We start from the raw sequence: 54,264 nt of genomic DNA, 5'->3' as shown, positions 1-54,264 counted from the left end.
AGCCACCTGCTATGCAGGTGGATTTTTACATCTCAATTAAGACGCGGCAATTAGTTATTCGCGCGCGCTTTTAACCACATCAGTGCCACAACAAATAACACGCAACAGGTGGCCAATCCCGCCACTACTGAGCCACTAAAGCCCATAACCAAATAGCCGCCAATCGATAACAATGCGACAATCAAGGCATACGGCAACTGAGTGGTCACATGATCAATATGGTGACAGCTGGCACCAGTAGACGACAAAATCGTGGTATCTGAAATTGGCGAACAGTGATCGCCAAACACAGATCCGGACAACACCGCCGCCATCATAGGCAACATCATGCTTTGATGACTGCCCATCGCCATATCGGCGGCAATTGGCAGCATAATGCCAAAGGTGCCCCAACTGGTCCCCGTAGAAAACGCAGTTAATCCAGCAAGGATAAACAATACAGCTGGCAGCAGCGCGAATGGAATATTACCGCTAGCAAGGCTTGCCATATATTTTCCCGTCTCCAGCGTGCCAATCACGCCAGAGATGGTCCACGCAAACAGCAGGATATAGATAGCGGGCAGCATTGATTTAGCGCCAATCCATAAGGCGTTAGCAATAGCAGCCAATGACAACTTTTGCATTACCGCGAGTACCAGTGTCACAGCGAGACCGCACAACGCCCCATAAAACAGCGATGAAGCAACATCCGTCAGCTCAAAGGCGCCAATTAAACTGAACTCTTGTTGTTTCGCCGCTAACGCGTCAGCACCAGAGGCCAACATGAAATACAAGGTAGCCGCCACCAGCACACCTATCGGCACAAACAAGCCCAGCACGTTGCCAGTGTCGGCTTCTTTAAGTTCCACCGAAGCACCCGGCGGTGTGCCTTTGGTTTCATCAAATAACTCGCCACGACGCGCTGCTTGTTCATGCTGGCGCATAGGACCAACATCCAATTCAAAATAGGCCACAAAAAATAACAGCAGCAAGGCGAATAGCGCATAGAAGTTCATCGGGATCATCTCAACAAACGCCGCGAGATGGCCAATATCGTTCACGCCGTGAGTCGCGAGAATACCGCCAATTAAAGCGATGATATAAGCGCCCCAGCTAGAAACGGGGGAAATAACACATACTGGCGCCGCGGTGGAATCGAGCAGATAGGCTAATTTGGCACGCGAAATATAATACCGATCCGTCAATGGCCGTGAGATGCTGCCGACAACCAAGCTATTAAAGTAGTCATCGATAAACACCACGATACCGAGCACCATAGTGAGCATTTTTGCGTCACGACGTTTGCGAATATGTTGTTTGCCCCAATCAGCAAAAGCTCGAGCCGCGCCACTGGTGGTGATCAGCGCTGTAATCATGCCAAGTAGCACTAAAAAGCCGAGTACAAATAGATTCCAGCTGTTAAGTGAACCATCATCCCAGACTAAGGCGGTGACGCGCTGTGCAAGATAACTCCCAGCATCAACTATTGACCACTGCGTTAATAACAGCACACCAACGAGAATACCTACGCCAAGAGATACCAACACCTTACGAGTGAGAATAGCCAGCACAATAGCAATAATGGGGGGAAGTAAAGACAATGCCGAATCGGCATAACTAGTAATGATCATACGTCGTTATTCTTTTTGTTAAGTTCAAAAGCATTTGCAGAGCAACGGCGTAGATTGGCATAAGCCCAACACCTGAAATTAAGTAGCGCTCCACAGGATTGAGTCGGTACTCAATCATCTTTCTGTGACAGTGCTGCGCCTATTCGGCCACAGCCCCAGCAGTTGATTTGATACTTCACACTGCTTCGGCGCTGAATCCTTTTGTGGCACATAAAACGGAATCACCTACTTGCCACGACTCTTATCCAGCGCACCTCTACTGCCAGTTTCCAGGTCAAAGAAACTGACTCAAAATAAAAAGGCGGCCAAGGACAAACCTCAGCCGCCTTCTAATTATTGGCAAGGTTAAATCATTTCTATTAATTTCGGCAAGGCTTCAAACAGATCCGCCTCCAAGCCGTAATCTGCAATTTGAAAGATTGGCGCCTGCGGATCCTTGTTAATGGCCACAATAACCTTGGCATCTTTCATGCCTGCAAGATGTTGAATTGCCCCGGAAATACCAACCGCAATGTAGAGTGATGGCGCCACAATTTTGCCGGTTTGCCCGACTTGTAAATCATTGGCAACGTAACCAGCGTCAACCGCTGCTCGCGAAGCACCAACGGCACCACCTAGCTTATCGGCCAACTGCTCAATCAAGGCAAAGTTTTCGGCGCTACCTAATGCGCGCCCACCAGAAACCACCACATTGGCGCTTCCAAGCTCAGGCCGTTCAGATTGCAACTCAGTCTTGCTAACAAACTCGCTCACTGGTGTAAAAACCTGCTCAACAGCAACGATGTCTGCGCTGCCATCACTGCTAGCCGCATCAAAAGCCGTGCTGCGAATCGACACGACTTTTACATCATCAAGACTTTTCACGGTTGCCAGTGCATTGCCAGCATAGATAGGACGCACGAAGGTATCTGCGTCTTTTACGGCAACAATATCGGCTATCATCGCCACATCCAGCAAAGCAGCAACTCGCGGTAACAGATCTTTGCCAAAGGCACTCGCGACACTCACAATATGGCTATAACCCGCAGCGTTCGCCACCACTAACTCACTGAAGTTTTCGGCTAACTGATGTTGATAAACACTGTTGTCGGCCAATAGCACCTTAGCCACGCCACTCATTTTCGCAGCTGATTCGGCTACCGCTTGGCAACCAGCCCCGGCCACCAACACATGAATCTCTTGTCCAAGTTGCGCGGCAGCAGTAACCGCTTTGGCAACGTCAGCCTTCAGCTGCGCATTATCATGTTCTGCAATCACTAACACTGCCATATCAAATCACCTTTGCTTCATTTTTGAGTTTGTCGACCAACGCTTCTACCGAGTCCAGCATTACACCTGCACTGCGTTGTTTCGGAGGTACCACGCTGATAATCTGCTGATGACATTTGAGCGTTACTCCTAAGGCATTAGCATCCGTAGTATCCAAAGGTTTGCGCTTGGCTTTCATGATATTAGGCAGCGTGGCATATCTCGGTTCATTGAGGCGCAAATCGGCAGTGAGCACTGCGGGCAGCGGTAACTTCATCACTTGCACACCGCCATCCACCTCACGCGTCACCGCCAGAGTGGCGTCGTCTAACAGTTCAACTTCTGAGACAAATGTTGCCTGCGGCATTTTAGCGAGTGCCGCTAGCATCTGACCGGTTTGATTATTGTCGCCATCAATCGACTGCTTGCCGAGCAGGAGCAATTGCGCTTGCTCTTGTTGCTGAACAGCAAATAGCAGCTTAGCGATTGACAGGGGTTCGAGTGCTTCATCGTGTACCACATGAATGGCACGATCAGCGCCTAATGCCAAAGCCGTCCGTAATTGTTCTTGCGCAGCGGTTGGGCCCACGGTGACCACCACAACTTCTGTTGCCTTACCGGCCTCTTTCAAACGAATCGCTTCTTCTACCGCAATTTCACAAAAGGGGTTCAGCGCCATTTTGACATTGGCGGTGTCGACGTCGGTCTGCTCTGCATTCACTCTGACCTTCACATTGGCATCGACAACGCGCTTTACTGCCACCATTACTTTCATTGCTTATTCCTTCACTACTGTCGCGACGTCCACGACCGATTTCTCTCACAGGCAAACTCTAAGCCAAGCTTACGTTTACGTCAACATCAATTAAACACCTGTTTTAATCTCCCGAGTTAATCCTTGTTAGCTATGAGGGATTTACGCCACAAATTTAATATTGAATTAACTCAATTCAGCAAAATAACGTAATTAAATAGAAAAATAACATTATGAAGATAAATTTATTTGATTCTGTGACATCTTATTTCTATTATTTAGCCATTAAACTTTTCATACCGTATTAAAGGAAGAAAATTCAACATGAGCGAATTTCTCGAAATATTGACCCATGGTCGTCGTTTTAAGGCGGCGGTTAAAGACCTGAGCTTAGATGACCTGAAATCTCTTGCTGATAAACTTGAGAAAATTATCGTTGAACGTGCAGAAGAAGTGAAAGAAGAAGAAAAACTTCAAGCTGCGCGTATTGCGAAAATTGAAGAAATTCGTCAGCAAATGGAATCTGTTGGTTTGTCTGTTGAAGACTTAGGCGTAGTAGCTGCAAAGCCAACCAAGAAACGCGCACCACGTCCACCTAAATACCAAATTGAAGTCGATGGCGAAATGGTAACTTGGACTGGTCAAGGCCGTATGCCAACCGTATTTAAAAACGAAGTCGACAACGGTCGTTCAATGGAAGACTTCCTTATCGAGAAATAATCTCTCTATAAATATAGAAGCCCCGAGATTCGGGGCTTTTTTGTGCAATTTTTTTGAAACAACAGCTTTCAAATTTATTACATTTAGCGCATAGCTTTTACAAATTTGCTAAGGTACCTTGTACGCTGCTTAAAACTAATACTTGCAAGGGTCTGAGCATAGATGAAAATACTATTCCCCCCTATCGCGTTACTTGCGACCGTCAGCTTAGGCGCCTTTGCTGGCGACGGACAGCAAAGCGATAACACGCCGAGTCTCACAGCATTAACGCACGCAACTATCGTGCTTTCACCACAAAAACAATTAACTGATGCAACGCTTGTCATTGAAAACAATAAAATTAAATCAGTATTGTCTGACAACAATGTTCCAGCGGGTGCTTTCGAAATAAATCTCACTGGCTATACCATCTATCCAGGATTTATTGATCCGTATACCAACTACGGTATTGAATATAAAGCACCGGAAGAAAAACATGAGCCTCCAGTATATGAGATAAAACGTATCGGTGGCAATGCTGCTAACGGCGCTATTCACGCAGAGAAAGAATGGTTTAGCTATGTTTACCCGGATAAAAAAACGGCGCAAAAATGGTTAACAAATGGCTTCACCAGTGTGCAAAGTGCGTTTCAGGATGGCATATTTCGCGGTACAGGTGTCAGCCTTTCATTAGCGGATAAAAACGCTAACCAAGTGATTTATAAAGCACGAACACATCAATTTATCTCATTTGATAAAGGCAGTTCTCCGCAAGATTATCCAAATTCGCTAATGGGCAGTATTGCGCTGATCCGTCAAACCTTCAGTGATGCTCGTTGGTACAATGAGAATATGGCAAAAGCCAAAGAGTATCCTGAAATGAAGGCGCCTGAATTTAATATCGCCTTAGAAAAATTAGGTAATCTCAAATCGAGTGGCGTAATATTTGAAACCACTAATCTTAATAATGAATTACGGGCAGCTAAACTACTTAAGGCAGAAAAATTACCTATTCACTTATTAGGTAGTGGTCAGGAATACGCCCGCATTGATGAATTGCGACAATATAGTCCACAGCTGATTTTGCCGTTAAATTATCCCGCCGCACCCGATGTGACTGACGAAGAAAAAGCCAACAATACCAGTTTATCGATATTACGCCATTGGGAGCGAGCACCCGCCAATGCTGCCGTATTGGCCTCACATAAGATCCCATTTTCACTGACACAACACGGCATTGAGACGAATGCTTTCTGGCCACGTCTTAAACTCGCTATAACCGCTGGTTTAACCGAGCAACAAGCATTGGCGGCATTGACCACCGAAGCTGCAACCGCAGCGGGCATTGAAGATATTGCCGGAAAAATTGCGCCTGGCTATATGGCTGATTTAGTGGTAACCAAAGGTAATGTGTTTGCTGATGGCACCATTGTTAGTGTGTGGACCCAAGGTGAAGAACATAAGCTCGTAGCGAAAAGTGCCGACTGGGATGGTGAATATAGTCTCAATTTGGGTAATTTGGAGCTAACACTAAACCTAGAAGTACCTCAAACCAAAGGCAAAGCAAAAGGTACACTCTCTGCAGGTGATGATGAACTCACAGTGGCACATCTCACCGTAGACGATGATAAAGTCAGTTTTAGCGCCGAACTGTCAGCGGCCGGTATCGACGGTATTAGTCGTTTCAGTTTGTGGCATGATGCACAAGGCGTGCAAGGAAGACGTATTGCCGCCGATGGCAGTATTGAGCCAATTAATGGTAAAAAACTCGCTAGCGAGTCTACTGCTAAGAGCGAACCGAAGCCTGCTCAAGCTAGTTATGTATCGAAACTGGTACAGCCAATACAAGCCTTTGGCGCGCCCACACTGCCGCAAGCGGAACACCTTCTTCTCAAAAATGCCACAGTATGGACCTCGACAGACAAAGGTATTTTGGAAAATACCGATGTTCTAGTCGCAGACGGTAAAATCAAACAGATTGGCCAAAATATTGCCGCGCCTTCTGGTTACCAAGTGATTAATGCCAAAGGTATGCATCTGACCAGCGGCATTATTGATGAACATTCACATATTGCGATTAACGGTGGGGTGAACGAAGCCACTGACGCGGTCACTGCCGAAGTGCGTATTGGTGATGTCGTCGATCCCGATGCTGTCGCAATATATCGCTCTTTGGCGGGCGGTGTCACCACCGCCAATCTACTGCATGGCAGTGCCAACCCAATTGGTGGTCAAGCGCAAGTGATCCAATTGCGCTGGGGCGAAACCGCTGAGAATCTGAAATTTACCCAAGCTCGCCCTGGCATTAAATTCGCTTTGGGAGAAAACGTTAAACAAAGCAATTGGGGGGAACGTTTTAGTAAGCGTTTTCCGCAAACCCGCATGGGCGTAAAAGCACTGTTTACCGACGCGTTTAACGCCGCAAAAGAATATCAAGAACAACGCGAAGATTACGCCGAGCTGCGTTCTCGAGAAAAACGGCGGACGCTAGAACCGCGCCCTAACCTGCGCTTAGAGGCCGTCGATGAGGTGCTCAATAGCGAGCGGGATGTCCATATCCACTCTTATGTGCAGTCTGAGATTCTGATGTTCCTGCGCTTAGCTGAGCAGTTTGATTTTCGCGTTAAAACCTTCACCCATGTGTTAGAGGGCTATAAAGTCGCCCCTGAGTTAGCTGCACATGGGGCTGGAGCCTCTACCTTTGCTGACTGGTGGGCGTATAAGTTTGAGGTCTATGACGCTATTCCGCAAAACGCCTGTCTGATGGCCCGTAAAGGCGTCGTTACCTCCATAAACTCCGATGATTATGAGATGCAGCGCCGCTTGAACCAAGAAGCCGCTAAATCGGTCATGTATTGCGATATGAAGCCAGAGGAAGCGTGGAAGATGATCACTATCAATCCAGCCATCCAGCTTGGTGTCGATAAAGTGACAGGTTCGGTCGAAGCCGGTAAACAAGCCGACCTCGTCTTATGGGATCACAACCCACTCTCTGCCTATGCCAAAACTAAGGCTGTTTGGATCGGTGGTAAACGTTACTTTGACCGCGCCGTCAACGAGCAACGCACGCAAGATATTGCCGCAGAAAAGGCCGCGCTCATCCAAAAAGTGCTCAGCAGTGACGAGCAGCGTAAACAAGGTGAAAAATCGACTGCCAAGCCCGAACCCATCTGGCATTGCGATACTGAATTCCATGCATGGGACAGCCATAAGGAGGCACGATAATGCGCATATCTCAATTTACCGCAGCATTGCTGTTAAGTGCCGCCAGCCTCGGCGTCATGGCGCACGATATGATTCCAGGCCCGAAACAACAGCAGCCTATTTTACTCAAAAATGCCACACTACATACTGTCAGTAACGGAGTGCTAGCGAATACAGATCTGTTAATGCAAGCGGGTAAAATTGCTGCAGTTGGAAAAGGGCTAACGGCCGAAGGCGCTGAAGTTATCGATTTAACAGGCAAACATGTCTATCCGGGATTAGTGGCGCTCGATACCACACTTGGTTTAGTCGAAATATCTGCAGTGCGCGCAACCAATGATATTGAAGATGTGGGTACCGATAACCCGCAGTTACAGGCATCTACTGCGTTTAACCCTGATTCAGAGCTCATTCCAACGGTACGAGCCAACGGCATCGCCTATGCGCAAGTGGTTCCGCGCGGCGATGGATTGGCCGGGCAATCAGCCTTGGTCAATCTCGACAGCTGGACCATTGAAGATGCACAACATCAAGCCGCAGTGCAAATTCATCTTAACTGGCCGAGTATGCCGCGTTGGGGTTTAGATACTGATGAGAAAAAGGCAAAAGCTAAGGCAGCATACGAGCAAAAGCTTATCGATATCGATCAGCACTTTGAATCGGCCTACCGATATGCTTTAGCCGCTAAAGCCAAACAGATAAAAACCCCTGATGAGCGTTGGCAGGCGATGCTGCCGCTGTTTAACGGCACCGGTAAGTTGTTTGTGCATGCCGACAAACAACAAGCCATCGAAGACGCCGCAGCAATTTGTAAAAAGTATGGCTTTAGCTTGGTGATTGTCGGCGGTTATGACGCGTGGCGTTCAGCGGATATCCTTAACGAAATGCAAGCCAGTGTAGTCTATACCCATATGTTGGATTTGCCGCAGCGCGCTGACGAGCCGATCGGTCAGGCGTTCAAAATCCCTGCTATGCTCAAAGCCGCTGGCATTCCGTTTGCAATTGGCTTTAGTGATGACTGGGACAGCCGTAACTTGCCGCTTGCTGCCGCGCAAACCGTGGCATGGGGTCTCACTCAAGATGAAGCGCTACGTGCCATCACCTTAGATGCCGCAAAAATTGTCGGCGCCGATGGTATTGGTGCCCTTACCTTAGGCTACGATGCCAGTATTGTGATCAGCAGCGGTGACATTCTTGACCCGGCATTTGGCAAAATTGACACTTTATATGTCGATGGACGCAAAGTTGATTTGAACAATCGCCATCGTCAGCTTTATCATAAATACCTTACTCGATAGAGTACCAAGGCTTATTCGCTCCTCACCGTGGGTGAGGAGCATTTCATCGGTACTCAATAACTTAGAGGCCGGAAGCCATGAAATATCTTATCCCTGTTGTATCAGTGTTATTGCTCAGCGCTTGTAGCAGCGACTATGTATTCAAGTCCAACCTTGATGCTGATGCTATCAATGACTATTTCAAACCATCACAAGTCAAACTGTTTGATAAATCCATGCCAAGTGGCCCATATGTGGCGTTAGGCATGATAGAAGGCAGTGATTGCCAAATCGATCAAAATGCTGCACCGGCGAGCTTAGCTAATGCCCGAACTGATGCACGTCGTAAAGCTGCCGATATGAAGGCGAATGGTCTGATCATTAAAAAGTGTGCCGAAGTCCCAGAACCTGCTCAAGGCTGCTTTACCCGTACACTATGTGTCGGCCAAGCCATTAAACTCAAAACTGAATAAACTGATCGGTGACCTGATTGACCTCGGAACATTTCGAAAACCATATCGAAGCGGTCGCCTTTTGCCGCACGCCTTATAAACAGAAATTTGGTATTCCAAGACAACCCGGCTTAGTGGATTTTATTCGTGGCTATGTCGAATTAGTGCCACCGTACAACCATATTGATGCGGTGCGCGGTTTAGAGCAATACAGTCACGTGTGGCTGCTGTTTTCCTTCCATGAAAACCTCGCCCAAGGCTGGAAAACCACGGTACGACCACCACGTTTAGGCGGTAATGAAAAGCTCGGTGTGTTTGCCACTCGCTCCACGTTTCGCCCCAACGGCATAGGCCAATCGGTGGTAAAATTGCATGGCATTCGGCAGCACAAAGGCAAAGTGCAGTTAGAGATTTCTGGGATGGATCTGCTCGACGGTACGCCGATTGTCGACATCAAACCCTATATTCCGTTTTCCGATGCCATCACCGACGCCCACGCGGGTATCGCCCAAGCGCCGCCAGTAGAAGTGCCGGTGAGCTTCAATGCGTTGGCGCAGCAAAAGCTCACTAAGCTAGCGGCGCTGTACCCACATCTGGCGGAGCTTATCAGTGCCGTGCTGGCGCAAGATCCGCGCCCAGCCTACAAAAAGGCCAAGGACGATCCGAAGCGCTATCAAGTGGCGCTGTATGATTTAGATATCTTTTGGTATGCCCGCGAGAATGGCATTGAAGTGGTCGACGTTGTCGATGCGCCTAAGCTGAGAAAAACGACTGACACCGCAACTCAAACACCAGTAACACCAACACAAGAGCCAAGTGATGAATGAGTTCAGCCCAACGCCGGACGATTACATCGCGCAGCACAAAAAGCGCCTGAGTTGGATGCCGTGGTTGTGGTATCGCTTGAAGCCCAAACATCTGCTTTGGGCTGAGCCGTGGCAGCAGCAAATCCAAGCAGAGTTACAAGCGTTGGAAACAATCACTATCGGTAACAACTGCTTTATCGCGCCGGAAGCCAAATTGTTTGGCGAACCTAATCGCGGCATCAGTATTGGTGACCAATGCATGATTGCTGCGGATTGCTTTTTGCACGGGCCCATCACTATCGGCAATGAAGTCAGCATCAATCATGGCTGCTCGCTCGATGGCGGCGGCAAAGGCTTAATCATTGGCGACCAAACCCGTATCGCCAATAATGTCACCATCTACGCCTTTAACCACGGTATGGCGCCGGATATGCCGATATACCAACAAAGCAGCCAAGCTAAAGGCGTGACTATCGGCCGCGATGTGTGGATTGGTGCGCAGGTGGGCATTGTTGATGGCGTCAACATTGGCGATCACGCGGTGATTGGCATGGGTGCCGTGGTCACCAAAGATGTGCCAGCCTACGCAATTGTTGCCGGTAACCCAGCCAAAATAATTGGCGATCGCCGCGATAAACCTGCCACCAAAGCTGAGCGCTGAAATTTCAGCGCCAGTTTGCCTACCTATTTACGCAATAAAACGCGAAAAATAGTCTGACTTTCCCGCCTTCGCTGGGGTGACAACCACAAAGCAGGTGATAAAATGTCGCCCATCAAAATCATATGGGACTTTAGGTAAATGCGAATTAGCCAATACCTGCTATCAACACAGAAAGAAACCCCTGCCAACGCAGAAGTTATCAGTCATCAACTTATGCTGCGCGCTGGTATGATCCGTCGTAACGCTGCTGGTTTATACAGCTGGTTGCCGAGCGGCTTGCGTGTACTGCGTAAAGTCGAAGCCATCGTTCGCGAAGAGATGGAAAAAGCCGGTGCCGTTGAAATTCTGATGCCGATGGTACAACCGGGTGACTTGTGGGTTGAATCAGGCCGTTGGGATAAGTTTGGTCCTGAGCTGCTGCGTTTTGTTGATCGTAACAACCGCGACTTCGTTCTCGGCCCAACGCACGAAGAAGTAATCACTGACCTAGTACGTAAAGAGATCAGCTCATACAAGCAGTTACCACTGACCCTGTATCAAATCCAAACCAAATTCCGTGATGAAGTACGCCCACGTTTCGGCGTAATGCGTGCACGTGAATTCCTGATGAAAGATGGCTACTCGTTCCATCTGGATCAGCAAACCATGGATGATACCTATCAAGCCATGTTCCAAGCTTACTCCAACATTTTGGCGCGCTTAGGCTTGGAGTTCCGCCCAGTATTGGCCGATACCGGTTCAATCGGCGGTAGCATGTCTCACGAATTCCACGTACTGGCACAAAGCGGTGAAGACCTGCTGGCTTACTCAACTGGCAGCGATTACGCCGCTAACATCGAGAAAGCAGAAGCACCACTACCAACCACAGAACGTGCAGCAGCAACGCAAGAGTTGAGCTTAGTTGACACTCCAAACGCCAAAACCATCGAAGAGCTGGTAGAACAATTTGGCTTAGCGATTGAGAAAACCGTTAAGACCTTAATCGTTCGTGGTGACACCGAAGAAGCACCATTGGTGGCGCTGATGGTGCGGGGCGATCACGAACTGAATGAAACCAAAGCCGATAAAATCCCAGGTGTATTGTCACCACTGGAATTTGCCACTGAAGAAGAAATTCGTGCCGCCATCGGTGCCGGTCCTGGTTCATTAGGCCCTATCGGTTTGAACATGCAAGTGTATGTCGACCATGCAGTAGCCGTGATGAGCGACTTCGGTGCTGGTGCTAACCAAGACGGCAAACACCACTTCGGTATCAACTGGGAGCGCGATGTTGCCCTGCCACAAGCATTTGATATCCGTAACGTGATTGAAGGTGAAGCAACACCAGACGGCAAAGGCACTTATGCGTTTGCACGTGGTATTGAAGTGGGCCATATCTTCCAATTGGGCACACGCTACTCAGAAGCAATGAACGCCACGGTATTGGATGAAAACGGCAAAGCACAAACCCTGCTGATGGGTTGTTACGGTGTGGGGGTAAGCCGTATCGTGGCCGCTGCCATTGAACAAAACCACGATGATCGTGGCATCATCTGGCCAGATGCGATTGCACCGTTCAAAGTGGGCATTCTGCCAATGAACATGCACAAATCACATCGCGTGACCGATATTGCAGAGAAGCTGTATCAAGACTTGAACGATGCTGGCATCGAAGTGATGTTCGACGATCGTAAAGAGCGCCCAGGTGTGATGTTCGCCGATATGGAACTGGTGGGTATTCCACACACTATCGTGATTGGTGATCGCAACATCGACAGCGGTGTATTTGAATACAAAAACCGTCGTACCGGTGAGAAACAAGATGTGCCAATGGACCAAATCGTAGAGTTTATCAAAAACGCTGTATGCTAATTCGCTGACGAATTAAGCTATCTTGCTAAAACGCTCCGCTTGCCGGAGCGTTTCTATTTGCGCAACGTCACAAATTCAGCATAAAAAAATGCAGCCAATTGGCTGCATTTTTCATTCGATAACGCGCTGTTAGGCTTGAGTATCGACGCTGGCGCCACCGCCTTGCGATACCATGACCATTGCAGGACGCAGTAAACGATCGTTCAACAGATAACCTTTTTGCATCACTAACATCACAGTGTTAGCAGGATAATCTGCACTTGGTTGCATACCGATCGCTTGGTGTTGCTCTGGGTTAAAGGCTTCACCTACTGGGTCGACCGCTTTAACGCCAAACTTCTCTACTGCACTGATAAAGGTTTTGAGCGTCAGCTCCACACCTTCCAGAACTGGCTTAATCGCTTCATCGGCGTTCTCAGCGCCAACCAGCGCCCGCTCCATGTTGTCGATAACTGGCAGCAGCTCGTTTACAAACTTTTCCAAGGCAAACTTATGTGCCTTTTCAACATCCAATGCTGCACGACGACGTACGTTTTCTGATTCCGCAGCCGCACGCAAAACAGAATCTTTCTGCTCTACAACCTTAGCCTCGGCTTCAGCCAATGCCTGTTCCAGCTCTTCAACGCGGAAGTTGGCTTGGGTCAGCTCGTCAATCACGTCAGCGACGTTTTCAGCGGTAGTTTCTGTGGCATCAGTTTCATTTTCCTGAACAGTTTCTACCACTTCTTCAACCTGCTCCTGCCCTGCTTTTGATGACTCGTTGCTCATTGTTACTCCAGCTAAAAATGCTTTGTTTCTGCATACTCTGCGCATATTATGGGGATCAATTTCGCTGTTTCAACCCTGAGCTGGTTAATTTTATGACCTCAGAATTCCGTACCATAGGTCTGATTGGTAAACCCCACCATAAAGGCACCAACCAAACCCTTAACCGTTTGCTGCATTGGCTGCGGGAGAAAGGTTACGAAGTCTTAGTGGAAGAGCGCGTCGCTTCTGAGTTGGGTTCCAATGTTGAAGCGGTTGATCTGCTTGAAATTGGCGAACGCTGCCAATTGGCGATTGTAGTTGGTGGTGATGGTAATATGCTGGGGGCAGCTAGGGTATTAGCACGCTTTGGCATTGCGGTAATTGGCGTTAACCGAGGTAATTTAGGCTTCCTTACCGATCTGGCACCCGATGCATTTGAAGAGCCTTTGGCTGATGTGCTTGCCGGTAACTATGAAACTGAGCACCGTTTTTTAGTGGAGGCCAGTGTCTATCGTCACGGCGAACTCAAAGCCTGCAATACCGCCGTTAACGAAGCGGTACTCCACCCGGGTAAAATTGCCCATATGATTGAATTTGAAGTCTATATTGACGACAGATTTATGTATAGCCAACGCGCCGACGGCATGATTGTCTCAACGCCTACGGGTTCAACCGCATATTCTTTATCCGCTGGCGGTTCAATTTTGACCCCCAATCTGGAAGCCTTAATTTTAGTACCTATGTTCCCGCATACCCTGTCATGCAGCCCAATTGTGGTCGACGCTAACAGCATTATTAAACTCGTGGTCTCACCGCATAATGGCGAGCCGTTAGAAGTGGGCTGTGATGGCCATGTCACTTTAGCTGCGCTGCCCGGCGATGAAATTATCATTCGCCGCAGTAACGAAGATCTGAAACTCATCCATCCCAAAGGCCACAACTATTTCCATGTGCTGCGTAATAAGCTGGGCTGGGGAAGTAAACTGTTCTGAACGACGTTAAATGCGTCAATAAACGGCGGTATTAAACATTTTGCTGATACTGAATAATCGTCCTTATTTTGTCGATAATTCCGCCGTTTTATTCCTTCGTACCTTCGTAATAATTAGCCAATAAATTATCTCATTCGCCACTGCTGAAATACACGCCACATATAATCCCGATTTATCCATTGCTGCCAGTGAAATATCAGGGTCAAGTTTCGACACTTTCTTACATTTTGTAACTTTATAAAAACGTTGTTTACAATATTGAGCGTCTTTTTTAGGCTTGTTGAGGCGTTTTTTTATGCGCTCAAATGCTTGTTTTTCTTCAATTATATTACTTATTAAGTTTTTACAAATTTAACAATTCAAAATTGAGGGTGATCTACATCACATTAGACTTTATTAATAGATGGCAAACTTTACATCACGAATGAAAAAACGAGATCAGTTTATTACCAAAACTCGCTGAATAATGCGGCTAAATAGATTTACAGCATGATTAATTAACTTTTGATTCTACAACAGAATTATAAGCCAATATTTTTTGCGACTAATGTCACATTCACCATTCTTCAGTTTTCGCTTAAGTTCTCATTGGTAGAAACTGCCTCATTTCCCCCCTAGCAAGATGATCCAGATCATGTTGATGTGGCTTAAATTGATAAAGATTATGCTGAATTAAAAAATGACCGGCAGTTGTACGTGGGGAAGCCGGGCAGATAACACAACAAAAGCAACATGAAGAAAAGAGGCAAAAATGACCTTTCTGCAACTACTCGCTAGTCTAAGTCCGGTGATCAGCGTCATGCTGTTCCTGGTGTTATTGCGCTTACCAGCATCTAAAGCAATGCCTATTTCGGCAGTCATTACGGCATTAGCTGCGGTATTTATCTGGCACATGGACACTAACATGCTCGCCGCATCTGTCGTTGAAGGTTTACTGTCAGCAATTACACCGCTGACGATTATCTTCGGCGCAGTATTCCTGCTAAATACACTGAAATACTCTGGCGCAATGGACACCATTCGTGCTGGTTTCACTAACATCAGTGCTGATGCTCGCGTGCAAGTGATCATCATCTGCTGGCTGTTCGGTGCCTTCATTGAAGGTTCTGCTGGCTTCGGTACACCCGCTGCGATTGGTGCGCCTTTGCTGGTGCTGCTGGGGATTCCTCCAGTCGCTGCAGCCGTTGTTGCATTGATTGGTGACTCCGTATGCGTATCATTTGGTGCAATTGGCTTACCTGTCACCTTCGGTATGGAACAGGGCCTCATCCAAAACGGTACCAGTATGGCAAGCGGTTATTTTGCAGATCATGGTGGTAACTTTGCCGGCTATGCTCAGTTCATCGCTAACCATATGATCTCTATGGACTTGATCACAGGTACCTTAATTCCATTGGTGATGGTATCTGTATTAACTGGCTTCTTTGGCCGCAATAAGTCCTTCAAAGAAGGTCTGGCGATTTGGAAGTTCGCGCTGTTCGCTGGTTTAGCGTTCACAGTGCCAGCATGGACCATCAACTACTTTGCTGGTCCTGAATTCCCATCGGTTATTGGTGCATTGATCGGTATGGCGATTGTGATTCCAGTTGCGAAAAAGGGCTTTATGTTGCCTAAAGAGCCATGGAATGACTTTGCTGAAAACGATGACAACGAAGATGCGGGTGTACATACCGACGTTCGTTTCTCGCAATTGGCAGCGTGGACACCTTATTTGATCATGGCCGCGCTGTTGGTGTTATCTCGCGTAGTTACACCGTTTAAAGCCTGGTTAACCAGCTTTAATGTCAGTGTAACAGGCATTATGGGTACCAGCTTGAAAGCTAGCTTCGCAACTTTCTACGCACCTGGTATCTTCTTTGTGGTCGTTTGTATCCTTGGTTTCTTCCTGTTCAGAATGAACGGTCAAGCCATTAAAACGTCGGTTGGCGTGTCATGTAAGTCAATGATCCCAACTATTATTTCATTGGGCGCATCTGTGCCAATGGTAAAAATCTTCCTTAACTCAGGGGCTAACAATGCGGATCTGTCTTCTATGCCAGTCGCATTAGCACAAATGTTGGGTTCATCTCTGGGCTCAGTATGGGAATGGGTATCACCTATCGTCGGTATCTTTGGTGCCTTCCTGTCTGGTAGTGCCACCTTCTCGAACATGATGTTCTCTGGGTTACAGTACAGCGTTGCCGAAAATATCGGTGGCAATCACACTATTTTCCTTGCACTTCAGGGCATGGGCGCTAACGCAGGTAATATGTTGTGCGTGATGAACGTTGTGGCAGCAGCGACCGTTGTAGGTATGGCGGGTCGTGAGTCAGAAATCATCCGTAAGACTATGCCGGTAGCAATCTGCTATGCACTGCTGGCTGGTACCATTGCCTTCATCTGGGGCGGGTACTAACAGCTGACTGAATAATAATGCTCGAGCGGAAACCAATGTAGTTTCCGCCAATTCAGTGAGTTCAATGTATAAAGAGATGCATTATGTCTATAAATTATCAAGCCGTAGTACAGGACTTGCGTCATTCTCTGGGGGAAAGCGCAGTTAGTGATGATCCGGTCCGCCGGTTCGCCTGGTCTACTGACGCCAGTTACTTTCGCATAGTGCCTGAAGTTGTCGTGCATGCTGAAAATCTGGAGCAAGTAAAACAAACACTGGCTGTTGCAAGAAAACACAAAGCACCCGTCACCTTCCGCGCAGCAGGCACTAGCTTGTCTGGTCAAGCGATTGGTGAAGGCATTTTGCTAATGCTGGGCTTTGACGGTTTCCGCACTCTGGATATCAATAACGACGCCTCAGCGATTACCCTGGGTGCCGCTATCATCGGTAGCGATGCCAACGCCGCACTCAAGCAATTCAATAAAAAAATCGGTCCAGACCCAGCCACTTTAGCTTCGGCGATGGTGGGGGGGATCTACTCTAATAACGCCTCTGGTATGTGCTGTGGTACTGCACAAAACAGCTACCAAACCGTTAAATCCGTCAAACTGGTATTGGCCGATGGCACTGAGTTAGACACGGGTAATGAAGCGTCAAAAGCTGTTTTCCGTGAAACCCATGCTCATCTGCTTGAGCAGGTTAAGCAACTGGGTGAGATGGCACGCGGCAACGAAGCATTAGCCGCACGCATTCGTAAAAAATACGCCATCAAGAACACCACAGGTTACAGCCTAAATGCGCTGGTCGATTTTGAAGATCCATTCGACATCATCGAGCACATCATGGTGGGTGCTGAAGGTACGCTGGCATTCGTTAACGAAGTTACCTACCACACCGTAATCGAAGCCAAATATAAAGCCTCTGCGATGGCTGTATTCTTCAATATGGAAGATGCCGCCCGCGCTATTCCGCCAATTATTGGTGATAGTGTTGCCGCAGCAGAGCTACTGGACTGGGCCTCAATCAAAGCGGTTACCGGTAAGCCTGGTATGCCTGATTGGCTCAACACCTTGCCAGAAGGCGCTGCGATTCTGTTGATTGAATCTCGGTCTGATGATGAAGCCACACTGGAAGGCTATACCAAAGATGTCATCGAAAAACTGGCATTTTTGGAAACAGAACGCCCGATTACCTTCAGTAAAGATCCTGCGGTTTACGGCAAATACTGGGCGATGCGTTCAGGTCTGTTCCCGATTATTGGTGGTGCACGTCCGAAAGGCACCTCAGTCATCATCGAAGATGTGGCCTTCGAAGTTGAACACTTGGCTAGTGCGGCCCACGATTTAACTGAGCTGTTCCATAAGCACGGTTACCACGAAGGGGTGATTTACGGCCACGCATTGGCAGGTAACTTCCACTTCATTATTACCCCAACCTTTGCGACACAAGACGATATCACCCGTTTCCATAACTTTATGGATGATGTGGCCGATATGGTGATCAATAAGTACGATGGCTCAATGAAAGCTGAGCATGGTACGGGTCGTGCGGTTGCACCGTTTGTGGAAGCAGAATGGGGGACCGATGCCTACACCCTGATGAAGAGCATCAAGCAGATTTTCGATCCAGAAGGTTTGCTCAACCCAGGCGTGATCCTTAACGACGATAAGACCGTTCACATTAAGAACATCAAACCATGCCCAGTGGTCGATGATTTTGTTGACCGTTGTATCGAATGTGGTTTCTGCGAAAAAACCTGTCCAACATCAGCGCTGAACCTGACCCCGCGTCAACGTATCGCCACCCTGCGTGAAATCTCACGTTTGGAAAGCGAAGGCGATAAAGCGGGTGCTGAGAAAATGCGCGCTGCCGCTAAGTACGATGTGGTTGATACTTGTGCCGCTTGTCAGTTGTGTACTATCGCTTGCCCGGTAGATAACAGCATGGGCAACTTGGTGCGCAAACTGCGTACACCATACATCACCAGTACTCAACAAAAAGTGCTCGATTTCCAAGCCAATAACTGGGGCGCGGTGAACACTGCGTTAGCGACCGGATTTAACATCCTCAACGTGCTGCATAAAGTCACTGGCGACAGCATCACTGGCGGGTTGATGAAAGCAGGCCGCATGATCTCCAGCGAAGTGCCTTACTGGAATCCTGATTTTCCAAAAGGCGGCAATCTGCCTAAGCCGTCAGCGCCAGTCGCTGGTCAACCAAGTGTGGTGTACTTTGCCGCTTGTGGTGGCCGTACCTTTGGTAAGACTCCACAAGATCCAGATGATCGGACACTGCCAGATGTTACCGTGACCTTGCTGGAACGCGCGGGCTTTAATGTCATCACCCCACCTAAGACTCGCAGCCTGTGTTGCGGTCAGATGTGGGAATCAAAGGGTGACTTTAAAAACGCCGACGGTAAACGTGACGAACTGGTTGAAGTGCTGCGTGACATCTCTAACAACGGCGAACTGCCGATTGTGATTGATGCGCTGTCTTGTACTTATCGCACTCTCACCGCGAATCCAGAGTTCAAAATCCTGGATCTGGTCGATTTCATTCATGATGAAGTGATGCCAAAACTCACTATCAAAAAGAAATCTACCGTAGCACTGCATTTAGGTTGTTCTGCTCGCAAGATGCATATTGAACCGAAGATGGAAGCCATTGCGGCCGCGTGTTCGAGCAATATTGTACGTCCTGAAGGCATTACCTGTTGCGGTTACGCCGGTGAAAAAGGCTTGTATAAGCCTGAGATCAACGAATCAGCACTGCGTAATATCAAAAAGCTGTTACCAGCTGCAGCCAAAGAAGGCTATTACGCTAACCGTATGTGTGAAGTTGGCTTAAGCCATCATAGCGGCATCTCCTATCGCCATTTGGCGTATCTGTTGGAAGAATGCAGCCGCTAAACAGCAACTAAAAGAGGAGCTTATGCTCCTCTTTTCATTTATGCAAAACAACGATAATAAAAGAAATAAAATTACAAAAATAATTCATTAATTTCAGCAGCTTAATATCTTCTCAAAAATGCAAAAATACACTTAATCATTTACTGATTAAGCGCTTTAGCAAGCTATTTGAAAGGTATATATTCGGTTGCGTAAGACGCCGATAGCGCTTGATAAACGAAGCAGTGCGAACACTGCCACTCGCGCATAGGTCGATGATGTTTGTTGTGTAAAAGCACTTAAGGAATTAACCATGAAAATTGCATTATTTATTCCCTGTCTGGTGAATCAACTAATGCCTCAAGTTGCAATTGCCACTCTGGAGTTGCTGGAAAAACTGGGGCACCAAGTGATCCTACCTAAAGGGCAAACATGTTGCGGTCAGCCAATGACCAACTCAGGTTGCTTCAATGAAGCTCGCAGCACAGTACTAAAACTATTGAATGCCTTCAAAGGCGTCGAATGTGATGCCATTGTCTGCCCCGCAGCGTCCTGCCTTGTGGCAGCCAAAGAAAACTTCCATGAGTTTGATGACTCACCTGAAGCGCAAGCAGTGATTAATAAGCTGTATGAACTGACAGAATTCCTGCACGATATTGCGCCGGTTGAGGCCTTTACTCGTCCATTCCCACATAAAGTCAGTATGCAGATGTCATGTCACGGCCTGCGTATGCTAACCCTCGCCAAAGCCAGCGAACTAATGTCTCCGGGCTACAACAAGTTGGAAGCCTTGCTGAACAAAGTGCCTGCCATTGAAGTGGTATATCCAGAGCCGCACGATGAGTGCTGTGGCTTTGGCGGCACCTTTGCTATGGATGAAGGCGCAGTCTCCGCCAAGATGGGCAAAGACAAAGCCAGTGCGCACGCCAATACTGGCGCCAGCTATGTGGTTGGTTATGATCCTTCTTGCTTGATGCACTTAGACGGCATGATCCGCCGCCTGCAGTTGCCACTTGAAACGCGTCATCTGGCGCAAATTCTTAACGAAGCAATCTGAGGAGCGCATCATGGCAACCACTACCACTGCTAACCATGCAGAAAAAGCTGAGATCTTCTGTCGTGACGAAACTCGTGTCGACTGGCACTCCAAAGCCCTGTGGCTCTTACGTCAAAAGCGCGACCGTGCGGCAAGTTCACTGCCTGAATGGGAACAACTGCGTGAGTTAGGCTCTGAATACAAGCTCCATACTCTGTCTCACTTAGGCGAATATTTAGAACAGTTTGAAGCCAATTGTGTAAAACAAGGCATTCAAGTGCACTGGGCTAAAAACGGTGAAGAACACAACCGTATCGTGCATGAGATTTTGAGTAAGCACCAAGTGAAAAAACTGGTGAAGTCAAAGTCTATGCTGACGGAAGAATGCCACCTCAACCCCTATTTGGAACAACACGGTATCGAAGTGATCGATACCGACTTGGGTGAACGCATTATCCAGTTGAATAAACAGCCACCATCACACATCGTGGTACCTGCTATCCACCTCAAGAAAGAGGAAGTCGGCGAGCTGTTCCATGAAAAAATTGGCACCGAAAAAGGCGCCAGCGACCCAACCTATCTGACCCGTGCTGCTCGCCAACATTTGCGTGAACAGTTCCTCAGCGCCGATGCTGCCATGACAGGTGTGAACATGGCGATTGCTGATCAGGGCGCCATTGTGGTGTGCACCAACGAAGGTAACGCGGATATGGGCGGTAACCTGCCAGGACTGACGCTGCACTCCATGGGTATCGATAAGATGGTGCCGAATATGGAAGCAGCATCAGTACTGCTGCGTACCCTCGCCCGTAATGCGATTGGTCAACCAATTACCACCTACAGCAGCTTCTATCATGGCCCCAAACCGGGCGGTGAGATGCACATTATCATCGTCGATAACGGCCGCACCAAGGCGCTGCAAGATGAGTTGCTAGCAGAATCGCTCAAGTGTATTCGCTGCGGTGGCTGTATTAATACCTGTCCTGTGTATCGTCGCAGTGGCGGTTATAGCTATAACTACTTTATTCCGGGTCCTATCGGTATCGCCGTGGGCGCGCAGCAAGATGACACCAACACCACAGCTTGGGCATGTACGCTGTGTGGTTCATGTACTTATGTGTGTCCAACCAAAGTGCCGCTGGATAAAATTATCTCCTACCAACGCCGCCTCAAAGCTGAGCAAGGTAAACTGCCATACGGTAAAGAACGTTATATGCCGATGGTGGGTAAGATGATGGGCAGCACCACCATGTTTAACTGCGCCATGAGCGTCGCACGCTTTAGTCTGCGCTATCTGCCACACTCAATGCTTAAGCCATTCTCAGGCGCTTGGGGTAAATACCGCGAGCTACCAAAAGCACCCAAAACCAGCTTTGAAACTTGGTACAACCAAAACAGGAGCAAATAGCATGTCCAGCAAATCTGATATTTTGGCTGCGCTTGGCAGCGTTGCCCTTGCAAAACATCCAATGCCACAGGTTGAAATTGCGCCTCGCCTAGATGACCTTATTGGCCAGTTTGAAGCGAGCCTCAAAGCGGTGGGCGGCACCTTAGTAAAAGAAGATGCCATGAGCGCGCTGCAGGCCAAAGTGGCCGAATTGGTCGGCGAAGGCCAGCAAGTGATCTCGCAAGTCGCTGATGTTACGGGTAACCGTGAAACACCAGAAGATCCACACGCGCTGCGCGATATCAACTATGCGGTGATTGATGGCGAATTTGCGGTGGCTGAAAACGGTGCAGTGTGGGTAACAGAGCAAGGTGCAGGCATCCGTATTGCGCCGTTCATCTGTGAAAACCTGCTGTTAGTGGTTAGAGCCGATAGCATTGTGGCCAATATGCATCAAGCGTTAAAGCAAGTCGACCTACAAAGTACTGGCTATGGCGTGTTTATCTCTGGTCCATCCAAGACCGCGGATATTGAGCAAGCCTTGGTGATTGGTGCCCACGGTGCCTGCACACTGACAGTGTATCTGGTGTAAAAAGTCACCTCGACATGAAACCTAAAAAAGCCGCCTTATGCGGCTTTTTTTATTTGGTTATTTTGGTTATTTGGGCTCGTCATCATCAGTCATCTTTTCTGCCATCGTCTGTAAATTTTGCCAGTGCTTACTGAGTCCGGTCAGTAATTCCATTGGCAAAGGAAATACGATGGTTTTGGTATTTTCGCCAGCCACTTCTGTTAGGGTCTGCATATAGCGAAGCAGTAACGCGTTAGGCTGTTCAGATAGCGTATGCGCCGCTTCAACCAGCTTCTGCGAGGCTTCCTTTTCGCCCAAGGCATGAATCACCTTCGCCCGCCGTTCCCGCTCAGCCTCGGCCTGACGCGCTATTGCACGCACCATAGTTTCATTCAGATCCACGTGTTTAATTTCGACATTAGCCACCTTAATCCCCCAAATGTCGGTATGGGCATCAAGAATTTTCTGAATATCACTATTGAGCATATCGCGATTTGCCAACATCTCATCAAGCTCATGCTGCCCGAGCACCGACCTCAGCGTAGTCTGCGCTAGCTGACTGGTGGCATTCAAGAAATCCTCGACATTGATAATCGCCTTTTGCGGATCTACCACTCTGAAGTAGAGCACCGCGTTAACGCGCACCGACACATTATCGCGACTAATCACATCCTGCGACGGCACATCCATTACCACGGTACGTAAATCGACTCTCACTATCTGTTGCACTACCGGGATCACGATAATCAGTCCCGGGCCTTTGACCTTATAGAAGCGCCCTAATAGGAAGATCACCCCACGTTCATATTCCCGCAGAATGCGAAACATCGACAATATCAACGCCAATAGCAACAACAGCATGGCAGCAAGTGAAATATTCATGCTGGAAATTAATTCATTCATAACGGCCTCCTATCAGGCGCTCCCTCAGGCGACAGATGTAAAATCAACCCAGTAATACTCTCGACTTTTGCTTGCTGTCCTGGCGCTAACGTCGCCTCACATTCTGCTTGCCAATGTTCTCCCATAAATAACACTGTGCCCGTCCCTGGAAAGCCGGATACCACCTGAGCGTAGCTGCCAATCATGCTATCTAGGCCGCTTACCGTTGCCATCCGCCGCGCGCGCAGCACAAATGCCACTAACACTAAGCACACCATCACACTGACAAACGTAATGGCGACAATCACTGGCCAAGCTATACGATAGGCATCCAGCTCACTGTCGATAAGGAAGATGGATCCAAGCACAAACGAAGCCACGCCACCAAAGCCTAAGATGCCAAAACTAGGGACTAATGCTTCAGCAACGAGCAATCCCACCCCCAATAGTAATAGCCCAACACCGGTATAGTTGATGGGCAATAATTGGAAGGAATACAACGCCAGCAATAAACAGATAGCGCCTAGCACACCTGGAATGCCCATCCCCGGATTGTAGAACTCCAAGATCAGTCCATAGATACCGAGTAACATCAAAATGTAGGCGACATTGGGATTGGTAATCGTGTTGATAAAGCGGGTACGCCAGTCAGGACCTTGATCAACCAGCGCTGCAGATGCGGTATTCAGTGTTATCGCGCCGCTGGCCGTATCAAGGGTGCGTCCATTTAACTGGGTTAACAAGGCAGCTGGAGACGTCGCAATATAGTCGATCACTTGCAGCTGCAGTGCCTCTGTAGCGGTCAGGGTTGCCGCCTCTTTCACGGCTTGCTCAGCCCATTCCGCGTTCCGGCCCCTTAACTGTGCCAAGCTGCGTATGTAGGCAACAGCATCATTCAACATCTTTTTCTCGGCACTCGATGGCGTACTCTTTTGTTCGTCTTCACTCGAACCACCCAGTTGGATCGGCGTTGCTGCCCCGAGATTCGTCGCCGGGGCCATAGCCGCAATATGGCAGGCATACAACATATAAGTACCAGCACTGGCTGCTCTGGCACCGGACGGATAGACCAAACATGCAACAGGGATTGGCGACGCTAAAATTGCTTGATTGATCTCACGCAAACTAGCAACTAATCCGCCAGGGGTATCAAGCGTAATCAACACTAGTTGCGGTGGATTGGGAGATGTTGCAGCACGCTGCAAAGCACGCCCTAAATAATCGCTGACACCTGGCCCAATAGCGCCTTCAACTTGGAGTAACACCACTTGTGAGGCAGGCGCAGCAGTAGCGTGTGTCACCAATAGTGGCGACCATAATAGTGGCAAAAGTAACAACACACGTAACAAGGCCATAGCTGGTTCTCCACGAGCTATAACCTAAGCATAGTTGTTATCGTTGTAGAAGCGAGAACCGCAGCAGAAAGCCAGTAAGGGAAGCACACAGGCATTCCCTTAAAACTGACTCAGATGACGAAGAGGATCAGCAGTTGCATCGCAACAAAAGAGAAAATACCGGCCAGAATATCATCGGCCATCACCCCTAAGCCGCCATCAACATTGCGATCAAGCCAACGGATAGGCCAAGGTTTAACAATATCAAAGAAGCGAAACAGCACAAAGCCAGCAAGCAACCATTGCCATGTCATTGGGGCAGCGAACATAGTGATCATATAACCGGCGACTTCATCCCACACGATCGCCTTGTGATCGTGCACGCCTAAATCACGCGAGGTTTTACTGCAAATATAGATGCCCAGCACACAAGCAAGAAAGGTCACAACTACATAACCTGCTTGCGGCAATAACGACATTAGCAGCACCACAGGTACGGCAGCGAGAGTGCCGAAAGTTCCGGGCGCCACTTTAGCTAAGCCACTGCCGAAGCCCAGTGCCAAAAAATGGATTGGATTACGTAAACTTAATGGCGCCAGCGCCGGACTTTTCGCAAAAAACTTCATTTAAAAATGTTGAAACCCTGATGTTGTCGGTGTGTACTCAGCACCAGCTAACTGCAATTTCAGCTTCTGGTTCGCCTGAATTTGACCAATTTGAGTAAACTTCACCCCGGCGTGACTTAACGCCACATCCAATGCCCCACGCTGTGCTTCAGGTACGGTGAACAATAACTCGTAATCCTCACCGCCACATAAGGCGTAGTTAAGCGCTGCTTCACTATCCACACTGTCACGCAACGCCTGCGATAACGGCAGTTTTTCCAGATCAATCACAGCCCCAACATCAGATGCCTTAAGCACATGCTTGATATCTGATTGCAGTCCGTCAGACAGGTCGATTGCGCTGGAAGCCACACTGCGTAGCGATTGCCCCGCCAATACCCTTGGGGTTGGATGATAGTGACGGCCAATCAAATATTCTCGATGTTCCGCACGTGCCAGATGTTTGCCTTGCAGAATATCCAAGCCTAAGGCCGAGTCACCTAACGTACCGGTGACGTAGATCCAGTCACCGGGACGTGCCCCACCACGGGTAAGCGCTTTGCCTTCAGGAATTTGACCATTGACGGTAATCGTTATCGAACGCGGACCGCGGGTCGTGTCGCCACCTACCAGAGAAATCATATAGTAATCAGCGGCTTCAAACAGGCCATTACTGAATTGCTCCAGCCAAGTGTCATCGGCTTCTGGCAGGGTTAACGCCAGCGTCATCCACGCCGGCTCTGCGCCCATGGCGGCCAAATCAGACAGATTGACCGCTAAAGCTTTATAACCGAGCGCTTGGGCTGGCATAGATGGCAGAAAGTGCACGTTTTCCACCAACGTGTCACAGGAGATCGCAATAGACTTATGCTCTGCAGGTTGCACTAAAGCACAGTCATCACCAATGCCCAGCTTCACATCCTTGCGTAACTGCCCTCGTCCATTGAAGAAGTGGTCTATCAGTTGGAATTCTTTCATGCTAATCCTGACCGCATGCACGGTCTGCTGCAATGAAAAACGGTATCCGCAGATACCGTTTTGTTGACTTATTTCTGCTTGATAAGTTTGTCGAGTATACCATTAACAAACTTATGGCTGTCATCGGCGCCAAACGCCTTTGCCAGCTCGATAGCTTCGTTGACGACCACTTTGTAAGGTGTGTCCTTACGGTAGGTCAGTTCAAACGCAGCTAAACGTAAAATCGCCTTTTCAATCGGATCAACATCCTCAAACGGACGCTGCGCCAGAAATGGAATCACCAGTTGGTCAAGCTCAGCATGTTTAGTTGCTGCACCAACAAAGATTTCACGGAAATAGGGAATATCAACACCGTCGACAGTTTGCTCTGTCAGAAACTCGTGCTCAACGTCAGCAATATTGTTCCCGCTCAATTGCCAAGAATAGATGGCTTGTACCGCTAAGCGGCGGGCTCTGCGGCGTTCAGATGGCTTCATGAAATACCTGTCTTACAGTTGTTCTTCGAGTGCTTTCAGCACGTTTACCATTTCCAGCAAACCAAGGGCAGCTTCGCCACCTTTGTTGCCGACTTTGACACCTGCGCGGTCGATGGCTTGTTCGATGGTATCTGTGGTCAATACACCGAAAGATACTGGCGTATCGAATTCCAATGCCACTTGCGCCAGACCTTTGTTGCATTCACCCGCAACAAAGTCAAAATGCGGTGTACCGCCACGGATCACAGCGCCCAGCGCGATGATGCCGTCAAATTTACCGCTTGCCGCCACGCGACGTGCAGTCAATGGCAGCTCATATGCACCAGGCACACGCACTACCGTGATATTGTCTTCGCTTACCTGACCGAAACGCTTCAGGGTGTCTAAAGCACCTTCCAGCAGACTGTCAACGATAAAGCTGTTGAAACGGGAAACGACGATGGCCACTTTGGCGTTTTTCGCTTCGATATTACCTTGAACAACGTTCATCTTATTACCCAATTAAGCTAAAGCACCCGGCCCGGGCGCAAAATTGGCGCTATGATAGCACGCAAACTGCGCCTAAGCCCCCTAAATGATCGACGAAATCGCCAATTAATTTTGTATTTACTCGTCGGCAATGTATTCGCTGACTTCCAAACCAAAGCCACCGAGAGAGTGATAACGCTTAGGCGAACTTAATAAGCGCATGCGCTTAACACCCAGTGACGCCAGAATCTGCGAACCAACCCCTACACGTTGTGAGGTTTTTACTTTCTTCGCTACTGGTACTAATTCGCCGTTGTCTTCCGCTTCAAAGGCCTTCACTTTGGCGATGATATCGTCATTTGGCTCTTGGTTACCGAGCAGTAACATCACGCCACCTTCACTGCCAATTCTTTCCATGGCTTTATCCAGCGGCCAACTGCGTACTTCATCACGTTCAGAGAACAGCAAGTCATTGAAGGTATTCTTCAAATGTACGCGCACCAGCACATTGTCAGCCACCTCACCACGCACCATAGCGTAGTGCAGTTGGTTATCGACAGTATCGCGGAAGGTGTGCAGTTCAAACTCACCAAAGCGCGTTGGCAACTTACATTTGCCTTCCAGCACCACGGTGGTTTCGTTGTTATTACGGTATTCAATCAGATCGGCAATAGTACCGATTTTGATACCGTGTTCTGCTGCGAACACTTCCAGTTCAGGACGGCGCGCCATGGTGCCATCTTCATTCAAAATTTCCACAATCACTGATGCAGGTTCTAAACCAGCCAGACGCGCCAAATCACAACCTGCTTCGGTGTGGCCAGCACGCACCAGTACGCCGCCCGGCTGCGCTTCCAATGGGAAGATATGACCCGGTTGCACAATATCCGTAGGCTTAGCGTCTTTGGCTACTGCGGCTTCTACGGTACGTGAACGGTCTGCGGCACTAATGCCGGTCGTCACGCCTTCAGCCGCTTCAATCGATACGGTGAAGTTAGTAGCGAACGGTGAACCGTTATCGCGCACCATCAGCGGCAAGTTCAACTGACGGCAACGCTCTTTGGTAAGCGTTAGACAGATCAAGCCACGGCCATAACGGGCCATAAAGTTAATCGCTTCCGGAGTGATCTTGTCAGCAGCGATAATGATATCGCCTTCATTCTCGCGGTCTTCGTCATCCATCAGAATGACCATTTTGCCCTGACGGATATCTTCTACAATCTCTTCAATGCTATGAATCGCCATAATACGACCTTGGTTTTCCACTCATTTGAGTAGTCAGAATGTTAACGGTTTCTCAATTAGCGATCAGCGCGGATGCAACAAAGCATGAGTCTGATCAACGGATAAATCCAGATTTTGCGAGCAGCTCCATAGTGACACCGCCAGAACTCGGTGCTGCCGTTGGCGCTTGCATCAATCGCTCTAGATAACGGGCGATTTGATCCACTTCCAAGTTAACGCAATCCCCCGCATTGAGCAGCGGCAATGTAGTTTCGCCAGAGGTGTGTGGCACTATGGTCAAGCGAAAACGATGCCCTTGCACTTCGTTCACCGTTAAGCTTACGCCATCAATCGCGATTGAGCCTTTATGGGCAATATAGCGCGACAGCTCAGCTGGCGCTTCCAACCAATATTCAGTGGCTTTACCACGCGGATGCACTTCCACCACGCGCGCTTGCCCATCAATGTGACCACTGACTAAGTGACCGCCTAAACGGGTGGACGGCGTCACCGCTTTTTCAAGATTGACCGCGCGTCCCACTTGGTAAGTGTCAAAGCCGGTTAGCGTGACGGTTTCGGCTGATACATCAGCGGTGTAGCTGTCAACGCTTTGGGCAACCACAGTCAAACACACGCCGTTGGTGGCGATACTGTCACCGAGTTTTACGTCGGTCATATCCAGCTTACCTACCGCCACAGTGAGGCGAATATCATCACCACGGCGCTCAATCGCACGAATGTGGCCTACAGATTCAATAATGCCGGTAAACATGAGTTACTCACCTATTTTAAAAATCATGCGTGTATCCGCGCCGAGTTGGCGGCGGTCGCTGAGGGTTAACTGCGGAATGTCGCTCATGTGCTGATAATCCGGCAGATTGAGCAGATTGCGGCCGTGAGCACCAAGAATTTTCGGCGCTTGATACAGCACCAATTCATCGGCCAAGCCCGCTTCAATAAAGGCGCCACATAACGTTGCGCCCGCCTCCACCAGCACTTGGTTGTGCTGTGTGCCAAGGTGATTAATGAACGCAGCTAAATCTACGCGACCATTGACGGCGGGCAACTGCAAACAGGCCACATGAGCCGGTAGCTTGGCTTTAACATCGTCAGCATATGCTTGGCAACTGACCAGCAGCACTGGCGATTCGATGCTGAGCAATTTGGCGTCCAGCGGCATGCGGCAGTTGGAGTCCACCACTACCCGCAGCGGTTGAATGAGCGCGTCTTCGGTTAAAGTTTCAGCTAAACCACCGAGCTCGCTGTGGCGCACGTTCATCGATGGATCGTCCGCCAGCACTGAGCCGATGCCGGTGATTACTGCGCAGCTCAATGCCCGCAGGCGCTGCACATCACGCCGTGCTGCGGGGCCGGTAATCCACTTGGATTCGCCGTTAGCGAGTGCGGTTTTGCCATCAAGGCTTGCTGCTAATTTCACTCGCACATAAGGACGTTGCCGCTCCATGCGGGTTAAAAAGCCAGGATTCAGCGCGCGCGCTTCGGCTTCCAGTAACCCACTGGCGACGTCAATGCCAGCGTCTTTGAGCATATTCAAACCACGGCCAGCCACTTGCGGATTGGGATCGGTCATCGCCGCCACTACCCGTTTTAAGCCGTTATCAATCAGCGCCTTGGCGCACGGCGGGGTGCGGCCATAGTGGCTGCAAGGTTCAAGGGTAACGTAGGCGGTAGCACCGCGAGCTTTGTCACCCGCCATGCGCAGCGCATGCACTTCGGCATGTGGGCCACCGGCGCGTTGATGCCAGCCTTCGCCAACAATCTCGCCGGCGTCATTGACGATAACGCAGCCGACATTGGGATTAGGCCGCGTGGTGTAACGGCCGTTGGCCGCTAATTGAATTGCGCGCGCCATCATGGCGCGATCAAGCGTTGACCACATATTATTTCTTCTGCAATTTGGCGATCGCTTCACCAAATTCTGAGACATCCTCAAAGGCACGATATACCGAGGCAAATCGAATATAGGCCACTTTGTCGAGTTCGATCAGCTGCTCCATCATCAGGTTGCCGATCATCTCAGAGGTCACTTCGCGCTCGCCAGTGGCGCGCAGTGCCGATTTAATCTTGTTGATGGCGTCTTCGATACTGTCGATAGACACCGGGCGTTTTTCTGCCGCCCGTAAAATACCGCCGCGCAGTTTTTCTTCATCAAACGGCTGACGCGAGCCATCGCGTTTAATCACCCGTGGCATGACCAACTCTGCACCTTCAAAGGTGGTAAAGCGCTCATGGCATTGCGTACATTCACGACGGCGGCGTACTTGATGGCCTTCGGCGACCAGACGCGAGTCGATCACTTTAGTATCTGTCGCACTGCAAAATGGACAATGCATGGAAACTCTCCTGCGAGATAAAAGAATGGCATTCGTTTGCAGTCCTGTACAAACGAAAATGGCCGCTAACTATAGCGGCCATGGGAGTTTATCGCATTCACCTATAAAGGTTAACCATAAACAGGGAAGCGAGCGCACAGTTCCAGCACTTTGGCTTTCACGTCGGCGATAACCGCTTCATCTTGGGCATTATCCAGTACGTCACAGATCCAGTGAGTCAACTGCTCGCTTTCTGCTTCTTTGAAGCCACGACGAGTAATTGAAGGGGTACCAATACGGATACCTGAGGTCACAAATGGTGAACGAGGGTCGTTAGGTACTGAGTTTTTGTTAACGGTGATGTTGGCAGCACCGAGTGCGGCATCGGCTTCTTTACCAGTCAGTTCACGACCGATTAAGTCCACCAGCATCAGGTGGTTTTCAGTGCCGCCAGACACGATTTTGTAACCGCGTTCCAAGAACACTTTTACCATCGCTTTGGCGTTCACAACTACTTGTTGTTGGTATGCTTTGAATTCTGGTTCCAGCGCTTCTTTGAAGGCTACCGCTTTACCCGCGATAACATGCATCAATGGGCCGCCTTGGCCACCTGGGAATACTGCTGAGTTCAGTTTCTTGTACAGATCTTCATCGTCAGCGGCTGAGATGATCAAACCGCCACGTGGACCTGCCAGAGTTTTGTGAGTAGTGGTGGTTACTACGTGTGCGTGTGGTACTGGGTTAGGATAAACGCCCGCAGCTACTAAGCCCGCAACGTGTGCCATATCTACGAACAGATATGCGCCGATTTTGTCTGCGATTTCGCGCAGTTTAGCCCAGTCAACAATGCCTGAGTAAGCAGAGAAACCACCGATGATCATCTTAGGCTTGTGTTCCAGCGCCAGAGATTCCAGCTCGACGTAGTCGATTTTGCCTTCGTCATCCACACCGTAAGGAATGATGTTGTACAGTTTGCCAGAGAAGTTGACTGGTGAACCGTGGGTCAAGTGACCACCGTGAGCGAGGTTCATGCCCAGTACAGTATCACCAGCTTGCAGCAATGCCATGTACACCGCGCTGTTTGCTTGTGAACCTGAGTGCGGTTGCACGTTCGCATAAGTCGCGCCGAACAGCTCTTTGGCACGTTCGATAGCCAAGGTTTCAACCACGTCTACGTATTCACAACCACCGTAGTAACGTTTGCCTGGGTATCCTTCAGCGTACTTGTTGGTTAATTGTGAACCCTGCGCTTCCATGACGCGTGGGCTAGTGTAGTTTTCAGAAGCAATCAGCTCGATATGTTCTTCCTGACGGCGAGTTTCATCATCAATCGCCTTTTTCAACGCAGGATCATAATCAGCAATGTTCATACTTTTCTTCAGCATCGGATACTCCAGCTGGACAATATCTAGTTAGGTAGGGTTGCGCGTATTCTACTCTGCTCTGCGTCACAATCCCAGCCTCGAACATGATGAAAATCCTTCCACTAGCAAATGATACTGTTTCAGGTTGCGAACAAACTGGCGAGCTTTTATACACTTGCGCTTGACTACTTAGCGCTGGCAACATGTCTACTATTCGCGGTCAGCTTTAGGACGCTGTATTTTGTTGAAACGCCGTAGCGCCTTTATCTCCATCCTTGCCATGTGCACGCTCAGCCTTAGCGGCTGCGCCAACTATGTTGCCGAGCAAATCGCCCATCCCAATCGCGCCAACAGTAATGTAACGGCCACCGAAGCCGTTATGCCCAAGCTACTGTTGGCTAAACATAACGACTGCAGCTCGCCCTGCGTTCATTACGTGGCCGGAAAACCGTGGTCGCTAGCCGAAGACGAACTGACCTTTAACTTAGCGTTTAACATCAATGGTAAAGAGACCAAAGCCATTATCGTTAAGCAAAACAGCGAGATGCAAGGAACGGTTATCTTGCTGCATGGCTATTCCGCCAATTGGCAGTGGATGATGCCATGGGGACTTTATTTTCAAAGCCGGGGTTTTAATACGCTAATACCCGACATGCCCGGACAGGGCACAACCACTATTGCGGACTTCAGCTATGGCGTGCGAGATACGCAATACCTCAAACCTTGGTTGGAAAAACTCAACCCGCCGAAGCCCTGGATTGTGGTTGGGCATTCGATGGGCGGAATTGCTGCCAGTTATTTTGCTGCCGCTATTGATGCCAAAGCCTTGGCGCTGATAGCGCCTAGCAGCCCCTTGCCGGAAGCAAGCAAAAGCGCTGCCTATGCCTTTCACCCATTTTTGAGTCAGCTAATCCCCGACAGCAGTATCGATGCCGGCAGTGATCAAGCATTAAAGATTTTGCGCTTAGGCAAAGCCGATACCGATATCCGTAACATATTGCAAAACTGGCAACGCCCAACCATTTTATTTACGGCCAGCAACGATGGGGTGATCGGTAATGACTGGCCCGCAAAACTAACGGGACTGAAGTTTGAACAGCACCAAATTGTGGGTAATCACGCCTCAATATTGCAACCTATGGCAGAGTCGCAGCAGTTAATGGATGACTGGTTAGTTCGCTTATTGCAGGTACCACAGCCAACGCCTTTTATTGCCGATAGGCAAAGCACTGCAACCCAAGCTGAATCTCCCGAGCAGGTGTTGCAGCCGCATCCGTTACCCTAACAACCATCCTCCGATGTCTTGCGGCCAACACTCGCCCACAAAAAAGCCAGCAGATTAGCTGGCTTTTTATGAAGGTGATGATGGTTAGTACAAATCGCGATGATAGCGTCCTTGTTGTACCAAAGCATTGAGCTGAGTTTCACCCAACACTTCGACTAACGCTTGATGAACACCAACGCCAATGCCATCAATACTGCCACAAACAAAAATGTGCGCACCTTGTGCAAGGTATTCGCTCAACAAGCGGCTCTGCGGCGCTAACAATTGCTGCACATATTGGCCGCGCGCGACATTATCTCGACTGCGACTCCAAGCACAATCGAGTTTAGATAACACGCCATTGGCAAGGTATTGCGCCAGTTCATCACCGTAATACGCATCGCTGTCGGCATACCGTTCACCGAACAGCAACCAAGTACGACTGCTTCGTTGAGACTGTTGTAGCTGTTCAAGGAAACCAAGATATGGCGCTAGCCCAGTACCAGCCCCGATCATGATCAGTGGCACATCTTGCTCCGGCAAACGAAATGCCTGATGGGGTTTGAGGCGCACGCTAAGACTATCGCCCACTTGAGCGTTTGCGAGTAAGCCAGATGCCCGTCCAAAACAGCCGTTATCCAATACCACCTTGCGCACCATTAAACGCACTAATTTAGCACTAGGCGCGCTGGCAATTGAGTAGCTACGCACCGCTAAGTCAGGCGTCTGCTGCAAATATTGCGCTATAGACGTCGCTTTGCCACCCAACTCTTTGGTCAGCGCTTGTACTTGCCACAAGGGCAACTCACCATCGGCAACAGCCACGGCTTCATCGCCGGTGAACCCCAGTTGCTGCAGATGCTGACGGCTGCTTGTTTCATTGAGTGTTGGCATCAATTCCAACAAGTCGCCAGCTTGCCATTCGTCTGCAAGTTTCAGTTGCACATCATAAACTTCTCGGCCGCTGTCTGGATTTAAGCAACGCTGCTCAACCACAGTCGCCTCGACAAAACCGCTATCCAATTTGTCCAAACTTAACTGCAAACGCTGCGCTAACGACTGATTCCATTGACTGATGGTTTGCTCCGCACCTCGGTCGACCTCTGTGATAGGAATCAGTGGTACAGCACCCAACTCTTGTAAACGTGTCGACAGCCAATGCCCAAAGGCACAGAATTGCTTATACTGGCTATCTCCAAATGCTAACACCGCAACTTGAACGTTATGCAGCGCGGTATTGGCCTGTGCCAGTCGCTGCTGAAACGCCAGTGCAGTATCAGGTGGTTGCCCTTCACCATAAGTGGAAGCCAACAAAAGCACTTGGCGGTATTCCATTAGCTCTTCAGGTTGCAATTTACTGACACAACGGAGGTGAGTTGTCAGTTGCTGTTGCTCAAACCAGCTTTGTAACCGCTTACCATACGCCGCAGCGGTACCACTTTGGCTGGCGTAGGCAATCAAGGTATCCGCCTTACCGCTGACCGACTCTTTTGGTCTTGCGCGACGATTAAAGAACAACCAAACGCCCGTTATCGCGAACGAGCCAAACGCCAATCCTGCCAGCGACCAAATAATCCGTCCCGGTAAACCGAAAAATAACCCAGTATGGAAAGCGTAAATATTGGCCAGAATAAAATCACCGCCGGATAAGTCGGCATAGCGTTGCTGCGACAGGATTTTCCCAGTGGCTAAATCGAGACTTAAAGCGGAATAGGCGTGATGATGCGGAGCATCCGCGTCAAGGTAACGCACGTTGAGCGCATCGCCGGGCTTACGCGGCATATATAAGCGAGCAAAATGGCCATTAGGAATCGTGCTTTGCAATGTGTGCCATACCGCATCGAGATCAACCTCAGCGCTGCTGCTTTTTAACATTTGCTTAGGTTTAGGCGTTTCTAACGCGCTCCGCACGCCGTCGCGATACCAATCAAACGCAAACCAAGGGCCGGTTATCGCCATAATAAAGATTGGGATAAAAAACCAAGTGCCGAGCAACGCGTGCCATTGCCACAACAGATGACGACCACTACTGCCCTTTTTCCATACCAGCCAATCTTTCACGTTACGCCAGTTATCAGGCGCACGGCGAATAATACCGGCAATCAAAAAGATAATTGCCATAATCGCCGCAGTCCCAGTAAACAGACTGCCAATAGAGTTAGGCATCAGTAGCCAGCGATGCAAGGCCATCACATCACCGAAAAACTCACTAATCGCTGGACGATTCCCCAAAACGTCGCCAGTGTATGGATTAAAGATCCGCCATTCGCGCTGCTTGCTTTGCTCATCACGATAAAGCGCCCGGCCGGGCTCATCAGCATCGGTTTCGAGATAAATACGTTCTAACTGCTTACCTGGCAGCTGTAACGCGGGTAAGAGCTTCGCCGTCGACAGAATTTGCGTTTGTGGAGCAACCTTCTCTGTCGGCCACGCGGCCGTTATCTGATCTTCCAATGCCAGTAATCCACCGGTAGCACCGACGATTAACAGCACCGCAGCGCTGGCAAGTCCTAGCCATTGGTGGAGGCGAAAGCTAATGCGTTGAACCCATTTTTTAGACATAAATCTTTATGAGAATCGTTTTCAGTTGCAACAATATATAAATAATTGTCGCAATGAGCTAGTGGTTAGCGCGGCAAATTTACCGAACTTTGCGTTTTTTGTGCAGTTCACCCATTTCTAGCGGGCAACCTTGTTAATTTGGCGCACTTTCCTTATCGATTCATTAAGGTTCAGTTAATTAAACTTACTACGGAACACAAAATACACCGCGCCGACTAAGCACAGTCCCGCCCACAAATAATCTAGCTTCAATGGCTCTTTAAGGTAAAACAGCGAAAACGGCACAAACACCATTAAGGTGATGACTTCCTGTAAGATTTTGAGTTGTCCAACACTCAGCACCGTAAAGCCGATACGGTTAGCAGGCACCTGCAGAAGATACTCAAACAGGGCAATTCCCCAGCTCAGTAATGCGGCGAGCAACCAAAATTTGTTATTCAGCTCTTTTAGGTGGGCATACCAGGCAAAGGTCATAAACACGTTACTGCACACCAGTAGCGAAATGGTGACAACGATAGGATTCATGCATGTGCTCCACATCCGCAACAGGATGTGAATGGAAGAAAAGGTGGCGCATTTTACGCCTTGCGCTGCTGCGGGTAAATCGACGCCAAAGCAATTGTGTGGCTTAAGCTTGTTGCTCAGCGACAAGTGTGGCTAACCAATCGATAAACAAACGCAGACGTTGCGGCTGATGCCGTCTGGATTCATATAGAATTGCAACTGGCAATGCCGTTGGCGTATGCTGTTCTAAAACCGACACTAACGTGCCATCGGCGAGCTGCTGTGCCACCCCGTGAAGAGGCAACTGAGCGATACCGAGTCCCGCCAGACACGCAGCCAGATAAGCATCGGTAGTGCTCACCGACACTTGGCTGCGCATTGCAATGCGCTTGTTGTGACCTTGGTGGCAATATTCAAACCCTTGCGTTTGATGGCGTATCCCAGGCGCATAGTCAATCAGATAGTGCTCGTCCAGCTCATCAAGCTCTGACGGAGCGCCATACTGCGCGACATAAGCGGGACTCACACAATTTATCAGTGGAAATTCACCTAGTTTTTTGGCAATTAAATCACTGTCGTCAAGTGGCCCTACACGTAACACGCAATCTACTCGTGCTGTGATCGGATCAATGCGGTGATCGGCGCCCATTAAACGAATTTGCGTCTGTGGATGCATCGCAAACCACTCGGGCAAACGCGGTGCCACTACCAGTGAGAAAAACCGTCCCGGCATATCCACGCGTATCTCACCGCTTATGGTTTGGCTTTGCTGCTGAAATTGATTCTCTAAGCCTTCGATTTCATCGAGTAACTTTTGGCACTGAGGCAAGAAACGCTCGCCCGCCTCAGTTAAGGTCACACGTCGCGTGCTGCGATGCAGTAGCCGACTTTGCAGATGTTCTTCCAAACGGCTAATGGCACTAGATACGGCCGACTTAGGCACATTCAGATGATCAGCAGCTTGGGTAAAGCTGCCTGTTTGCGCCACCACAGCAAAACGTTTCATGCATTCAAGTTTATCCATCGGCGCCTGCAGTCCCCATTCGTTACACTAAATATCATCAATAATGTTCACATTATATGAACAGTCTTAATGGATTCCGCCAATTTATCAAGCCAAGTGCACCACGTAAGCTTAGTCGCGTTCATTATCACGCTATCATTCATAAGGAATCCCCATGAGTAAACTTGCACTTATTACCGGCGGCAGCCGTGGCCTCGGCCGCAGCGGCGCCATTGCACTCGCCAATGCTGACGTTGATGTCATCATCACTTATCTGAGCAATGAACGCGCAGCACAAGATGTCGTCAGCGACATCAAAGCCCTTGGACGGCGCGCACTTGCTCTGCAGCTTGATATGCGGGACTTTGCTGCATATGACGCATTTATGAAACAGCTTGAGCAGCAGTTACCACGGGTATTTGAACGGCATAACATCGACTACCTGCTGAACAATGCAGGCACTGGCTTACACCAAGCTTTTGTTAAAACCACGATGGCAGAATTTGATGAGCTCTATAATCTGCATCTAAAAGCGCCCTACTTTTTCACTCAAGCGCTGCTGCCATTTATCAAAAGCGGTGGCCATATTCTCAATGTGTCTTCAGGGTTGGCTCGTTTCTCGCTGCCGGGAGCAAGTGCTTACGCCATGATGAAAGGGGGGATTGAAGTGATGTCACGTTATCTGGCGCGGGAACTGGGCGAATATGGTATCAGCGTCAACACGCTAGCACCGGGCGCTATCGCCACCGACTTTAACGGTGGAACAGTCCGGGATAATGCGCAAGTGCATCAGTTTGTCACCAGTGTTACCGCTAAGGGGCGCGTGGGACAAGCTGACGACATCGGCGCGATTATCGCGATGTTGTTTAGCGATAATAGCTATTGGCTTACTGGGCAGCGGATTGAGGCCTCGGGCGGCATGCTACTTTAAGGTGCCGAGCACTGCTAAGCCTGAAACTTAGTGACCAATTGCTCTTGCGCCAATACCAGTTGTTCCAGATGTTCGCTGGACTCAGCAAAAGCACTGACCCCCGCGTAGCTATCTTCAGTGAAATCGGCAATTTGCCGAATATTGCTGGCAATGTGTTCGCAGCTACTTTGCTGCTCAACTGCGGCGCTGGCAATCTGTTCGCTGTTGCGGCTCACATCAGCAATCAGCTGCTGAATATCGTTCATGCAGCTCGCGGTATCGGCGCTTTGTTGTAAGCCTTCTGCCATTGCCATCTGACAATTATCCATCAGGTTTACCGTGGCATGCGCCCGTTGTTGCAGATGATCAATAATCTGTTTGATGGTATTGGCAGACTCACCCGTTTGCTGCGCCAGCGTACGTACTTCACTGGCGACCACCGCAAAGCCACGCCCATGCTCGCCAGCCCTCGCAGCTTCAATCGCTGCGTTGAGCGCCAACAAATTGGTTTGTTCAGCAACACCTTTAATCACATCTAACACGCCGCCGATTTCACTGGATGAGCTATCCACCGCTTTAAGCGATTCGCTCGCGTCTTTGAGATGGCTGGCCAAGGTTTCTGAACCTTTGATGCTAACGTTCACTTGCTCGCGGCCTTTGGTCACGGCGTTGCCCATGGCGATAACGCTGTCGAGCGATAACGATGCTGCCTGTGCCACTTCTTCTACTGCTTTGCCTAGCTGCTCCATCGCCACATTAACTTGCATAGTTTGTTGACGTTGTGCGTCCAGTGCCTGATGTGTCTGCTGCGAGCGACTGCGAGTTTGTTCGGCGACATTGGTCAACTGTGAGGCACCATCAGTAAATTGCTGCAGCATATGCCGGATATGGCTTAGCAGCGCATTGGTGCTATTGGCGAGCAGTCCAAATTCGTTATGGCTGCTGTAGTTAACATCCTGACTCAAGTTGCCATCGACTGCAGCATGTTGAACGCGCAATAGTTCCTTGAGTGGACGTTTTATCGAAAGATAGATATTGGCGGTCACCAGAATCACTAATGGCAACGAGATTGCCAGCGCAATCAGTGATAGCCACAACCCGGTCTGCAATGCGGCACGTACCTTGGCGGCACTGTCAGTGACCGAAGTATGCGCCGCCTGATCGACCGCTCCGAGTACGGCAATCGCGTAATCTATGGTGCCGCCAGTAAAATCAATCAGTTCATGCAGTTGCTGATTCGCTGTCACTGCAGCAGTTTTGCTGGCCACAAGCTGATTCAGTAGTTGCTGTGCATCACTCGACAAAGGTTGCGTCAATGCCGTTTTCTGTTGCTCGATGTTTTGCCCCGCTCGACTGACAGCAAAGTCATCGGTGGCGCCCATCAACGACATCACACTGTCTTGTACGGCTGAAATGTCGACACCGCTGCGGCTAATCTCACCCGCGAGGCTGCTCCATTGTTGACGTAAGTCGGTCAACTGCTCTTCCGCTTTTAACTTAGCAAGCTGCTGCTCCCCCAAGCTTTTGCCTTGGGCAAAGTAGTCCTCGTCTAAGCTATCTAGGGGGGAAATAAGTGACTGTAACTCTTCGTTACTTCCGGCTAAGCGTTTCAGTTCTGCCAACGCCTCCGCAAACGCGTTCTTCAGTTCGCCAAAGTTATCAATGGTGGTGATAGCAAGGTGGCTATCTTCAATGCCGGGGACGGTTTTAAGCTGGCGATCGGCATTGAGCAATACTTTCCCCAGCTGGTTAGTTTGCAACACCAGCGGCGTGGCTGAATCGGTCATCAGGTTGAGTTGCTGCTCGACCCGTTCACTCGACAGTAAATTGGCAATGCAGCCGCCAATAATCAACAAAGCCAGCAGTGAAAAACCAAGAATCACCTTCTGCGAAATTGACAGTCGGATAATAAAACGAGCAAACAGTCGTCCAATAAAGGACGGAAGCAAACGCCTAGCGGCCATGTGAAACATTTCCTCAACGCTGGAAAACACGGCGTGACGGCGAAAGAAAACTGGCGTCTGCCGTGACACGAGTTACGGCAAGTTTAAGAAAGTTTAATGACAGAAACATGACAATCGGCAACAACTCACAGGCCGAGCTGCAAAACTATGACAAGCACTGACATAGGTGTTTCAAAAGGTTAATAACTCTTAACCAATTGTGTATATCCACATGATTTAACGTAAATTTATACGTTCATTTGTGAATCTTTACCAATTCCTTACACTTTCGGACTCGGCCTTCACGGTAAACTGGATATACTGCCGAGAGTGAAGTTTTTATCATTTTGTATCCGCCGAGTGAGACTCGTTGTTGGACTTTCATGGAATTCTGTGCAAATGAAAAAATCGTTGAAACGCAAGCTGATTTTTGTCGCTGTGTTAGTTGTAATTGCGCTTGCAGTTGCTATCTATTATGCAACCCGTCCAAAACCCGCCCCGACCTATGCTACTGAACCAGCACACCGCGGCAATATTGAAAATACCGTCTTAGCCAACGGCATGTTGCAGGCATATAAATTAGTGAATGTTGGTGCGCAGGTATCCGGTCAGATTAAAACCCTGTCAGTCGAGCTCGGCCAAGAGGTCAAGAAAGGTGACTTGATTGCGCAGATCGACAGCCTGACGCAACAGAACAGTTTAAAAAACAGCCAAGCCTCACTCACCAGCATCAGAGCGCAGTATCGCGCCAAGCAAGCACAGATCCATCAGGCAGAGTTAGAGTACGCGCGACAAAAAGCAATGCTTGCCGATAACGCCAGTTCTAAAGCAGATTATGAAGCGGCAGAAGCCAATCTCACCGTCTATAAAGCCGAGTTAGAACAGTTAAAAGCGCAACAAGCGCAAGCTGAAATCCAGGTCGATAACGCCAAAGTGGATTTAGGTTACACCACCATTGAAGCACCGATGGACGGCACAGTGGTCTACAACGCGGTCGAAGTGGGCCAAACCGTTAACTCCAATCAAACCACGCCAACCATTGTGGAAATGGCACAGCTCGACAAAATGACCGTTAAGGCGCAGATCTCTGAAGCCGATGTGGTCAACGTCAAACCGGGCCAACAGGTGTATTTCACCATTTTGGGTAACCCCAATAAAAAATACTATGCCAAGTTGCGCGCCATCGAGCCCGGCCCGACATCGATGGATGGCAATGATAAAGACATGACCTCCAGTGACTCTGATGCTATCTACTACAACGGTTTGTTTGACGTCGACAACGCTGATCGTGCACTTCGTATTGGCATGACCGCTCAGGTATCGATCATCCTGGCACAGGCGAACGATGTGCTGCTGGTGCCCGCACAAGTATTACAAACCGCCAAGGCCACCGCGGGCAAGGCGGGGGCTGCCGGAAAACCGGGCGAGCGCTCCAATAAAGCAAATAGCGCCGCGCCACACAAACGCGCTAGCCAATATCAGGTGCCAGTATTGGTCGATGGCACAGTGGAATATCGTGACGTGCAAGTCGGCATTAACAACAAAGTCTATGCCGAAATCACCTCTGGGCTTAATGAAGGCGATGAAGTGATCATCGGCATGCCATCAGGCGACAGCTTTACCAATCGTATGGGTCGCCCACCAATGAGATTTTAATTTATGAGCAAACCATTACTTGAAGTCAGTGGTGTGTATCGCTCATTTCCGGCGGGCGAGCAGCAACTGACTGTACTGCACGATATTAATCTCACCATTGAACGTGGTGAGATGGTGGCCATTGTGGGTCAGTCAGGCTCGGGCAAATCCACCCTGATGAATATCCTAGGTTGTCTAGATAAACCGTCAGCAGGTACATACTTCATCAATGGCAACGACACCTCCAAAATGGAAGCCGATGAGTTGGCCGAGCTACGGCGCGAGTACTTTGGCTTTATTTTTCAGCGCTACCATCTGCTGGGAGATTTAACTGCCGTCGGTAATGCCGAAGTCCCAGCCATTTATGCTGGTAAGGCCCGTGAAGCACGCCACGAACGCGCCGAGCAACTGCTGTCACGCTTAGGCCTTGGGGATCGACTCGATCATAAACCGAGCCAGTTAAGTGGTGGCCAGCAGCAGCGCGTCAGTGTGGCGCGTGCGTTGATGAACGGCGGCGATGTGATCCTCGCCGATGAACCCACCGGGGCGCTTGATAGTCACAGCGGTGAAGAGATGATGCGGCTGTTGCAAGAACTGCATGAAGATGGCCACACCATTATTATCGTCACTCACGATATGCAGGTTGCGGAATATGCTGACCGCATTATCGAAATCAAGGATGGGGTAATTTTCGCCGATCGCCGTAATAAGCCCTCGCCGGAACCGAAGACCATCCCGATCCACACGCCACAACCTCGCAACTGGCTGGCCATTTGGGATAACTTTGCCGAAGCGCTAAAAATGGCCCTGCTGGCCATGTCATCACATCGGCTGCGGACCTTTTTGACCATGCTGGGGATTATTATCGGTATCGCATCCGTGGTGTCGGTGGTGGCCTTAGGTGAAGGTTCACAACAAGCAATTTTGAAAAACATCAGCTCCATGGGCACCAATACCATTGATATTCGCCCCGGCAAAGGCTTTGGTGACAGGCGCTCAGGTCGCGTTCGCACCCTTACCGCTAGTGATGCCGATGCACTCAATAACTTACCCTTTGTTGATAGTGTGACGCCGTCCATCAGCACCAGTGTTACCATTCGCTATGGCAACCAAGCCAAAAGCGCCTCGGTCAGCGGTGTTGGCCCAGACTTCTTCCGTGTGCGCGGTTATGAACTCGCCGCCGGACAATATTGGGATGCCCACAGCGTCGAGACACTAGCACAAGAAGCGGTGATCGATGACAACACCAAGCGTGAGCTATTTCCTGACAGTAATCCGATTGGTGAAGTCATCTTTCTCGGCAGCTTACCGGTACGCATTATCGGAGTGACCGAAAAGAAACAAAGTGCCTTTGGCAACAATGATGCGCTTACCGTCTGGGTGCCTTACACCACGGTGGGTGGCCGCATGATGGGGCAACATTACCTTGGCAGTATTTCGGTCCGAATAAATCAAGACGCACCAAGTGCTGCGGCTGAGCAAGGGATTATCACCCTGCTGAAAATGCGCCACGGCACGGAAGATTTCTTCACTATCAATACCGATACCATTCGACAAAATATTGAAAAAACCACCGCAACCATGACACTGCTGATCTCCGCGATTGCGGTAATCTCATTGATTGTAGGCGGGATTGGCGTGATGAATATTATGTTGGTGTCCGTTACCGAGCGCACCCGTGAAATCGGCGTTCGTATGGCCGTTGGTGCCCGCCAAGGCGATATTCTGCGGCAATTTTTGATTGAGGCGATTTTGGTTTGTCTCTGCGGCGGTATTTTAGGGATCAGCCTGTCATTTTTGATTGGCTTTGGTTTCTCCTCAGCCAGCAGTAACTTCCAAATGATCTACTCCACCAATTCAATTATTGCCGCCTTTGCCTGCTCAACCCTGATCGGAGTGTTGTTTGGCTTCTTACCTGCGCGCAATGCAGCGCGCCTCGATCCTGTCGATGCCTTGGCCAGAGAGTAATGTCTAATGAAACAGTTAACGATGAAATATCATTTGGCCACCATCGCCGTATGTAGCACGCTACTCAGCGGCTGTGGAATGCTGACCCGTAGTGAGTTTGAACCGCCGCAGCTGGATATTCCTAACAGCTGGCAACAAACCCAAGTGGCTAATGCAGTAAAATTAGATCCTTGGTGGCAATCTTTTCAAAATCCTGAGCTCAATACGCTGATCAAAGATGTGCTCACCCACAACAGCGATTTAGCGCTGGCGACACTCACGTTGCAAAGGGCACGTTTGCAAGCAGGATTATCACGAGATGATCTGTGGCCACAACTTAGCGCCAATGTTGCGGCAACTAAGAGTAAACCGCTGGATGGCGGCGACAGCAGCACCAGCTATAGCACCAGCGCCTCGATTAGCTACGAAGTCGATCTATGGGGCCGAGTGTCGGCCAACATCGACCAAGCGCAATGGGCGGCGATGGCCAGTCAGGAAGATCGCGAAAGTACTGCACAAAGTTTAGTGGCCACCACCGCCTCACTTTACTGGCAAATTGGCTACCTAAAACAACGTATTCAGCTCAGCCAAAATAGTATCGACTATGCCAAACAGACATTAACCCTGACGCAGCAGCAATATGCCACTGGCGCCGTATCGCAGCTTAATGTACTGGAAGCCCAGCGTAGCCTGGCGGGACAGGAATCCAGCCATAGTGAGTTAGTGCAGCAGCTCGTTGAAGCACAGAATGCCATGGCTATTTTATTCGACAGGCCACCAGAGCAGTTTCCGATCGCCATCGACAAACTGCCTGACGGCAAAGTGCCGACCATCAACGCGGGCGTACCAGCCGATCTGTTAGTACGACGTCCCGATGTTAAAGCGGCGCTGTATCAACTGAAAGCCAGCTTAGCGGCCAAAGATGCGACATTTGCGCAGTATTTTCCGACGCTAAATCTGACCGGTTCTGTAGGTGATTCATCCAGTGAACTCAAAGAGTTGCTGCGCAACCCTATCGGGACGCTGGGGGCTGGTTTGACCTTGCCATTCTTGCAATGGCGGCAGATGAGCATCAACAATGATATCGCTGATATAGATTACCAGTCGGCGACCATTAGCTATCGTCAAACGCTCTACAAAGCCTTTGAAGATGTTAACAATGCCATTTCTGCGCGGCAGCAATATGCCTATCAAGGTGAAAAACTGCAATTGCAATATGACTCGGCAGCAGCGGCAGAGAAAATCTACGCCAGCCAATATCGTAATGGCGCGGTGAGTATTCAGGATTGGCTGACAGCGCAAGAAACGCTGCGTAACGCTGAGGCGTCACTGCTGCAAAATCGCTACAATCAGCTGACCGCGCAATCCACCCTGTATTTAGCATTAGGCGGCAGTGATATCGCACCTGCGTTGCATGACTAGCAGCGCTTCCACTGTAGCCAACAGACGAAAAAAACCGGCGGGGGATATCCGCCGGTTCGGGATTCTGCCACCGTCCCACGAGCCTATGGGACTCGGCAGAAAAAACTAGAAGAAGCCGAGTGGGCTAGTGCCGTAGCTCACCAGCAAGTTCTTGGTCTGCTGATAATGCTCCAACGCCATTTTGTGCGTTTCACGGCCAATACCCGATTTCTTATATCCACCAAACGCCGCATGCGCCGGATAAGCATGATAGCAGTTGGTCCACACCCGTCCGGCTTTAATACCGCGGCCCATGCGATACGCGCGATTCATATCACGAGTCCACACCCCGGCACCTAGACCAAACTCGGTATCATTGGCGATTGCCAGTGCATCCGCCTCATCTTTAAAGGTGGTCACCCCAACGACAGGGCCAAAAATTTCTTCTTGGAACACACGCATCTTGTTGTGTCCCAACATCAAAGTGGGTTGGATGTAGAAGCCCTTATTCAAGGTCGAATTCGGCATCTGCTCCACACCGCCACCAATCAGGAAATTCACCCCTTCATTACGGCCAATTTCCAGATAATTCATGATACGTTCAAACTGTTCTAATGAAGCCTGCGCGCCCACTTGAGTCTCAGTATCAAGCGGGTTACCACGTACAATCCGCTCAGCACGCGCCACCACTTGTTTGATGAATTCAGGATAGATGCTTTCTTGGATTAACGCACGGGATGGACAGGTACAAACTTCACCTTGGTTGAAAAATGCCAGCACAGTACCTTCAACACATTTGCTGAGATAGTCGTCTTCAAATTGCATCACATCTTCAAAGTAGATGTTCGGTGACTTACCGCCTAACTCAACGGTACTCGGAATGAGCAAGTCTGCGGCGCAGCGTAAAATATGTTGCCCAACCGGCGTTGACCCGGTGAAGGCCAGTTTCGCAATACGTTTACTGGTCGCCAGTGCTTGCCCCGCTTCTTCACCGATACCATTGACGATATTGATTACACCCGCTGGCAATAGATCACCAATCAGCTCCATCAACACCAAAATAGACGCCGGTGTCTGTTCGGCTGGTTTCAGTACCACACAGTTCCCCGCTGCCAGCGCTGGCGCAAGCTTCCATGCCGCCATCAGCAACGGGAAGTTCCACGGAATAATCTGCCCGACAACCCCGAGCGGCTCATGGAAATGGTACGCAACTGTCGTGCTATCAATTTCTGCTGCTGTACCCTCTTGGGCGCGAATACAACCAGCAAAATAGCGGAAGTGGTCAACCATCAACGGAATATCAGCGGCTAAGGTCTCACGTACAGCCTTACCGTTATCCCATGTTTCCGCTACCGCAAGTAGTTCTAAATTCTGTTCGATGCGGTCAGCGATTTTCAGCATAATGTTGCTACGCTCAGCGACTGATGTGCTTCCCCAAGCACCCGCAGCAGCGTGAGCGGCATCTAATGCCAGTTCGATATCGGCTTCGTCAGATAAAGGCACCTGACAAAATACCTCACCATTTACAGGTGAAATATTATCAAAATAGCGGCCTGCAACAGGCTCGACCCAGCGGCCTCCAATGTAGTTTTGATATTGAGACTTGAATGTTACAACGGAACCAAGCTCCCCAGGATTGGCGTAAATCATGTGCATTACCTCTTAGCTTTTAGTGGTATTGTGCGTTTTGTCACATCAAGATTAGACTTTAATAACATTCATGACTTCGCTGGTTGTCCTTTTTAGTTTGCTGAGCGTCCAAAACGTTCTGCTAATTTAACTAAGCGACAAATAAGCAGATGAACGTAGCAAGTAACATCCTAAGAACCTTGAAAAAGGAGTGAAGATGCCTATCGCAGAATCACTGTTGCAACCGCTACACGCCAGTCGCCGCACGGTGAGACAACTGGTGGAAAATCGCACCTTGTATGAATCTCACGGCTTAGACTTAGCGATTTATGACACCTACGAAGAAGCCGAACGTGTGCGCCTTGATGCAGACCAAGTGCTGTATTGCGCCATGCTTAGCGGCAAAAAAGTGCTGCATGGTGAAGATGGTTATGACGCAGCATTTTTGCCCAATGAATCCTTTGTGATGTCACCGGGCGATAAAGTCTACATCGACTTTCCCGAAGCCTCGTCTGCAGCACCAACGACCTGTCTGACACTGTCTTTTAGTCCAACGCGGATTATTGAGGCACGCGATAAATTAGCCATGCAACATGCTGATATTCAGCTCAACAGCTGGTGCAACATTACCAACCATCACCTGCACATTACCCATTCAGCGGCGACTCAGCACTTGCTACTGCGGATTGCCGATGCGTTTATGATGGGCGACCATGACCGCGACTTAGTGCTCAATTTCGGGGTTGATGAACTGCTGTCACGCATGGCGCGTCAATATGGTCATCAGGCGTTGTTGCAATTGGCCGCGCAGGATCCTGAGCAAAATGCGCTCACCGCAGTACTCAGTTTTATCGATAAGCATCTGCACCGGGCCATCGATGTTGAACAGTTGTGTAAAGTGGCGTGTATGAGCCGCAGCAAACTCTATCAACAGTTTACTGCGTTAGCCGGATGTAGTCCGATGGAATATATTCAGCAGCAGCGATTGCACCGTGCGCAAATACTTTTAGAACAAGGGCAAAGTGTTACCCAAGCATTTTTAAGTGCTGGCTTTGTCAACGCCGCGCATTTTTCCCGTCGTTTTCAACAGCATTTTGGCGTTACGCCAAAACAGTACGCGGTAAAGGCGATGCAAAAAGCCGGGTAATCGGCACTCAGCTAAACGCGGCGTTACCAGTTCACCACCAAAGGTAACGCCGGTCGAAAATCATGGCAGCGTCCTTGGATGCCATCATCAAAAATTAACTCCATCAACGGGGTCAGTCCTGGCACTAAAGAGACGCAGCTTTCGGCCACCAGCGTCTTCGCCACTGCCGATATACTCGCGCCCTGCGTGGTACTGATAATCACTGCGCTGAGTCGGCTAAATCCTGCTGAATCAAGCATCTGTTGCGTCCGATAAGGCGGAACCTTGTGCTCAGGGCTGCTTAAGAAAAACCACATTGGCTCGGTGAGAGGATTACTGGCAGCCAACGCCAGTTGATAATCATGCGGAAGATAATCGGGGCGGTAATCCCGCAGTTCAACATCACCGCTCGGCAAAGATTTAAAGCAGATGCCAAACGGCGAAATATCACTGCAATGCTGTCCAAAACGCTCATGTAAACGGGTGATACGGCTTGTGTCTGACTGCAGCGCCAGCTCATCCTGAACATAAAGTAATTCAAGATAGGTATTCCCAAAGAAAAAACGTCGATTCGCCGTTCCCTGCCCTTGATGAACGCGCGGCTCGCCCTCTTGTAAACCAAATGCCTCTAGCACTTCAGCTTCTGGCGCGGTAGGACTGCATAAAATAAACAGATGATCTATTTCCATAATACCGACCTTAATATCCACCCAGCGTTGATTGATTACCGCCATTAAGCGTAGGCGTTTTTATGATAAAAAACGTCATATTGCGCAAAAAATTAAAGCGAAGATTTCCCTCAAATTAACATCCGTTCATATAAGCAGATTAACCATTCAACATCGTTAAAAGCCTCGCTACACTCGGAGTCACTAGTCTAAACCTCAATTGTTCATTGTGACGGAGTAACCGCCCATGACGGTGCTTAGTAGCCAAGCTAGCGCGACCATAACGACCAGTTGCCGACGAATCATTGGCCGCTATCAGTCGCCGCATACACGGCTGATGACGTCACTATTTACCGGGCCTCCTTAAGCCCTTCCCGGTCCCCGCAGCGGGCAATGCCAAAATAACTCTCACAGGTTGTCATCAGCGTGACGACAGGCTCCCTTTTACCCAAAATTGACGGAGAAAATAATGATAAAGGCGGAACACCTAAGCCGCAGTTACGGCGAATTTACCGCGGTCGATGATGTGAGCTTTCACATTGACCGCGGTGAAGTGGTGGGATTGCTGGGCCATAATGGCGCAGGTAAATCTACCATTATGAAGATGTTGACCGGCTACCTCGAGCCCACCCAAGGATCGATTCACATCGACGGACTGCAAGTCGGCCTCGAAACTCAAGCAATTCAGGCAAAAATTGGCTATTTACCAGAGAATTGCCCGGTATGGCCTGATATGACAGTGATTGACTATCTGGAATATCAGGCGATGTTGCATGGTGTGGTGGCGCCGTTACGCAGTCGCGCCGTTGCCGCAGCAATTCGTTGTACCGCGCTGAGAGAAAAAGCGACAGCCCCGATTCAAACTCTGTCACGTGGTTACCGCCAACGGGTCGGCGTTGCCCAAGCGCTGCTTCACCAACCCGATATTATTATTCTGGATGAACCGACTAATGGGCTCGATCCGACGCAGATCTTACAAATGCGACAACTCATCAAAGAGCTCGCAAAAACGGCGACCGTGATTATCTCCACTCACATCATGCAAGAAGTACAAGCCGTGTGTGAACGGGTATTGATCATGCGGCGTGGTCAGCTGGTCGTCGATGCCCGTATGGACCAATTGCAAACCCACCAAGGGCTCAGCCTGTGTCTCGACCGAGATGCCACAACAGCACTGCGCCAGATCGACGGCATAGCATCGCTGCAACAACGTCCCTCAAATGATGGTCGCTGGTATTGCAATATCGACTCAGCCACCGAGCTGGCCCCCACCATTGCCAACGCGGTTTGTCAGGCTGGCTTTCAGCTATACGCGTTGGAACCACGTAAACGCGACCTAGAAACTGTCTTTGCTGAAGTAAATCGGGAGGTAGCCCATGGCTGAATGGCAGCAAATCGCGCGCAAAGAGTTTCGCGCCTTCTTTAACTCGCCAGCGGCGATTCTCTTTCTCGGGACCTTCATCGTTGCTTGTCTGTTTGTGGTGTTTTGGGTGGCAGGCTTTTTTGCCCGCAACATCGCAGATGTTCGACCGCTGTTTAACTGGATTCCACTACTGCTGATCTTTCTGGTAGCAGCACTGACCATGCGCAGTTGGTCGGAAGAACAACGCGCAGGCACTCTTGAATCTTTGCTCACTAGTCCGGTAAATCCGCTGACACTGATCATCGGTAAATTCGCCGCCATGCTCGGCTTGGTGGCCATCGCCTTGCTGCTGACATTGCCTTTGCCTATTACGGTGTCCTTGATGGGGCCGCTCGATTGGGGCCCGGTGATTGGTGGCTATGTGGCCTCGCTGTTCCTCGCTGCCGCCTACATAGCTATCGGCCTGTACATGAGTTCACGTACCGATAACGCTATCGTCGCCCTGATCTTAACCTTAGTGGTGTGCGGTCTGTTCTACCTTATCGGCAGTCCACAGCTGACGAATCTGTTTGGCTATCACGCGGGAGATATACTGCGCGGTTTAGGCACAGGCTCACGCTTTGACTCCATTACCCGCGGCGTGCTGGATCTGCGCGATCTATATTATTACCTGTCATTAGTGGGCATATTTCTGGCGTTAAACATGCTGCGCTTGGAACGTATCCGCTGGGCTGGTAACCAACAAAACAGTAAACATCGCCAATGGCGCTGGGTCACAGCATTGGTGGTAATCAACTTTATTGCGGGTAATCTGTGGCTAAACCAAGTGCACTGGGCGCGCTTGGACATGACCCAAGGCCAGCAATATACCTTGTCTGAAGCCAGTAAACATTATCTGGCACAGCTACAAGAGCCGTTGCTGATCCGCGGCTATTTTTCCGCCAAAACCCATCCCTTGTTAGCCCCCTTGGTACCGCAAATTAAGGACTTGCTGCAAGAGTATGCGGTGGCGTCTGGCAATAAGGTTCATGTGGAGTTTATTGATCCACAAAAAGACCAACGAGCCGAGCAACAAGCGGCATCACGCTATGGCATCAAGCCGCTTTCATTTGAAACCGCTAACAAATATTCGGCCGGAGTGATGAGCTCTTACTTCAATGTGGTGATAGCTTACGGCGATAAGTTTAAGGTGCTCAATTATCAGGATCTGATTGACGTTAAGGGGCGAGGAGATCATCTCGATGTATTGCTGAAAAATCCCGAATACACTGTCACCAGCGCCATTCGTAATGTCATGCATCAATGGCAAGCAGGTGGCAATCCATTTGACACGATTCATGGCGACGTCGTATTCCACGGCTATATTTCCGGCAAACAAAACTTGCCCGCCCCCTTACAAAAACTGCGTAGTGCCTTGAATGAAATTCTCAGCGATTTAACCCAGCAGGCGGCTGGAAAACTGCAAACAGAATTTGCCGATCCTCTGCAAAACCCACAACTCGCGAGCACACTAAAGCAAGAATATGGATTTGCTCCGCAAGTCATGGGGCTGACAGATCGTAAACCCTTCTGGTTCTACATGACGCTGGAAAACGGTGGCAGCAAGGTACAAATTCCGCTGCCAGAAAAACTCGATAAGGCGACACTGAAACACAGTATTCAAGCTGCGCTGCAACGCTTAGCGCCGGGATTTATGAAAACCGTTGCGCTGGCGGCACCTAAGGCTAACTACATGTCACCAAGTAATAATAGCTACAGCATGTTGCGCGAAGAGCTGTCGAAAAATCTCAAAGTAGAAGATGAAGATTTGAGTGATGGTACTGTGTCGCAAGATGCCGACTTCCTGCTGGTGATGGCGCCAAAAAACCTCGACGAAAAATCGCTGTTTGCTATCGATCAGTTCCTCATGCGTGGCGGTAGTGTGATGATTGCTACCTCCCCCTATGACGTGAACATTAAGCAGGGGCTCACAGCCCAGAGCAATAGCAGTGGTCTCAGCAAGTGGCTGGCACACTTTGGCATGAGCATGGACAGCAAACTGGTGCTTGATCCGCGTAATGCCGCGCTGCCAATCCCAGTGAATCGCAATGTCGGTGGTATCACTATTCGTCAGGTGCAGATGATGCCCTATGCCTACTTCCCCGACTTACGTGATACTCAACTGGATGGCGACAATCCTGTCACCGCATCACTTGGGCAATTGACGCTTAACTGGGCATCACCGTTGAGCATTGATAACAACCTCAGCGCCAAACGCGATGTCAGTACTCTGCTGCGCAGCTCTGATCATAGTTGGCTGTCAGCCCAGCTAAATTTGGTGCCAGATTACCGCAGCAATCCGCAAAGTGGCTTTAAGCCGGAGGGCAAACCTCAGTCTTATCCGTTAGCGGTAGCCGAAACGGGGGCATTTGATTCATTCTTCGCCGGTAAAGCCTCTCCCTTACTCAATGAGCAAGCCAGCGGCAATAAAACCCAAGGGAAAACTGCAACCACTGTGAATAGTGACAAGGTCAGCAGTCTGATAGCCCACTCGCCCGAATCTGCACGTTTGATCGTGATCGCCAGTAACGGCTTTGCCAGCGACAACACCTTGAGTCTTGAGTCGCAAGGACTAAGCTCGCTCTACAACAAACCGATTGATTTCATTCAAAACAGTATCGATTGGTCACTGGAAGATCCGGCCTTGCTATCACTGCGCGGTCACACACAATTCGCGCGCACCTTAGTCGGAATGAAACTAGCGCAGCAACAATTCTGGGAGTATCTCAACTATGGCCTCGCGGTATTGTGTTTATTGCTGGTATGGCTCTGGCGCCGGCAGGTAAAACGCGCCGATACCCGTCGCTACCAACAGATCCTCGCGGAGGTATAACCTGATGAAAAAACTAATCTATCTGTTAAGTGGACTGCTAGCAGCGCAACTGCTGCTCACCTTGCTACTGAATAGCGGCAGCAGCGTCAGTAGTCATTCGGTCAATCAGGCGTTACTGGCGTTAGATGCGAATAAAATTGATAGCATCATCCTGAGCGACGCTAATGGTGCCTCGGTCAAACTGACACGCGACAAACAGCAATGGCAGTTGCCGGAGCACGACAATTTTGCCGCTGATCAGCACCAGGTTGGGCAACTGCTCAATACCTTAGCCACTCTTAAACATGGTGAGGCACTCGCCGACAGTGACAGCGCGGCTGAGCGCTTTAAAGTGGCGCCTAACAGTTTTGCGCGTAAAGTGACCCTGCAGGAAAAAGGCACCGATATCGTCACCTTGTATATTGGCACCTCGGCAGCTATGCGCAAAACACACGTTCGGGTTGCAGGTGATGAGGCGATTTATCTGGCCAATCTTCCTGTGTATCAGTTGCCTGCTGACTACAGTGACTGGGTTAAACATGATGCGCTGCAACTGAAAGCCAATGAGATTGAGTCGGTGAGTTTTGATGGGGTAACCTTAAGCCGCTCTCACAACCACAAAACGCCAGCCAGCGATACTGATCTCAGCAGTAACATGGTCGCGGCGCTTGCCGATGGCAAACAACCGCAAAAGCACACTGATACAGGTTGGCAATTAGTGCCTTTAAAAACCGGTGAACAGCTAAAAGTAAGCGGTTTAGATAATGTGCTGCATCAGCTCACGAACTTACGTGTATCGAAACTGCTCGGCAGTGACAGCCAGGGCGACTACAACCTTGATGCCCCAGTCCTTGAGGTGACGGTAAAACGCAATCAAGGCAAAGAGGTACGTTATACCCTTGCCCCCTTGAGCCATGCTGCGAGCAGTACTCAGCAAGCGACGAATGACGCAAACAATTCGCCAAAAGGCTTTGTGCTTAAAAGCTCACTCAGCCCTGAGTATTTCCTGTTACCCACAGAACAAGCAAAGCCATTTATTGAGGCCTTTCAGGCGGATCAATTAAGCCATGCGGTTGTCGCCAATAATGCAACTACGAGCAAGGCAAGCAACGCCCACTCACCGGGTTAGACACGATGCACAACCAAGGGCTGCTACATTGCAGCCCTTTTTAATTGTCAACCTTAAACCACCTCCTATGGAGGTGATGATCGTTTAGTCGGGGCTATGCCCGTAGAG

The 54,264-nt window shown here is 49.5% G+C and carries 43 protein-coding genes and 1 riboswitch; of the genes, 22 read left to right on the top strand and 21 right to left on the bottom strand.

What is annotated here, in order from left to right; translation table 11 throughout:
• Positions 1–50: 50 nt before the first annotated feature.
• The 3 genes from HR45_RS18145 to HR45_RS18135 form a co-directional block, all read right to left on the bottom strand.
• A complete protein-coding gene (locus tag HR45_RS18145; protein ID WP_037445693.1) occupies positions 51–1,610 on the bottom strand; it encodes a Na+/H+ antiporter NhaC family protein in 1,560 nt (519 codons plus the stop codon).
• A gap of 75 nt (positions 1,611–1,685) precedes the next feature.
• A riboswitch (Lysine riboswitch) is annotated at positions 1,686–1,877 on the bottom strand.
• A gap of 78 nt (positions 1,878–1,955) precedes the next feature.
• A complete protein-coding gene (locus tag HR45_RS18140; RefSeq protein WP_037445692.1) occupies positions 1,956–2,879 on the bottom strand; it encodes an electron transfer flavoprotein subunit alpha/FixB family protein in 924 nt (307 codons plus the stop codon).
• 1 nt (position 2,880) lies between these two features.
• Positions 2,881–3,633, bottom strand: coding sequence for an electron transfer flavoprotein subunit beta/FixA family protein (locus HR45_RS18135; RefSeq protein WP_037445691.1), 753 nt, complete (start codon positions 3,631–3,633; stop codon positions 2,881–2,883).
• 303 nt (positions 3,634–3,936) lie between these two features.
• On the opposite strand from HR45_RS18135, the gene HR45_RS18130 reads away from it, so the two are divergent.
• From HR45_RS18130 to HR45_RS18100, 7 genes are all read left to right on the top strand, one after another.
• Complete coding sequence (locus HR45_RS18130) at positions 3,937–4,332, top strand: H-NS histone family protein (protein ID WP_037445690.1); 396 nt, start codon at positions 3,937–3,939, stop codon at positions 4,330–4,332.
• A gap of 162 nt (positions 4,333–4,494) precedes the next feature.
• Positions 4,495–7,536, top strand: coding sequence for an amidohydrolase family protein (locus HR45_RS18125; protein WP_037445689.1), 3,042 nt, complete (start codon positions 4,495–4,497; stop codon positions 7,534–7,536).
• Positions 7,536–8,813 carry an amidohydrolase family protein gene (locus HR45_RS18120; protein WP_037445688.1) on the top strand — a complete coding sequence of 426 codons (1,278 nt, stop codon included), beginning with the start codon at positions 7,536–7,538 and terminating at the stop codon, positions 8,811–8,813. Before HR45_RS18125 ends, HR45_RS18120 begins: the two co-directional genes overlap by 1 nt.
• A gap of 77 nt (positions 8,814–8,890) precedes the next feature.
• Positions 8,891–9,265, top strand: a complete 375-nt coding sequence (gene rcsF / locus HR45_RS18115) for an Rcs stress response system protein RcsF (RefSeq protein WP_037445687.1) — start codon at positions 8,891–8,893, stop codon at positions 9,263–9,265.
• 17 nt (positions 9,266–9,282) lie between these two features.
• The gene (tsaA, locus tag HR45_RS18110; RefSeq protein WP_037445686.1) at positions 9,283–10,071 is read left to right on the top strand and encodes a tRNA (N6-threonylcarbamoyladenosine(37)-N6)-methyltransferase TrmO; all 789 of its coding nucleotides are present in this window, start codon (positions 9,283–9,285) and stop codon (positions 10,069–10,071) included.
• On the top strand, positions 10,064–10,711 hold the full coding sequence (locus HR45_RS18105) for an acyltransferase (RefSeq protein WP_037445685.1): 648 nt from the start codon (positions 10,064–10,066) through the stop codon (positions 10,709–10,711). Before tsaA ends, HR45_RS18105 begins: the two co-directional genes overlap by 8 nt.
• A gap of 138 nt (positions 10,712–10,849) precedes the next feature.
• On the top strand, positions 10,850–12,562 hold the full coding sequence (locus tag HR45_RS18100) for a proline--tRNA ligase (RefSeq protein ID WP_037445684.1): 1,713 nt from the start codon (positions 10,850–10,852) through the stop codon (positions 12,560–12,562).
• A 129-nt stretch (positions 12,563–12,691) separates the two neighbouring features.
• Here the strand turns inward: HR45_RS18100 and grpE are convergent, their stop codons facing one another.
• Entirely contained in the window at positions 12,692–13,330 is a 639-nt protein-coding gene (gene grpE, locus HR45_RS18095) for a nucleotide exchange factor GrpE (protein ID WP_037445683.1), read from the bottom strand.
• A gap of 92 nt (positions 13,331–13,422) precedes the next feature.
• On the opposite strand from grpE, the gene nadK reads away from it, so the two are divergent.
• The 6 genes from nadK (at position 13,423) to HR45_RS18065 (ending at position 22,578) form a co-directional block, all read left to right on the top strand.
• The gene (nadK, locus tag HR45_RS18090; protein ID WP_037445682.1) at positions 13,423–14,301 is read left to right on the top strand and encodes an NAD(+) kinase; all 879 of its coding nucleotides are present in this window, start codon (positions 13,423–13,425) and stop codon (positions 14,299–14,301) included.
• A 751-nt stretch (positions 14,302–15,052) separates the two neighbouring features.
• On the top strand, positions 15,053–16,696 hold the full coding sequence (locus HR45_RS18085; RefSeq protein WP_052074830.1) for an L-lactate permease: 1,644 nt from the start codon (positions 15,053–15,055) through the stop codon (positions 16,694–16,696).
• A gap of 83 nt (positions 16,697–16,779) precedes the next feature.
• The gene (locus HR45_RS18080; protein ID WP_037445681.1) at positions 16,780–19,584 is read left to right on the top strand and encodes an FAD-binding and (Fe-S)-binding domain-containing protein; all 2,805 of its coding nucleotides are present in this window, start codon (positions 16,780–16,782) and stop codon (positions 19,582–19,584) included.
• 292 nt (positions 19,585–19,876) lie between these two features.
• On the top strand, positions 19,877–20,620 hold the full coding sequence (locus HR45_RS18075) for a (Fe-S)-binding protein (protein ID WP_037445680.1): 744 nt from the start codon (positions 19,877–19,879) through the stop codon (positions 20,618–20,620).
• A 10-nt stretch (positions 20,621–20,630) separates the two neighbouring features.
• Positions 20,631–22,007, top strand: coding sequence for a lactate utilization protein B (locus tag HR45_RS18070; protein ID WP_037445679.1), 1,377 nt, complete (start codon positions 20,631–20,633; stop codon positions 22,005–22,007).
• Between the two features lies 1 nt (position 22,008).
• A complete protein-coding gene (locus tag HR45_RS18065; protein WP_037445678.1) occupies positions 22,009–22,578 on the top strand; it encodes a LutC/YkgG family protein in 570 nt (189 codons plus the stop codon).
• A 66-nt stretch (positions 22,579–22,644) separates the two neighbouring features.
• Here HR45_RS18065 and HR45_RS18060 read toward each other — a convergent pair whose 3' ends face one another.
• From HR45_RS18060 to glyA, 11 genes are all read right to left on the bottom strand, one after another.
• The gene (locus HR45_RS18060; RefSeq protein WP_052074829.1) at positions 22,645–23,460 is read right to left on the bottom strand and encodes a slipin family protein; all 816 of its coding nucleotides are present in this window, start codon (positions 23,458–23,460) and stop codon (positions 22,645–22,647) included.
• Entirely contained in the window at positions 23,457–24,794 is a 1,338-nt protein-coding gene (locus HR45_RS18055) for an NfeD family protein (RefSeq protein WP_037445677.1), read from the bottom strand. Before HR45_RS18055 ends, HR45_RS18060 begins: the two co-directional genes overlap by 4 nt.
• Before the next feature lie 110 nt (positions 24,795–24,904).
• Positions 24,905–25,399, bottom strand: a complete 495-nt coding sequence (locus HR45_RS18050; protein WP_037445676.1) for a phosphatidylglycerophosphatase A family protein — start codon at positions 25,397–25,399, stop codon at positions 24,905–24,907.
• Positions 25,400–26,356: a thiamine-phosphate kinase gene (gene thiL / locus HR45_RS18045; protein ID WP_037445675.1), complete on the bottom strand. Its 957-nt coding sequence runs from the start codon at positions 26,354–26,356 to the stop codon at positions 25,400–25,402.
• A gap of 68 nt (positions 26,357–26,424) precedes the next feature.
• Complete coding sequence (nusB, locus tag HR45_RS18040; RefSeq protein WP_037445674.1) at positions 26,425–26,832, bottom strand: transcription antitermination factor NusB; 408 nt, start codon at positions 26,830–26,832, stop codon at positions 26,425–26,427.
• 12 nt (positions 26,833–26,844) lie between these two features.
• Positions 26,845–27,321: a 6,7-dimethyl-8-ribityllumazine synthase gene (ribH, locus tag HR45_RS18035; protein ID WP_037445673.1), complete on the bottom strand. Its 477-nt coding sequence runs from the start codon at positions 27,319–27,321 to the stop codon at positions 26,845–26,847.
• A gap of 117 nt (positions 27,322–27,438) precedes the next feature.
• On the bottom strand, positions 27,439–28,545 hold the full coding sequence (gene ribBA / locus HR45_RS18030) for a bifunctional 3,4-dihydroxy-2-butanone-4-phosphate synthase/GTP cyclohydrolase II (protein ID WP_037445672.1): 1,107 nt from the start codon (positions 28,543–28,545) through the stop codon (positions 27,439–27,441).
• 94 nt (positions 28,546–28,639) lie between these two features.
• Positions 28,640–29,296 carry a riboflavin synthase gene (locus HR45_RS18025; RefSeq protein WP_037445671.1) on the bottom strand — a complete coding sequence of 219 codons (657 nt, stop codon included), beginning with the start codon at positions 29,294–29,296 and terminating at the stop codon, positions 28,640–28,642.
• A 3-nt stretch (positions 29,297–29,299) separates the two neighbouring features.
• Positions 29,300–30,424 carry a bifunctional diaminohydroxyphosphoribosylaminopyrimidine deaminase/5-amino-6-(5-phosphoribosylamino)uracil reductase RibD gene (gene ribD, locus HR45_RS18020; RefSeq protein WP_037445670.1) on the bottom strand — a complete coding sequence of 375 codons (1,125 nt, stop codon included), beginning with the start codon at positions 30,422–30,424 and terminating at the stop codon, positions 29,300–29,302.
• 1 nt (position 30,425) lies between these two features.
• Complete coding sequence (gene nrdR / locus HR45_RS18015) at positions 30,426–30,878, bottom strand: transcriptional regulator NrdR (protein WP_037445669.1); 453 nt, start codon at positions 30,876–30,878, stop codon at positions 30,426–30,428.
• A gap of 110 nt (positions 30,879–30,988) precedes the next feature.
• On the bottom strand, positions 30,989–32,242 hold the full coding sequence (gene glyA, locus HR45_RS18010; RefSeq protein ID WP_037445668.1) for a serine hydroxymethyltransferase: 1,254 nt from the start codon (positions 32,240–32,242) through the stop codon (positions 30,989–30,991).
• 220 nt (positions 32,243–32,462) lie between these two features.
• Here glyA and HR45_RS18005 point away from each other — a divergent pair, with 220 nt between their 5' ends.
• A complete protein-coding gene (locus HR45_RS18005) occupies positions 32,463–33,506 on the top strand; it encodes an alpha/beta hydrolase (RefSeq protein WP_037445667.1) in 1,044 nt (347 codons plus the stop codon).
• Between the two features lie 84 nt (positions 33,507–33,590).
• Here the strand turns inward: HR45_RS18005 and HR45_RS18000 are convergent, their stop codons facing one another.
• The 3 genes from HR45_RS18000 to HR45_RS17990 form a co-directional block, all read right to left on the bottom strand.
• Positions 33,591–36,047, bottom strand: coding sequence for a PepSY domain-containing protein (locus tag HR45_RS18000; protein WP_037445666.1), 2,457 nt, complete (start codon positions 36,045–36,047; stop codon positions 33,591–33,593).
• 174 nt (positions 36,048–36,221) lie between these two features.
• Entirely contained in the window at positions 36,222–36,572 is a 351-nt protein-coding gene (locus HR45_RS17995) for a DMT family protein (RefSeq protein ID WP_037445665.1), read from the bottom strand.
• 103 nt (positions 36,573–36,675) lie between these two features.
• Positions 36,676–37,575, bottom strand: coding sequence for a LysR family transcriptional regulator (locus HR45_RS17990; RefSeq protein ID WP_037445664.1), 900 nt, complete (start codon positions 37,573–37,575; stop codon positions 36,676–36,678).
• 154 nt (positions 37,576–37,729) lie between these two features.
• Between HR45_RS17990 and HR45_RS17985 the strand changes: the two genes are divergently transcribed.
• Entirely contained in the window at positions 37,730–38,485 is a 756-nt protein-coding gene (locus HR45_RS17985) for an SDR family NAD(P)-dependent oxidoreductase (RefSeq protein WP_037445663.1), read from the top strand.
• A gap of 14 nt (positions 38,486–38,499) precedes the next feature.
• Here the strand turns inward: HR45_RS17985 and HR45_RS17980 are convergent, their stop codons facing one another.
• Complete coding sequence (locus HR45_RS17980) at positions 38,500–40,428, bottom strand: methyl-accepting chemotaxis protein (protein ID WP_037445662.1); 1,929 nt, start codon at positions 40,426–40,428, stop codon at positions 38,500–38,502.
• 378 nt (positions 40,429–40,806) lie between these two features.
• Between HR45_RS17980 and HR45_RS17975 the strand changes: the two genes are divergently transcribed.
• The 3 genes from HR45_RS17975 to HR45_RS17965 are packed head-to-tail and all read left to right on the top strand — an operon-like array spanning position 40,807 to position 45,411.
• Complete coding sequence (locus HR45_RS17975; protein ID WP_037445661.1) at positions 40,807–42,063, top strand: efflux RND transporter periplasmic adaptor subunit; 1,257 nt, start codon at positions 40,807–40,809, stop codon at positions 42,061–42,063.
• A gap of 3 nt (positions 42,064–42,066) precedes the next feature.
• The gene (locus HR45_RS17970) at positions 42,067–44,010 is read left to right on the top strand and encodes a MacB family efflux pump subunit (protein WP_037445660.1); all 1,944 of its coding nucleotides are present in this window, start codon (positions 42,067–42,069) and stop codon (positions 44,008–44,010) included.
• 6 nt (positions 44,011–44,016) lie between these two features.
• A complete protein-coding gene (locus HR45_RS17965) occupies positions 44,017–45,411 on the top strand; it encodes an efflux transporter outer membrane subunit (protein WP_037445659.1) in 1,395 nt (464 codons plus the stop codon).
• 105 nt (positions 45,412–45,516) lie between these two features.
• On the opposite strand, the gene exaC is transcribed toward HR45_RS17965, so the two are convergent.
• On the bottom strand, positions 45,517–47,040 hold the full coding sequence (gene exaC, locus HR45_RS17960; protein ID WP_037445658.1) for an acetaldehyde dehydrogenase ExaC: 1,524 nt from the start codon (positions 47,038–47,040) through the stop codon (positions 45,517–45,519).
• A 196-nt stretch (positions 47,041–47,236) separates the two neighbouring features.
• Between exaC and HR45_RS17955 the strand changes: the two genes are divergently transcribed.
• Positions 47,237–48,166, top strand: coding sequence for a helix-turn-helix domain-containing protein (locus HR45_RS17955; protein ID WP_037445657.1), 930 nt, complete (start codon positions 47,237–47,239; stop codon positions 48,164–48,166).
• A gap of 23 nt (positions 48,167–48,189) precedes the next feature.
• Here the strand turns inward: HR45_RS17955 and HR45_RS17950 are convergent, their stop codons facing one another.
• A complete protein-coding gene (locus HR45_RS17950) occupies positions 48,190–48,879 on the bottom strand; it encodes a VOC family protein (protein ID WP_052074828.1) in 690 nt (229 codons plus the stop codon).
• Positions 48,880–49,282: 403 nt separating this feature from the next.
• Here HR45_RS17950 and HR45_RS17945 point away from each other — a divergent pair, with 403 nt between their 5' ends.
• The 3 genes from HR45_RS17945 to HR45_RS17935 are packed head-to-tail and all read left to right on the top strand — an operon-like array spanning position 49,283 to position 54,156.
• Complete coding sequence (locus tag HR45_RS17945; RefSeq protein ID WP_037445656.1) at positions 49,283–50,197, top strand: ABC transporter ATP-binding protein; 915 nt, start codon at positions 49,283–49,285, stop codon at positions 50,195–50,197.
• A complete protein-coding gene (locus HR45_RS17940) occupies positions 50,190–53,048 on the top strand; it encodes a Gldg family protein (protein ID WP_037445655.1) in 2,859 nt (952 codons plus the stop codon). Before HR45_RS17945 ends, HR45_RS17940 begins: the two co-directional genes overlap by 8 nt.
• A gap of 4 nt (positions 53,049–53,052) precedes the next feature.
• Positions 53,053–54,156 carry a DUF4340 domain-containing protein gene (locus HR45_RS17935; RefSeq protein ID WP_037445654.1) on the top strand — a complete coding sequence of 368 codons (1,104 nt, stop codon included), beginning with the start codon at positions 53,053–53,055 and terminating at the stop codon, positions 54,154–54,156.
• Positions 54,157–54,264 lie beyond the last annotated feature (108 nt).

The sequence above is a fragment of the Shewanella mangrovi genome, from assembly GCF_000753795.1.
In the GTDB taxonomy this organism is placed as follows: Bacteria; Pseudomonadota; Gammaproteobacteria; order Enterobacterales; family Shewanellaceae; genus Shewanella; species Shewanella mangrovi.
This window is presented reverse-complemented; position numbering and strand designations above follow the sequence as displayed.

What these genes read in the sequence shown, in the direction of transcription:
- HR45_RS17970 (WP_037445660.1), top strand. Translation starts at nt 42,067, where the DNA reads ATGAGCAAACCATTACTTGAAGTCAGTGGTGTGTATCGCTCATTTCCG.
- HR45_RS18135 (WP_037445691.1), bottom strand. Translation starts at nt 3,633, where the DNA reads ATGAAAGTAATGGTGGCAGTAAAGCGCGTTGTCGATGCCAATGTGAAG.
- HR45_RS18055 (WP_037445677.1), bottom strand. Translation starts at nt 24,794, where the DNA reads ATGGCCTTGTTACGTGTGTTGTTACTTTTGCCACTATTATGGTCGCCA.
- HR45_RS18125 (WP_037445689.1), top strand. Translation starts at nt 4,495, where the DNA reads ATGAAAATACTATTCCCCCCTATCGCGTTACTTGCGACCGTCAGCTTA.
- HR45_RS18105 (WP_037445685.1), top strand. Translation starts at nt 10,064, where the DNA reads ATGAATGAGTTCAGCCCAACGCCGGACGATTACATCGCGCAGCACAAA.
- rcsF (WP_037445687.1), top strand. Translation starts at nt 8,891, where the DNA reads ATGAAATATCTTATCCCTGTTGTATCAGTGTTATTGCTCAGCGCTTGT.
- HR45_RS17975 (WP_037445661.1), top strand. Translation starts at nt 40,807, where the DNA reads ATGAAAAAATCGTTGAAACGCAAGCTGATTTTTGTCGCTGTGTTAGTT.
- HR45_RS18000 (WP_037445666.1), bottom strand. Translation starts at nt 36,047, where the DNA reads ATGTCTAAAAAATGGGTTCAACGCATTAGCTTTCGCCTCCACCAATGG.
- HR45_RS17980 (WP_037445662.1), bottom strand. Translation starts at nt 40,428, where the DNA reads ATGGCCGCTAGGCGTTTGCTTCCGTCCTTTATTGGACGACTGTTTGCT.
- nrdR (WP_037445669.1), bottom strand. Translation starts at nt 30,878, where the DNA reads ATGCATTGTCCATTTTGCAGTGCGACAGATACTAAAGTGATCGACTCG.
- HR45_RS17955 (WP_037445657.1), top strand. Translation starts at nt 47,237, where the DNA reads ATGCCTATCGCAGAATCACTGTTGCAACCGCTACACGCCAGTCGCCGC.
- HR45_RS18060 (WP_052074829.1), bottom strand. Translation starts at nt 23,460, where the DNA reads ATGAATGAATTAATTTCCAGCATGAATATTTCACTTGCTGCCATGCTG.
- glyA (WP_037445668.1), bottom strand. Translation starts at nt 32,242, where the DNA reads ATGCTGAAGAAAAGTATGAACATTGCTGATTATGATCCTGCGTTGAAA.
- HR45_RS18120 (WP_037445688.1), top strand. Translation starts at nt 7,536, where the DNA reads ATGCGCATATCTCAATTTACCGCAGCATTGCTGTTAAGTGCCGCCAGC.
- HR45_RS17995 (WP_037445665.1), bottom strand. Translation starts at nt 36,572, where the DNA reads ATGAATCCTATCGTTGTCACCATTTCGCTACTGGTGTGCAGTAACGTG.
- HR45_RS18145 (WP_037445693.1), bottom strand. Translation starts at nt 1,610, where the DNA reads ATGATCATTACTAGTTATGCCGATTCGGCATTGTCTTTACTTCCCCCC.
- HR45_RS18070 (WP_037445679.1), top strand. Translation starts at nt 20,631, where the DNA reads ATGGCAACCACTACCACTGCTAACCATGCAGAAAAAGCTGAGATCTTC.
- ribBA (WP_037445672.1), bottom strand. Translation starts at nt 28,545, where the DNA reads ATGGCGATTCATAGCATTGAAGAGATTGTAGAAGATATCCGTCAGGGC.
- thiL (WP_037445675.1), bottom strand. Translation starts at nt 26,356, where the DNA reads ATGAAAGAATTCCAACTGATAGACCACTTCTTCAATGGACGAGGGCAG.
- HR45_RS18065 (WP_037445678.1), top strand. Translation starts at nt 22,009, where the DNA reads ATGTCCAGCAAATCTGATATTTTGGCTGCGCTTGGCAGCGTTGCCCTT.
- HR45_RS17950 (WP_052074828.1), bottom strand. Translation starts at nt 48,879, where the DNA reads ATGGCGGTAATCAATCAACGCTGGGTGGATATTAAGGTCGGTATTATG.
- HR45_RS18140 (WP_037445692.1), bottom strand. Translation starts at nt 2,879, where the DNA reads ATGGCAGTGTTAGTGATTGCAGAACATGATAATGCGCAGCTGAAGGCT.
- grpE (WP_037445683.1), bottom strand. Translation starts at nt 13,330, where the DNA reads ATGAGCAACGAGTCATCAAAAGCAGGGCAGGAGCAGGTTGAAGAAGTG.
- HR45_RS18025 (WP_037445671.1), bottom strand. Translation starts at nt 29,296, where the DNA reads ATGTTTACCGGCATTATTGAATCTGTAGGCCACATTCGTGCGATTGAG.
- HR45_RS18130 (WP_037445690.1), top strand. Translation starts at nt 3,937, where the DNA reads ATGAGCGAATTTCTCGAAATATTGACCCATGGTCGTCGTTTTAAGGCG.
- nusB (WP_037445674.1), bottom strand. Translation starts at nt 26,832, where the DNA reads ATGAAGCCATCTGAACGCCGCAGAGCCCGCCGCTTAGCGGTACAAGCC.
- HR45_RS17985 (WP_037445663.1), top strand. Translation starts at nt 37,730, where the DNA reads ATGAGTAAACTTGCACTTATTACCGGCGGCAGCCGTGGCCTCGGCCGC.
- nadK (WP_037445682.1), top strand. Translation starts at nt 13,423, where the DNA reads ATGACCTCAGAATTCCGTACCATAGGTCTGATTGGTAAACCCCACCAT.
- exaC (WP_037445658.1), bottom strand. Translation starts at nt 47,040, where the DNA reads ATGATTTACGCCAATCCTGGGGAGCTTGGTTCCGTTGTAACATTCAAG.
- HR45_RS18075 (WP_037445680.1), top strand. Translation starts at nt 19,877, where the DNA reads ATGAAAATTGCATTATTTATTCCCTGTCTGGTGAATCAACTAATGCCT.
- ribH (WP_037445673.1), bottom strand. Translation starts at nt 27,321, where the DNA reads ATGAACGTTGTTCAAGGTAATATCGAAGCGAAAAACGCCAAAGTGGCC.
- ribD (WP_037445670.1), bottom strand. Translation starts at nt 30,424, where the DNA reads ATGTGGTCAACGCTTGATCGCGCCATGATGGCGCGCGCAATTCAATTA.
- HR45_RS17935 (WP_037445654.1), top strand. Translation starts at nt 53,053, where the DNA reads ATGAAAAAACTAATCTATCTGTTAAGTGGACTGCTAGCAGCGCAACTG.
- HR45_RS18085 (WP_052074830.1), top strand. Translation starts at nt 15,053, where the DNA reads ATGACCTTTCTGCAACTACTCGCTAGTCTAAGTCCGGTGATCAGCGTC.
- HR45_RS17965 (WP_037445659.1), top strand. Translation starts at nt 44,017, where the DNA reads ATGAAACAGTTAACGATGAAATATCATTTGGCCACCATCGCCGTATGT.
- HR45_RS17940 (WP_037445655.1), top strand. Translation starts at nt 50,190, where the DNA reads ATGGCTGAATGGCAGCAAATCGCGCGCAAAGAGTTTCGCGCCTTCTTT.
- HR45_RS18100 (WP_037445684.1), top strand. Translation starts at nt 10,850, where the DNA reads ATGCGAATTAGCCAATACCTGCTATCAACACAGAAAGAAACCCCTGCC.
- HR45_RS18080 (WP_037445681.1), top strand. Translation starts at nt 16,780, where the DNA reads ATGTCTATAAATTATCAAGCCGTAGTACAGGACTTGCGTCATTCTCTG.
- HR45_RS18050 (WP_037445676.1), bottom strand. Translation starts at nt 25,399, where the DNA reads ATGAAGTTTTTTGCGAAAAGTCCGGCGCTGGCGCCATTAAGTTTACGT.
- HR45_RS17990 (WP_037445664.1), bottom strand. Translation starts at nt 37,575, where the DNA reads ATGGATAAACTTGAATGCATGAAACGTTTTGCTGTGGTGGCGCAAACA.
- HR45_RS17945 (WP_037445656.1), top strand. Translation starts at nt 49,283, where the DNA reads ATGATAAAGGCGGAACACCTAAGCCGCAGTTACGGCGAATTTACCGCG.